Here is a 43,455-nt window from a genome sequence, read left to right as displayed (position 1 = left end):
CCCCACCACCCCGACCTCGCCCGCCAAATCGCCCACATCAACACCGAAAGCGGCCGCATCCGAAACCAAGCCATCTCCGACCGACGACGCCGGACGAACAGCTGACCGATCCTTCCCTGCCCGCGAGCCACGTTGCGACCCGCAGCCCCTCCGGCGGCGAGCCTTCGCGGTTGGAGCACACGGATGACGGGTAGTCGTTTGCCGTGACTGACTCCACCATCGCCGTCCTCGACATCGACGGAACGCTCGTCGACTCCAACTACCAGCACGCGCTCGCCTGGTACCGGGCACTGCGCTCGGTGGGCGAGACCTACCCGGTGTGGCGGCTGCACCGGCTGATCGGCATGGGCGGGGACCAGCTGCCCACGGCTCTCGGAGGCGAGGACCTGGAGCGGCGCGTGGGCGATCAGCTCCGGGAGCGACAGGGCAAGGAAGTCGACGCGCTGCTCGAGGAGATGGCGCCGTTGCCCGGCGCCCGCGACCTGCTCGTGGCGATCAAGAAACGCGGCCACCGGCTGGTACTGGCCAGCTCCGGTCAGCAGCGCCACGTGGAGGTGTACCTGGACAAGCTGGCCGCCCGCGACATCGCCGACGACTGGACCACCAGCGCCGACGTCGAGGCTTCCAAACCGGCGCCGGACCTGCTGCAGGTGGCGCTGAAGAAGCTGGGCGCGCCGCCCGACGCGCCGAGTGTGCTGGTGGGCGACTCGGTATGGGACGTCGAGGCGGCGAAAAACGCCGGGATCCCGGCGATCGTCGTGCGCTCAGGCGGCTTCGGGGACGACGAGCTCCGGGAGGCCGGCGCCATCGCCATCTACGACACTCCGAGCGACGTCGTGAAGGCGCTGGGCGACACCCCACTCGCCTGACCGTCGGCCGGTCCGCAGCGCCCCGGTTGGACACGACCCCGGCCGGGTAGCCACCCCTGCAACGCCGCATTGCGGGGAAGAAGGACCCGATGGAACCCGAGCTGCCCTTGGCCGACGAGCTCGCCGCCGTGTTCGCCAGGCTGTCCGGACTGTTGCTCACCGCCGAGACGGTGCAGTCGCTGCTGAAGCTGATCACCGCGGCCGCGCGGGAGGTGTTTCCCTCGGCGCTCGGGGCGGGCGTGACGACCGCCGGCGACCAGGGCGCGCCGGTGACCTGGGCGGCCACCGGCGACGAGGTCGAACGGGCGGACCGACTGCAGTACGAGCTGGGGGCTGGGCCGTGCCTGACGGCGTGGCAGGAAAGTTCCGTGATCGACGTCGGCGACCTGCACGTCGACGACCGCTGGCCGGAGTGGGCCGCGTCGGCCGCCCGCCTCGGCCTGCGATCCGCGCTGAGCGCTCCGATGGTCACGGGCTGCCGCAGCGTCGGCTCCGTGAAGGTCTACTCCGAGCGGCCGCACGCGTTCGACGAGCGGGACCGGACGCTGCTCACGATGTTCGCGTCACAGGCCGCGGTGCTCATGGCAAACGTGAGGTCGGCCGATGCCGCCGCACGACTCTCCACCGAGCTGCGGTCGGCGCTGCGCGCCCGGGACATCCTCAGCATGGCCAAGGGAGTCGTGATGGGCCGTGACCACGTCCCCGAGGAGATGGCGTTTCTCGTGCTGGCGGACGAGGCTTCGCGAACCCGCAAACCGTTGCGGGACAACGCCGAGGCGTTGCTGCGCGCGGCCGCCCGGCCACGCCGGTGAACGGGGCCGACGGCGCGCAGCGTCGCGAGATCGTCCTCGCCTGCCGGCACGCCGACCTGACACCGGACCGGCTCTGGAGGCGCTACTTCGCTCTCGGCGGCAGTCACGACCTGGTGGAGGTCGAGGCGTACCTCGACGGTGTCGCCGGACTGCCGGGGCACCAATGCGACCTGCTCGCCCACGCGGTCAACGAAGGCCTCGACGAGATCGACTGGACCCGCCGCGTCCCCTACAGCCGCGCGCTCCGCCCCCGCAGGCCGCACGACGACTCGCTGGCCGCCCTCGTGCACCTGCTCGAAGGCACAGAGCTCGCGCCGCCCGAACGGCTCCCCCATCTCGTCGAAGCCGCGGGCAAGCTGATCGGGATCGGGTTCAGCGTCTACCTCACCGACTACGCCCAGCAGTACCTGCACCCGGTGTCCGCCGCCGCGGATCCCGGGCCACCGTTGCCGATCGACAGCACGCTGGCCGGGCGAGCATTCCGCAGCCTCGAGATGCTGCCCGCGGATTCGGCCGGCCGGCCGTGCCTTTGGGTGCCGCTCGTCGACGGTGCCGAGCGGATCGGCGTCCTGCGAGCCGACGTAACCGACGAGGACGAGCTCGACGACCCCGGGCTGCGTGCGCAATGCCGGTGGACGGCCCTGCTCATCGGCCACCTCGTCGTGCTGATGACGCAGTACGGCGACGGTCTGGACACAGTGCGCCGCCGCAGAGACCGAACGATCCCCGGCGAACTGATCTGGTCCCTGCTGCCCCCGCTGACAGCGGGTGTCGACGGTTTCGTCGTCACCGGTGTGCTCGAGCCGCGGCACGCCGTCGCCGGGGACGCCTTCGACTACTCGCTCTCGGACACGACCGCCGTGCTGTTCATCGTCGACGCGGTGGGGCACGACCTGCGCAGCGGCCACATCGCCGCCACCGCACTGGCCACCCATCGCAGCGCCCGCCGCGCCGGTTACGGGCTCTTCGAACAGGCCCGGCAGATCGACGAGACGATCGGCGCCGCGTTCGGCAACGTCTCCTTCGCGACGGCCGTGCTGGCCGAGATCGACCTCGCGACAGGGCGGATGAGGTACGTCAACGCCGGGCACCCGGAGCCGCTGCTGATGCGCGGCGGCAAAGTCGTGAAGCAGCTGAGCGGCGGGAGGCGGGCCGCGCTGGGGCTGGGCTCCGGCGAGCTGGTCGTCGGCGAGGAACGGCTTCAGCCCGACGACTGGCTGGTCCTCTACACCGACGGCATCACCGAGGCCCGCAACAGCGAAGGCGAGTTCTTCGGTGAGGCGCGGCTGGCCGACTTCCTGCGCCGCGAGGCGTCGACCGGGTACCCGCCACCGGAGACCGTTCGGCGGCTGATCCAGGCCGTGCTCACCCACCACGACGGCTCCTTGCAGGACGACGCCACCGTCCTGCTCGCGCGGTGGACCGACCCTCGCGACATCGATCCGCGAAAGTGAGGCTCCCTCCGGGTGAGGGCGGATCCGGATGCCTGGCGCCGGAGGAGGCAGCACCGACTGCCGCCTCCTCCGGAACGACGGGCTACGAGTTCAGCAACCGCACGGTGAGCGGCCGGGCTGCCGGTTGCGCCGGCGTCCGCACGGTCACGGTCTTCGTCGCCGGGTCCCAGGTCCACGTCTTCTCGGCGCTGCGGTGACCGTTGACGAACACCGCCGACGGTGCCTTCGCGTCGGTGAACCGGACCGTCCAGGTGCGCTGCACCGGTCCGCCGCGGTACGACCCGTGCGGGGCGTCGATCGCGAGCGTCGCCGAGTTGGCGTCCTCGGTGTAGGTCATGCCGGTGGTGGCGCCCTTCGCCGAGGGCGACTGCCCGTCGTCCTCGTAGAGGGTGAACGCGCCCTTGTGTCCGCCGGCCACGGTCACGGTAGCGGCGGTCAGCGGGTGGCCCTCGTCGCCGGTGACGTCGCCGCTGCGGGTGACCATGATGCCGCCCGAGCGCAGGAACACCGGCATCGTGTCCCAGCCCGTGGTGAGCTGCGCAGTGGTCCCGCCGTGGTAGGTCTTGCCCGTGAAGTAGTCCGTCCAGTCGCTGCCGGGCGGGAACCACACACTCGTCGTGGCGGTGGTGCCCGGGCTGGTCACCGGAGCCACCAGCACATCCGGCCCGTACAGGTACTCCCCGCCCGACTGGGCGTAGGCCTCCTGCTGCCCGGGGTACTGCAGGTACAACGGCCGCACGATGGGCAGCCCGCTCGCGGTGGCCTGCTGCGCGAGCGTGTACGTGTAGGGCACGAGGTCCTCGCGCAGGTTGAGGAACTTCGTCGCCGACGCGTCCGCGGCGGCCCCGTACTGCCACGGCAACCGGTCGCTGTGGTTGGAGTGCAGCCGGTCGATCGGCTGGAACGTCCCGAGCTGCACCCAGCGCGCGTACAGGTCGTCCGGCAGCTTCGTGCTGCCCGGCTCGCTCCCCGGTTCCTGCAGGCCGCCGGTGTGGCCGCCGATGTCGTGGCTCACCGAAGCCAGGCCGGTCGCCGCGGACTCGCCGGGCGTGTAACCGACCTCGAATCCCAGCGTGGCCCAGTCGGAAACGGTGTCACCGGTGAAGTGCAGGGTGGTGCGCTTGTCGGCCCAGGGCCCCGTGGGCACCGCGGTGGGCGAGCTGTAACCACCGGCCTGCAGCGAACCGTACGCGCGGGAGAACGCGAACCCGCGGCCGACGGTCTTCGCCGCGTCGTCGGCGTACTGCTGGTTGATCCACGAGTCCGGGGTGACGCCGGCGAGGCCGGAGCTCGACCCGTCGCAGCACCAGTCGAGCCACCAGAGGTCGTTGCCCTGCTGCTCCATCGGCCGGTGCAGGTCGAAGTAGGCCCGCAGCTGGTCCGGGTCGCCGAAGTCGAACACGAAGCAGTCCGTGCCGCCTCCGCCGCAGCTCCCGGGCTTCAGCTTGCCCTTCGCGGTCGCCTGGGCCGCGGCGAACTGCGGATCGGAGGCGAGGATGCTCGGGTGGACGTTCAGCGCGGTGTGCAGGCCCTGATCGTGCGCCCACTGGAAGAACGCCGCCGGGTCGGGGAAGCGGGCCGGGTCGATCTCCCAGCCGTTCCACTTGTTCGGCGTCTTGTAGTCGGTGTCGACCACGAGCATGTCCAGCGGCACGTTCTCCGATCGGAACTTCGGCAGGATCGTCTGCTCGAAGTCCGCGGCCGTGCGGTCGTAGTACTCGGAGTACCAGACGCCGTACGACCAGCGCGGCAGCAGTAGCGAAGGCCCGGTCAGCTGGGACAGCTCACGCAGTGCGCGGGCGTAGTCCTGGCCGTAGGCGAACACGTACCCGTCCTGGTAGGCCTTGCCACCGTGCGCGGGGCGCTGGGTGACGACCTTCGTACGCGGGTCGTACAGCGCCGAGGCGGTGTCGTCGAGCAGCGACCAGCCGTCCTGGTAAAGGATGCCCGGTGCGGTGACGGCCGTGCCGTCCACGCCGTCGAGCCCGCGCCGGTAGCCGCCGAGCGCCGCGTGCGGAGCGAGCAGCGCCGAGTGGGGCCTGGTGACCGCGACGGTGTCGAGGTTGAGGTGGCACTTCGTCGAGTCGGGGCAGCCGAGCGTCACGGTATTGGTTCCTGCCGCGAGCTTGACCGGGATGGCCGTGGTCCGCCACGAGTTCCAGCTGCTCGTCGCCGGCAGCGTGAGGCTGGTCGCTGCGGCGTCGCCCACCCGGAGGGACAGGGTGGTGGGCTGAGCCTGGCCGGAGACGGCGGTCGCGTCGGCGTAGCGCAGTTGCAGGTCGTACGAGCCGTTCGCGGGCACGCCGGTAACCGTGAGCGCGCCGGACGCGTCCGCGCGTTCCATCCCCGCGAGGAAGCCCTTGCCGGAGTAACCGTCGTGGTCGCTCGCCGGGTGCGCACCACCGGCCAGGGCACCCTGCTCGGCTTCGCAGAGGGCGCCGAAGGCACAGGGTGTGGGTGCGGGCGGGACGGGCTGCGGGTACGACGCGCCCGTCGTGACCACGGCGAGGCTGTCGATGTTGACGTTGCCCGAGTCGGTGGCGCCACGCTCGACGCTCACCTGGTGCTCCCCCGCGGACAGCGCCACCGGCACGGTGGCGAGCGTCCAGGTGTCCCAGTCGGCGGTGGGCGGCAACGACACGGTGTGCGGGTCGGCGCCGTCCACGAGGACCGTGAGAGTGCGCGTGGTGTGCTGCCCGTCGCCGCCGGATCCGTTGGCGTACCGCAGATCCAGCTGGTAGTCACCGGCCGTCGGGGCGGTCGTGCGGAACGCCAGGTCGTCGCCGGCATTGGCGAAGCCCGCAGCGAAGCCGCCGCCGGTGTAGCCGCGGTGGTCGCTGGCCGCGCCCGGCCCGGACAGCTGCAGGTTCTCGGCCTCACACAGGGTGCCGAACGCGCAGACGGGGGTCAGTTTGCCCGCCCAGGGGCGGGCCGTGACGTCCTGGCCACCGGTGCGCAGCCCGACGGTGAGGTTGTCGTCGGAGAACGCGCCTGAGCCGAGCTTGTAGCGCAGCTGGACGGCACTGGTCTGGATGGAAAGCCAGCCGTCGCGCTTCGTTGTGGTGTAGGGAGTCCTGGCGAAACTGCCGCGGCCGACCGCGTTGAAGGTACCGGCGTCGACGAAGGCGGAGTCGCCCGCGTACTCCGTCCGGATGAGCGTCGGCGACAGGACTTCGAACCGCGCCTGCCCGGCGGTCACGGTTTGCGCGGCCAGCCCGGATTCCGGTGCCGCGCCAGCGGAAACTCCCGTGGACACCAGCGTGCCGGCCAGGCACACAACGGCCAACAGCCGCACCAGCAGTCGTCGTCGGACCGATTTCGCCCGTGTGGCCACCATTGCCTCCTAGAGATCCTCGGCGACGGTACTTCGGGAGCGATCAAGGAAGAAGACGCGGACCCAAGCCTGTCCGGTGGTCTGTCCTGTCGCGCGCTCACCGCACCCAAGCCGGGGAACGCGGGGTTCCCCCAGCCCGGACATTCCGGTCAGGACAACGGTTTCGGACGAGTCCGAGCATCCGGGTCGCGCGTCGTACGTCTCCGAAGGTCCCTCGCCACGGCCTCTCACCACCACCTCGGTGAAAAACACCGTGCGGCGACGCGGTTTTGCCGCAGGTCAGGCAGGGCAGACTACGGACCCGGGAGAGAAGGAGACGGCCTATGACGGTGACCGGACGCACGACCGAAGATCGCTACCCCACCAGGCTCCCGCATGCCACCGACCTGGTGGCACGCGCCGATCCCACGGTGTGGCCGGGCCGAAGACCCGGACCGTTCACCGTGACCGACCTCGCCGGCTTCGACCGCAACGGCTACCTGGTCGTGAAAAACATGCTGGGCGACAGCGAGATGACTTCCTTGCAAGCGGAGGCGGCCCGGCTCGCCGACGACTCCACCGACGACCCCCGGGTGATCCGCGAAAAGCGTTCCGGCGCCGTCCGCTCGGTTTTCCAGGTGCACCGGACCAGCACGCTCATCGCCGCGCTCGTCCGGAACCCCGCCGTCCTGGACCGCGCGCGACAGATTCTCGGGTCCGAGGTGTACGTCCACCAGAGCCGGATCAACTTCATGCCCGGCTTCACCGGCCAGGGCTTCTACTGGCACTCGGACTTCGAGACCTGGCACGCAGAAGACGGTTTGCCCGCGCCGCGCGCGGTCAGCATGTCCCTGGCCCTGTCCACGAACTTCCCCTACAACGGCGGGTTGATGGTGATTCCCGGATCACACCGCACCTTCGTCCCGTGCATCGGCGAAACCCCGGCCGACCACTACCAGGCCTCGCTGCGCGAGCAGGAAATCGGCGTCCCCGCCCGCCACGACATCGAACGGCTGGCCCGCACCCACGGCATCGACCAGTTCACCGGCCCGGCCGGCAGCGCCCTGTGGTTCGACTCGAACATCCTGCACGGCTCGGGCAGCAACATCACGCCGTTCCCGCGCTCCAACGTCTTCGTGGTGTTCAACAGCGTCGAGAACACGCCCGTCGAACCGTTCGCCGCCCTGGCACGCCGCCCGGACTACGTGGCAGAACGGGACTTCACGCCCCTCGACGACCGTCGCCGTTGATCTCCTGTTCCACTGTCAGTCCCCTTCCGACGAAGTTCCGCCGGCACGGTGGTTCTTCGGCAACTCCACCGTGACCTTCCTGAGCGGTGTGGCGGGCTCGATGAGGCGCAGCGCCTCGCGGGGCACGGTGACCTCCACTTCGCCGTTGAGCTCGTCGAGATCACGGTGCAGCACGAGCGCGGTCAACGGCGGTGTGGTGCCGAGCACGACCCGGGCGAGCGGGACGGTCCGGACCACCTCGAGGACCTGGGCTCTCGCACGCAGGGCGGGCGACGAACGCCGGTCCGGACCACCGAGGAGGACCTCCTCCGGCCGGTAGTACACCGTTCCCCGCGTCGCTCCGTTGCCGAGAACGGTGGCCTCGATCGGCAAGTCACCGACGAGGAGACCGCCGGTGTCCTGGCGCGCGGGGCCGAGCGCCGTCCAGCCGAGCAGGCGCGCGGTGGCCGCGTCGGTGGGACGGCGGGTCAGCTCGGCCGCGGGGCCGGTCTGACGGAGGGCGCCGGCGTCGAGGATGGCCAGGTCGTCGGCGAGGCGGAGCGCTTCGTCGCGGTCGTGCGTGACGTGAATGGCGGGCACGGCCAGGTCCCGCAGTGTCGCGCGCAGTACCTCGCGCAGCTCCTCCCGGACCGGCTGATCCAGCGCCGATAACGGTTCGTCCAGCAGGAGCGCGGCCGGCCGGGCGGCGAGGGCGCGGGCCAACGCGACCCGCTGCCGTTCCCCGCCACTGAGCGAGCGTGGCGCGCGGCGGGCGAGGTGCGCGATGCCGAACCGGGCGAGCAGTTCACCCACTTTCGGGCTGCGCCGGTGCCCGCGCAAGGCGAGGGCGAAGCCGACGTTGTCGCGAACGGACAGGTGCGGGAACAGGGCGGCGTCCTGGAACACCACGCCGATCCGGCGAAGGTCGGCGGGCAGTCCGGTGATGTCCTGGCCGTCGAGGCGCACCCGGCCGTGCCGGGGCGTGCGGAACCCGGCGATGGTGTCGAGCAGCATGCTCTTGCCCGCGCCGGAGGGACCGAGCACGACCAGCACGCGGCCGGCGGCCACGGTGAGGTTCAGCGGCCCGAGCTGGAAGGAGCCTGCCCGGGTGAGCAGGTCGGACACGGTGAGCACGGGTTACCGCCGGGGCCGGGTGGCGCCGGCGACGAGCCACCCGGAGGCGAGCGTGCGCAGCACCAGGAACGTGGCCAGGGCGACGAGCAGGAGCAGCACCGCGGCCGATGCGGACTCGGCGAGCCCTGAAGACAAGAACAGGTTGTAGATCGCCACCGGGGCGGTGGCCGGGTAGTAGGCGAGGATGACGACGGCGCCGAACTCGCTGATCGAGCGGGCGTACACGAGCACCGCGCCGGTCAGGATCCCGCGCCAGGCCAGCGGGAGGCTGACCCGCCGGAACGTCTGGCCCGGCGAGGCGCCCAGGCTCCGGGCGGCGCGTTCCACGTTCGGATCCAGGGCTTCGAACGCGACGCGCGCGCTGTTGACGGCGAAGGGCGCGCTGACGAACAGCATCGCCACGACGATCCCGGCCTGTGTGCCGTAGAACGACAATCCGGTGACCTGCAGCGGGGCACCGAGCCAGCCCGTGCGACCGAACACGAACAGCAGGGCGATCCCGGCGACCGTGTGCGGAATCGCCAGCGGCAGATCCACGATCGCCTGCACCAGCGCGTGCCCGGGAAACCGCCGCCGGGCCAGCAAGCAGGCCAGCGGGACACCCAACACGGTCGCGATCACCGCGGTGATCGCGGCGTCCTGGACGCTCAGCAGCACCGCGTCCTGGATCTCCTCGTTGACCGCGGCGTCGCGGAGGCCGCCGGGCGACGTCGCCGTGACCAGTCCGAGCACCGGCAGCAGGATGAACCCGAGCAGCACCCCGCCGGCGACCCACAGCAGCGCCGGGAACAGCCCCCGCGTCACCCGGACCGCACTCCGCCGCGGACTTTCGACCCTGTCGTTCATTCAGCCCCCGGGCAGCTGGGCCGGACCTGTCTGCGGCCGTACCGACGCGGGCACCTGCGCGCCGTCGGCGACCCCGGCGACCGCAGGGCTGACGACGGTGAACCCGCTGTCGGTCATGATCTTCCGGCCCGCCGGCGAGAGCACGAACTCGACGAACCTCAGGCCCGCCGCCGAGTTGGGTGCGTTGGTCGGCACGGTCAGCGCGTACACGATCGGCTTGCCCGTCCGCGCACCCGAGGACGTCGGCACGCTGACCGTCGCGTAGGCCGCCGCCCGCGCCGGGTCGGACAGATCGATCTGGCTGGGCAGGTCCAGGAACCGCAGGTGGTGCTGCAACGCGTCGGACCGGTAGATCCCCAGGTAGTCGATCTGCCGGGTCGACACCGCCGGCAGTAGCTGTGTCTCGGTGCCGACCATCGTCTCCGGCGGGGAATTGGCCAGCACCCGGGCCGACAGGTTCGGCTGGTGGTAGTAGTTCTGCGCCAGCGCGAGCATCTGCAACGTCTGGTACCCCGACGGGTCGGTGTCCGGATTGGACCGTCCGACCTTCACCCCCGGCTGCGCCAGCGCCTGGAACCAGTTGTCCGCTGTCAGGCCGGCGGCGCCTTTGCTCTGGTCGGTGTAGGCGAAGGTGATGCGGTTCGAGGCGAACCCGACGTACCAGTTCGCGAACTGCGTGCCGCCGTTCGCGCCGTACATCTTCGAGGGAATCAGCGAGTAGTCCGCCACACCCAGCACGTCGACCGGGTTGTGCAGCTCGGTGATGCCCCGCACCACCTCGACGCTCCCGGCGAACCGCGACTGCACCGTCACGCCCGGGTTCTCCGCCTTGAACGCCGCGATCATGGCTGCGAACGGCTTGGCCAACGTCCCCGCCCCGTTCACGATCAACGTGCCGGTGACCGGGACGGCGGAACCACTCGCCGGAGCCGACGGAGCCGGCGGCGACCCGCACGCGGCGGCCACCACCACGACCGCACCGATCGCCAGGACCTTCAGCCCGAAGCCACGCCCCATCCCGCCTCCTCCTGCCACGTCCAGCGGGGGCAAGGCTACCGACCGTGAGGTACGGACGACAGCCCCGAACAGCCCGTGCACCGCAATCACGACACACACGAAGGCGAAAGCAGCAGCACGCACGGAGGATTACGGCGACGCGAGCCATCCCGCGGAGTGACCGGTGCACCGCGGCTCCGGTCTCTGCCCCAAGCTGGAACGGTCGCGCAACGAGGGGAAGGCAGCAGTGAGCTGGTCAACGGAGGTGCTCGCATTCCTCGCGGGCCTGATCATCTCGACGGTGACCGCTCCGGTCGGCGTGTCGGGCGCCGTCTTCCTCCTGCCGGTGCAGGTCAGTGTGCTGGGCGTCCCGAGCCCGGCAGTCACCCCGACGAACCTGCTCTTCAACGTCGTCGCCGGCCCCGGAGCCCTTGTCCGGCACCGCCGCAACGTCCACCTCCGCGGCCCGCTGACCCGCCTGCTGCTGGCCGGCATCGTGCCCGGCGTCGTGATCGGAGCCGTCGTCCGCGTGTTGGCCGTACCCGGCCCTGGGGTGTTCCGGCTCCTGGCCGCAGCCTTCCTCCTCCCCTCGGCCTGTCGCTCTGCGTCCGCGCGCTGCGTCCGGCCCGGCACCGCGCCGACACGCCGCCGTCGCCGCGCTCGACCGTTGCGCTGGCGTTTGTGGTCGGCATCGTGGGCGGGATCTACGGGATCGGCGGCGGCTCGCTCCTCAGTCCGATCCTGGTCAGTCGTGGAGTCCCCGTCACGACGGCCGCCCCGGCCGCACTCGCCTCCACCTTCGTCACCTCGCTCGTCGGCGCCGCCTCATTCGCCCTGCTCGCGACGACCTCGACCGGCGACATCGCACCCGACTGGCTCGTCGGCCTCGCCTGCGGCCTCGGCGGCTTGTTCGGCGGCTACCTCGGCACCCGCCTGCAGCCCCGGTTCCCCGAAACGGTCCTCCGCCTGCTGCTCGGCATCCTCGCCATGAGCATCGGCGCGCTCTACGTCATCCAAGCCACCCTCGCCTGATCCGCACGCGACGCCGGGGCAACGGCCGGCGAGCGGTTTCGGCACCGAGTGCGCGCCTGGCAGGGCTGCGCGTGTGGGCCCACGCGGGCAGCGCGGGCAGCACCGCGCCGGCGAGCAGGATGGCGAGCGCGGCGGTGAGCAGCCACGTTGTGCGGGGGCGTGACTCGGGTCCCGAAGAGCCCGTACAGTCCGAGCTCGACCAGGACACCCGCCACCGCTCCGGGCACGGTGGGCAGGAGCTGCGCGACGCGAAGCGCTGCCACGACCTGACCGGGTGTCGCTCCCAGGGCGCAGGGAGATCGTCAGCGTGCGGCCTCAAGGCCCGGACGGTCGCGGACTTGCCGAACCCGGTGGCCGCATCCGGGACGGACAGCTTCAGGTAGATCAGGTGGACGCCGGAGTCACCGCGCGCCGCCGCTGCCTGCGGCCGCTGACGATGGTCCGGCCCCCGACATCCACTCCGAGCGACTGGGCCAAGCGGCGCTCGACCACCGCACCACTGCTACGCACCCAGGCCCCCGGGGTCACCAGTGGACGGTCCACAGAGGACATTTCGGCATGACCCCTCCACCGCGGAGTGTGCGGAACGGCCGTGCGCCTGGATGCTGGTGCGGAACGCGAAGAGCGGGCCTCCGACCGTGGTCACGCCGGGCATCCGGGCCAGGCGCGACGCGAAGGCGACGATGCCCAGTGCACACACCGCCTCCGCGAAACCCACCGATGACTGCCCGACTCGTGCGGTGAGTTTCTGCCGTTGCCTGAAATTGCCCTCGCTGAGGCGGTGTCAGTGCCCCCATCCCACACCTGGAAACTCTGCCCGCGCACGAGTCCATCAGCGGCCAAACGCCACACCGCTGGGCCATCGGCCCACAGCTCGACCGACTGGGCGCGTTCCATGGAGCATTTCTCCCCTCTTCGGGATGCCAGAGCGCTCGGTGAAGCATCGAAGAAGCTGCCGGCGCAAAGATGCCGAAGTGGCGGCGGAGGCGGCCCGCGGTTCGTCCCCTGAGGCCGGGTGCGGTGGCGCGGACGAAGCGGGCTCAACAGCTGCGATTCGACGGCTCGACTCAAGGCCGTCTCTCTTCGCGAAAGCCCGTCGTCAGCACATTTCGCCCAAGGTACGCAGCGGGCGCAGGGGCTTGACGAGATCGAATACACCAGCGTATTCATTGATGTATTCACCGCGAGCGAGGAGGCCGGGATGCCGGAGACGCCACCTCAGGCGCGCGCGATCTCGCTTGCGGAGCGGGCCGTGCTCGCCCTGCGGGAGCTGGTGCATGACGGCGTGCTGCTTCCCGGCCAGCCGATCCGGCAGGCTGCCGTCGCGCAGCAGCTGGGCATCAGCCGCGTCCCGGTGCGCGAGGCCCTGAAGAACCTCGAGGCCGAAGGCCTGGTCGAGCCTTCCCCCAGCGGGGGGTTCGTCGTGGCTCGGCTGTCGGCGGACGAGCTGAGCCAGATCTACTTGATGCGCCGACTGCTGGAGACTGAGCTCCTGCGCCGGATCACCTCCGTGCCCCAGTCGGAGCTGGCGGAGCTCACCGAGCTCAACTACCGCATGGCCGAGCTGATCGACAACCCCTCCCGTGAGCTCAGGCACCTCAACCGGGAGTTCCACTTCCGGATCTTCCGGTTGTCGGGCCTGGCCCACATCGTGGCCGAAACGGCGCGGCTGTGGGACAAGACCACGCCATACCGGCTGGTCTACAGCACCGAGCGCGCCGCCCGGATGCGCATTGTGGACGATCACGAGAAGCTCATCGGCGCGCTGCGGCACGGCGATGTCGACCGGTTGATCCAGTTCATGGACGACCATCGGGGCACCGGCGAGCAGAACGTCGTCTCGGTGCTCTCCCACCCCCACCGGTAGCGCCCCGGGGAACCGCGACACCGGCATGCACGCCGGTGTGCCCCATCCTGCCCTCGGTGCGCCACGACGTGTGCAAGGAGGCACCGTCATGACCTCTGCCCGCCCCAGGTCCGCACAACAAGCCCCGCCGGTCGGCTCCAGCAGCACCGGTTACGTGACCTTCGTGGTCCTGCTGTCGTTCCTCGCCTGGGCCCTGGTGTCGATGGACAACGTGATGCTCGGCGTCGCCGTGCCCGCGCTGGCCCCGGCGCTGCACCTGTCACTGTCCACAATAGAATACCTGATCGGCGCCTTCTCCTTCGTCACGTTCGCCGCCCCAGTGCTCGCCGGGCGGCTGATCGACCGGATCGGGCGCCGGGCGAACTTCCAGCTTTCCCTGGTCGGGACCGGGATCTTCGGCGGCCTGACCGCTTTGGTGGCCAACGCCTGGCAGTTCATCGTGGTGCGGCTGCTGGTTTCGACCTCCTACGGCCTCACCGAACCGGTGATCAACACCCTCGTCGCCGAGGAAGCCCCACGGCACCGGCGCGGTGTGCTGATGGGCCTCGTGCAAGCCGGATATCCGCTCGGCGCCGGCGTCGCGGGCACGATCGCCGCAGTGCTGCTGCCCGCGTACGGCTGGCGGCCACTGTTCTACCTCGCTTTCGCGCCGTTGCTGCTCGTGCTCGTGGCCGGCTGGTTCCTGCGCGATTCGGCCCGGTTCAAGCAGGTCAAGGCGGCGACCACGCACCGCGCCGTCGAGCACAAACCGGGGTGGCGCAAGCTGTTCACGCCCGAGCAGGCTGTCGCAGTCGACATGGTGCACCTTGGCAGGGCCGAGGGGGTCGCCGAGCGTGATCCGGTCAGTCGCACCCGACGCGCGAAAACCTGCGTCAACCCGCCTCGTCGGTTAAGCGCACCCGCGCCGGGTACCCAGGCCGGGAAGGCCCGTGCTCCGCAACGACGTCGGGCTCCCGTCCGATGATTCCCGCAGACCAGGAAGGAATCGAGCATGGTTGATGTGACGCGCACGTTCACCGTCGCCACCCCGCCGCGCGACGTCCAGGAGTACCTGGCGGACTTCGCCAACGCCCGGGAGTGGGATCCGGGGACCGTGCTCTGCGCTCCGCTCGGCACCGGGCCGGTCGGAGTCGGGTCCCGCTGGCGCAACGTCTCGAAGATCGCGGGCGCCGAGACAGAGCTGACCTACGAGCTGACCCGGCTGGAACCCGGCCGGGTGGTGTTCGTCGGCCGCAACGACACCGCGACCTCCACTGACGACATCAGTCTCGCCCCCGCCGACGGGCCCGGAACCACGATCACCTACCACGCCACGATCGAGTTCCAGGGCGCGGCCAAGCTCGCGGCGCCGCTCGCCAAGGTCGTGTTCGAAAAGGTCGGCTCCGACACCGAGAAGAGCCTGACCCGGATCCTCGGCGCCACGGTGTGACGGACGCGCTCCGGGGTCACCCCGAACTCGGCGGGTAGCCGTGCGCTTGGACGAAGCCGACCGCCGCCGTCGCGAGGAACAGCTCGACGCCCAAAATCAGGACAGACCAGCCCCTTCACCGCGACGCCCACCACCACGCACACCGGCCACACCGCGCGCAGAATTCCGAGCAGTGCCCCGCTGAGCCGTCCCCCGACGTCGTTTTTCGCCTCCACCAGCGGAAGACAGCTCCGAGGGGTTGCTCGCACACAGGCAGGCCGCACGCGCGATTGGCCTCAAAACCGAATGCAAAGCCAGCTTGGCTTTCGACTACACCGACTACGGTCCCTGGGCCCGCGGTGGTGACGTGAGCACAGCCGTGTGCGTCCGGGCCGGCATCAAGGACGCGGCCGTATCTCCGCAGGGTGTCCAGGTGCGCTGAGTCGCCCGGTGCCCGTCCACGTCCGGGGCCAGGCGCGAACGGTGCGAGCCCTTCGCGCGCCGGGCGGTTCACCCCGAACCCAGTGCCGTGGCGATCAGCAGCGGGGCCGCGGCCGCCCACGCCTGCGGGGAGGCCGAGTGCGGGTACGGGACGGGGTGCGGGGTTTCGCCGCGCGCGTAGCCGGTCATCACTTCGGGCAGACGGTTGCCCGCCTGGTGCGTCGCGGCGGCCAGCAGGCCTTCGGCGATGCGGGTGGCTTCGGCCGTGAGGCCGGCCCGGGCCAACCCCGCCACGGCGATCGCGGTGTCGTGGGGCCAGACGCTGCCGTTGTGGTAGGACACGGGGTGGTACGGCACCTGACCGGCGGCGAGTGTGCGGAGACCCCAGCCCGAGAAAAACTCCGATGCGCCGAGACGGTGTCCCACCTGGTGGGCGAGCCCAGTCGGCAGGATGCCCGACCAGAGCACGTGCCCGGCGTTGGACGCGAGAGCGTCGACCTGCCGGCGGCGGCCGTCGAGGGCCAGTGCGACGAAGTCTTCGCCCGGCAGCCAGAAGTCGTCGGCGAAGTCGCTGCGCAGCTGTGCGGCGCGGCTGAGCAGCCGGTCCGCGAACGGTGTGTCCTGCCAGACCTCGCGGGCGATTTCGGCCGTCGACAGGAGTGCTTCGTAGGCGTAGCCCTGGGCCTCGCACACTGCGATCGGCCCCTCGGCGAGCTCGCCGTCGGCGAAGCAGATGGACCGGGCGGAGTCCTTCCAGCACTGGTGCACCAGCCCCGGGCCGTCCGTGCGGTACACGAGGTAACCGTGGTCGTCGAGACCGCCGTGGCGGAACATCCAGCCGACCGCGGCGCGCGCCGCGTCCTCCAGCTCGATCGCCACGCCGTCGCCCGCCACGCGCCGGTGCCGGCCGAGCAGCACCAGGAACAGCGGCGTGGCGTCGACGGTGCCGTAGTACCGCCCGTAGGGGGTCTGCCCGAAGCGGCTCAGCTCGCCACGGCGCACCTCGTGCACGATCTTGCCCGGTTCCTCGACTCGTTCCGGGTCGACGGTGGTGCCCTGGACCGCGGCGAGCGCGCGCAACGTGGCTGCCGCCAGCTCCGGCCGGTACGCCAGTGTCGAGAGGGAAGTGATCAGGCTGTCACGACCGAACAACGTCAGGAACCACGGCACGCCGGCGCCGGGGACGCGCAGGTCCGGCCGGCCCGGCGCCGGCACCCGCAGGTCCGCGAGATCGGCGAGCCCGGCTGCGACGGCGGTTCGCAGCTCGGGCCACTCGATCTCGGCAACACCCGCCGTAGCCAGGAATTTCTGGCTGTCCGATTGCGCTTCCCGCACCACGTCGGCGAAAACCGCCGGCCGCGCGCCCGGATCCGGAACCCGGTCCCCTTCTCCCGCGACCACCTCCACCCGCAACGACGTTTCCCCGTGCGGCGGCAGCGTGAGGGTCCAGCTGATCCGGTCGTCGACGCACACGGCCGGGGAGGAGGAGCGCACGACCGTCCACTTGCGATAGTCGGCACGTTGGTAGGCGAGGAGCACCTCACCGTTCGCCCGCGTCGAAGCCGAGTACTCCCCCGGCCGGTCGTACTTCCTGGTGCCGCGCAGCTCGAACTGGTCGGCGAAGTCGGCGGCGAACCGGAACGACACGGTCACCTCGCCGGGCACCGCGAGATGGCTGCGCACGCGGATGTCCTCGACCAGCGTGCCGGCACCCAGCGCGTGGTCACGGAACACGGAGTACGCGGGGTCCTCATTGCGCGGCGTGGCCGGGGTGAGGATCACGCTCGCCGACTGCCGGTCGCGCTCTTCACTCAGCACCCGCAGCGAAGCCTCGGTCGAAAGCTCCCACCGTGACAGGTGCCGGGTGTCGTCGACGTAGAAGCCTTCGGTGCCCCCTGCGACATCGGCCGAGGGGCCGGTGATCAGGAACGTCGTGCCGCGCACGAGAGTGTGCGCGTTCACGCCGCCCACCCGTCCGCCGTCGACACCTCGAGCAGGTCGATCGCCACCGCGGCCGTCCAGCTGAAGTCGTCGCTGCCGTGCCCGGCGCCGGTCAGCGGATCGACGTACTCGCGGAACCCGGCGAGGCGGATCGCGTCCAGCATGCCCTCACCCAGCCGACCGGCGAGCTGGACGTGCCCGTGCGTGCGCAGGCCGTGCCAGAGCAGCCAGCCGGTGTTGAACCACGCCGGGCCGCGCCAGTAGCGCGCCGGTTCGAAGTCGGCGGCGGTGAGGTCGTAGCTGGGCACCGGACTGAGCTCGCCGAGGTGGAAGTGCTCGCCGCGCGCGGTTTTCAGCAGTTCCTCCACGACCGGCAGACCGGGCACGCACAGCGGCACGAGGCCGCCGACCGTGCGCCGCCGCAGCAACGACTTCGTGTGCGCGTCGCGGGCGAAGAAAATGCCTTCGGCCGGGTCGTAGAGCCGGGCCACCAGGGAGTCGGTGAGCGCAGCCGCTCGCTCGCGGTGCGGCGACGGATCGGCGCCGAGTTCGCCGGCCATCGCGGCGAGCGCGGTCTCCCCCACGGCGAGCAGCGCGTTCGTCAGCGGGTCCTCGACGGCGAACGCCGAACCGCCGAGCGTGTCGGCGAAGCCCGCGTCGCGGTAGTCGGCGGCCAGCCGCACGTACCGGCCGTAGTCGAGGTCGGTCGGGCGTTCGCCCGCCCCCGCGTGCCCCAGGTCGCGCCGGACGAACGTCGCCGTGGCGACGGGAGCGACCCGGCCGAGCGGTTCATCCCATGCCGGGCTGTTGTCCAACCCGGACTCCCACGGGTGGATCACGCACACGAGCCCGTCCCCGGCGAGGTCCCGGCGGTCGAACAGGTAGTCGTGCCAGCGCCGCAGCCGCGGGTACAGGCGGCGCAGGAACCCGCGGCGCCTCGACGTGACCGGGTCCGCCCGGTGCACCTCCCATGCGGCGAGCGCGTGGACCGGGGGCTGCACGAGCCCCGAGGTCATCAGCCCCGTCGATGCGAGACGGGCGCCCGGGCCCCAGAAGTCAGGCCCGGGGAAGTAGGCGTTCGCGGGCACCGCCGGGTTGAAGACGATCTGCGGGACGCGGCCGTCGGGCCACTGCGCGCCGAAGAGCGACTCGAGCTCCCGCTGCGCGCGCACGGCCGACAGGTGCCGCAGCCCCAGCGCGATGAACGCGGAGTCCCAGCTCCACTGGTGCGGGTACAACCCCTGAGCGGGCACGGTGTACCCCCGGCGCCAGTTGGCGAGCAGGATCCGCCGCGCCCGCCGGGCGAGATCGTCGGTCATGAGAGCCGTCGCAGGAACGGTGGCACGGAGGCCACCGCGTCCGCGGGTTCCCCGCGCAGCCGGCTTTCCAGCGCCAGGTCGCCCTCGTAGCCGATGGCGGCGAGCGCGCCGAGCACCGCGGGCCAGTCGAGGTGCCCGGCGCCGGGCTGGAGCCGGTTCGAGTCGCTGACCTGCACGTGGCCGAGGTAGGCGGCGAACCGCACCAGCGCGTCCGCGGGGTCGTCCTCCTCGATGTTCATGTGGTAGGTGTCCGCGCCGATGCGCACGGAGTCCAAGCCGACCTCGTCGATCAGCGAAGCCGCCTGCTCGAGGCGGTTGACCATGTGGTCCTCGTAGCGGTTGAGCGGTTCGAGCAGGAGCAGCACGCCTTCGGCCCGCGCGTGCTCGCCAAGCTCGGTGAGACCCGCGAGCAGCACTTCGCGGTCCTGCTCCTCGGTGCGCGGCGGCTCGAACGGCGGCAGCCGGCGCGAAAACATGCCGTAGGACGCCGGGGTCATGGCCCCGATCCCGCCCAGCTCGGCGATCACCGAGAGCTGCGAGCGCATCTGCTTGACCGCGTCGGCGCGCAGGTCGGGGTCGAAGGCGCCGAAGAAGTGCAGCATGTCGACGCAGACGGTGCGCATGACGACACCGTTGCGTGCCGCGCGATGCAGCTCCGGCAGGCGCTGCTGCAGCGCGAAGTCCTTCTTGCCGCGCAGCTCGATGGCGTCGTAGCCCGCTGCGGTGGCGAACTCCCACTTCTGTTCGAGGGTGTCGCCGGGCAACAGCTGTTCCTGGCAGGCGAGTTTCAGCATCAGTTCTCCGTGTAGTCGAGGACGACCTGCAGGGCTTCGGCCGGGCGTTCGTCGAGCAGTTCGTAGGCCCGCTCGACTTCGCCGACCCCCACGCGGTGGGTGACGAGCCGGACGGGGTCGACCTGGCCGTCGGCGGCCAGCCGCAGGAAGGTGCGGTTCATCCGGTCCTGGTCCCACCGGCCGACCAGCCGCCACGGCACGCCGCCGATCTGCGAGGCGACGATCTCGACGCGGTTGTGGTGGAACTCCTCGCCGAGCCGCAGGCCGGTGCCGTCGCCCTGGTAGAAGCCCGCGGCGACCACGCGGCCACCGACGCCGACCGTGCGGACGGCTTCGTGCAGCGCGCGGTAGGTGCCACTGAGCTCGATCGCGACGTCGGCGCCGTGGCCGGCGGTCGCGGCACGGACCCGTTCCGCGGCACTCGCGGCGGTGACGTCCACCGTCTCCACGGCACCGAACTCCTCCGCGATCGCCAGCCGCGCGGGAATGGCGTCGCACGCCACGACGCGCCCGCCGTTGAGCGTCGCCAGCCGCGTAGCGAGCAGGCCGATGACCCCTTGGCCGAAGACGGCGACCGTCTCGCCGAGGTGGACGTCGGCGCCGAGGACCCCGTTGAGCGCCACCGCGCCGACGCGCGCGAACGACGCGGCGAGCGGGTCGAGCCCGGCCGGCACGACGTGGTCGGCGAGCTTCGCCGCCGGCACGACCGCTTCGCTGCGGTGGCCCCAGATCCCCCACACCACATCGCCCACGGCCGGCACCCCCGGCTGCCCCGCGACGTCAGGCGAGACCTCGAGAACCTCGCCCACCTCGGAGTAGCCCCAGCCCACGACCGGGTAGGTCTGGCTCGCGTCGCCGTCGACGAACAGCCGGCGCCGCTCGTCCCAGACCCGGGTGAGGTACGGGTTGGTGCCGCGGTAGGCCGTCAGCTCCGTGCCCGCCGAGATGCCCGAGTACAGCGTGCGCACGCGCACCGACCCCGCTCCCAGCGCCTCCGGCTGTGTTTCGACCACCTCGACCCGGCGAGGGCCTACGAACTGAACCACCGTGCCCACCAGGGCCTCCTCCGACCACCTTGTCGATCATTTATGGCTATCGCCGAGCAGAAGCTACCCCACTTATGCCAAAAAATCTACATAACTTGTCTTGCTTTAACGCCTAACTGGTGCTGTGATCGTCGCCAGGCACGACGCAAAGGAGCACCGATGTCTTCAGCACGAGGGCGGACGAGAGTCCCGGTCCGATCGGCCGCCGCACTGGCGGCCGTGGTGGTGGCCGGTGGCGCGCTGACCGCCTGCGGTTCAGGCTCCGACGACAGTGGCGATGGCACGCTCACCGTCTGGAGCATGGAGAACCAGTCAGACCGGGTCGCCGCCGCGCAGCGGATCGCCGACCAGTTCACCGCCCAAAGCGGCGTGAAGGTGAAGATCGTCGGATTGGACGAGGACCAGTTCAGCCAGCTGGTCACCTCCGCCGCGGCCGCGGGCAACCTGCCCGACGTCGTCGGCGGGCTCTCGCTCACCGGCGTCAACGAGATGGCTGTGAACGACCTCGTCGACACCGACGCCGCGGCGGCGGTGGTCAAGACGCTGGGCGCCGGCACCTTCTCGGCCCGCGCGTTGCAGATGGACGTCAGCGGCGGGAAGCAGCTCGCGGTCCCCTCCGACGGCTGGCCGCAGATGCTGGCTTACCGCAAGGACCTCTTCGCCAAGGCGGGCTTGCCGGCGCCCGACACGTTCGACAAGATCCGCCAGGCGGCGCAGAAGCTGAACTCGCCGAACATCGCCGGCATCTCGATCGCGACCGACCCCGGCGACGCGTTCACCCAGCAGACCTTCGAGGACTTCGCGCTGGGCAACGGCTGCCAGCTGGTCGACCAGTCGGGGAAGGTGACGCTCGAGAGCCCCGCGTGCGTCAACACCTTCTCCTTCTACAACGACCTCGTGCACCACTACTCCGTGCCCGGCGCCCAGAGCGTCGACTCCACCCGCGCGACGTACTTCGCCGGCAAGGCCGCGATGACCGTCTGGTCTTCGTACCTGCTGCCCCAGCTCGCGGGACTGCAGAAGGACGCGGCGCCGAGCTGCCCGCAGTGCCAGGCCGATCCGGAGTTCCTCGCCAAGAACACCGGGTTCGTCACCGCCATCAAGGGCCCCGACGGTTCGGCGGCGCAGAACTTCGGTGAGCTCGGCTCGTGGGTGATCACGCAGGGCGACCGCTCCGCCAACGCGCAGAAGTTCGTCAGCTACATGCTGGACCAGGGTTACGCCGGCTGGCTCGGGCTCGCGCCGCAGGGCAAGATCCCCGCGCGCACCGGCACCGCCGCCGAAGCCGGCAAGTTCACCAAGGCGTGGGCAGGCCTGCCGGTCGGCACCGACACCAAGAAGCCGCTGTCCGCGGTGTACCCGGCCGACGTGATCCAGTCGCTGCAGAACAGCTTGGACAGCTTCCAGCAGTGGGGCATCCCGCAGGGCCAAGGCGGTCTGGCCGGCGCCTCGCTGGCCGAGCTGCCCGTGCCCAAGGCCGTCAGCGCCATGACCGGCGGCACCGTGGACCCGGCCGGAGCCGCCAAGCAGGCGAGCGCCGCGGTCCAGGACATCCAGAAAACACTGAAGTAGGGAAACGCGGATGACCTCGGCGCACACCGTCCGGAACCGGCCCGCCCCCGCGAAGCCGACCGGCCGGCCCCCACGGCGGCGGCGAGCGCTCACCCTGCGGCAGCAGGAGAGCAGGGCCGGCCTGGCCCTGCTCTCCCCGACCTTGATCATCGTGCTGGTGGTCGTGGTCCTGCCCGTGGTGTGGACGATCGTCCTGGCGTTCCAGCGACTGCGCCTGGCGACGTTGCAACGCGAAGGCATCTTCGGCCGCTTCACGCTGCAGAACTTCGCCAAGGTGCTCGGCTCCGCAGACATGTGGAGCTCGCTCGGCACCACGCTGGTCTACACCATCGGCGGCACGGTGCTGTCGCTGGCGCTCGGCCTGGTCGCGGCGCTGGCGCTGCGCAAACCGTTCCGTGGCCGGGCGTTCCTGCGCAGCGCGATGCTGCTGCCGTACGTCTCGCCGGTGGTGGCGGCCACGTTCGTCTGGGAGATCATGCTCAGCCCCCAGTTCGGCGTGGTGAACGCGTGGGGCAAGAGCATCTTCGGCTGGGACAAGCCCGTGGCGTTCCTCAGCCAGGAAACCTCGACGATCTCGCTCTTCGGCTGGCACGTGCACCTGCCCCTGGCCCTGCTGGTGGTGATCGCGTTCGAGGGCTGGCGTTACTTCCCCTTCACGTTCCTGTTCCTCATCGCCCGGCTACAGGCCGTGCCGAAGGAACTGGAGGAGGCCGCCCTCGTAGACGGCGCCACCCCCACTCAGCGCTTCCGGCACATCCTCCTGCCGCAGCTCTACCCGGTGCTGGCCCTGCTGTCGGTGCTGCGGTTCATCCTCACCTTCAACAAGTTCGACGACGTCTACCTGCTCACCGGCGGCGGCGCCGGCACCGACGTGCTGAGCGTGCGGGTCTACGACTTCCTCACCGCGCAGTTCGACATCGGCGGCGCGGCCGCCCAGGCGCTGGTGCTCGCGGTGGTGCTCGTCGTGTTCCTGGTCATCTACCTCAAGTTCTTCGCACCGGAGGATCGCGCGTGAACCGGATGACGTTCGAAACCCGGCTGTTCGGCGTGCTGCGCTGGGTCACCATCGTGTTCCTCGCGATCGCGACGCTGTTCCCCTTCTACTACATGGTGCTGCTTTCGGTGCGGTCGCAGGATTCGCTGCTGCAGCACCCGGGCGACATCCTCCCGAAGCTGTCGGACTTCACCGTCACCACCTACACCACGGTGCTGAAGTCGGTGGCCGCCGGCGGAGACGGGCTGCTGCAGCTGCTCGGCAACTCGGCACTGGTGGCGGTGGGCACCGTCATTGTCACCCTTGCGCTGTCCCTGCCGGGGGCGTACGCGGCCAGCCGGCTGCGCTTCGCGGGCCGCCGGCAGGTGCACTTCCTGTTCTTGGCCGTCTACCTGTTTCCGTCTATCCTGCTGGCGATCCCGCTGTTCGTGATCTTCAGCAAGGCGGGCCTTCGCGACTCTCTGGTGGGGCTGCTGGTGGTGTACGTCGCTCAGGCGCTGCCGGTGTCGATCTACATGCTGCGCAACTACCTCTCCACCATCCCCGAAAGCATCGAGGAAGCGGCGGCGATCGACGGCAACGGCCGGCTGGGCACCCTGTGGCGCGTGACGCTGCCGCTGGCGGCCCCGTCGATCGTGGCCACTGGTCTGTACGTTTTCATGATCGCATGGAACGAGTTCCTCTTCGCCCTGCTGTTCCTCGTCGAGGATCGCTCGAAGTGGACGGTGTCGCTGGGTCTGTCCCAGCTGGCCGGAGGACTCGAGGTGCCGAAGACGGTGCTGATGGCCGGGTCGGTCGTGCTGACGATCCCGATCGTGATCCTGTTCTTCGCGGCGGAGCGACTGCTCGCCGAAGGTCTCACCAGTGGCGCGGAAAAGGGGTAGGAGATCACTACAGTTGCACCGGTGACGATGTCTTCCGGGTACCTGCTCTGGCTGGTCCGCACGGGGAAAGCGCGCACGCGCGCCGATCTGCAGCAGCAGACGGGCCTGTCCCGCTCGACCGTGCAGCAGCGGCTGAAGCCGTTGTTCGACCGCGGCTACCTGCGCTCCCACGGCACCGAGGACTCGACCGGCGGCCGCCCGTCGGTCCTGCTCGAGTTCACCGACGCCGGCGTCGTGCTCGTCGCCGACCTCGACACTGCGGACGCCCGGCTGGCCGTCGTCGACCTCGACGGCCGACGCCTGGCCGAGGAGCGGATCGCCCTCGACGTGGCCGCCGGGCCGGTTCCGGTCCTCGACACGCTCGACGCCCGCTTCCACGTGCTGCTCGACCAGACGGGGCGACCGCCGGGGCAGGTGCGGGGCATCGGCGTCGGCGTGCCGGGGCCGGTCGAGTTCGAGACCGGAACCGTGCGTCAGCCGCCGATCATGCCCGGCTGGGACGGCTACTCGATCGCCGACCACTTCGCCGGTCGCTGGGGGGTGCCGGTCCTGGTGGACAACGACGCGAACATCATGGCGCTGGGCGAGCACACGCAGCAGTACGCGGAGTCCTCGCCGCTGGTGCTCGTCAAGGTGTCGGCCGGGATCGGCTCGGGGCTGGTGTTCAACGGGGGCCTGCTGCGCGGCGTCGACGGCGGGGCCGGCGACATCGGGCACATCCGCCTGCCCGGCCACGACGACGCGGTCTGCATGTGCGGCTCCCGCGGCTGTCTCGCCGCCGTGGCGAGCGGCGGTGCGCTGGCGCGCCGGCTCACCGAACGCGGCGTGCCGACGAGGTCGAGCCGTGAGCTGGCCGCCCACCTCGCGGCCGGGCGGCCGGAGGCGGTGGAGCTCGCCCGCGAGGCGGGCCGGCTCGTCGGCGAGGTCCTGACCACGGTCGTGTGCATGGTGAACCCCGAGGTGCTCGTGATCGCCGGCGACCTCGCCGACACGCACTTCGTCACCGGCGTCCGCGAGGTCATCTACCAGAAGGCCCTGCCCCGGGCGACCAGGCACCTGCAGGTGACCAGCAGCGAGCTCGGGGACTTCGCCGGCCTCTACGGCGCGCAGGCGATGGTGCTCGACGCGGCCTACTCCCCCGCCGTCGTCGACGAGCGGCTGGCCCGGGAAGGAACGTCGTGACCGCAGCACCCGTCCGCGTGGGACTGGTCGGAGCCGGGCCGTGGGCGCACACGATGCACGCCCCGACCTTCGCCGCCGGCCCGGAAACCACGCTCACCGTCGTGTACGCGCGCCGAGAAGAGGCTGCCGCCCAACTCGCGGATGCCCACGGCGCGAAGGGAACCACCGACTTCGACGAACTGCTCGACGCGTGCGAGGCCGTCGCCTTCGCCGTCCGGCCCGATGTCCAGGCCGACTTGGCCCGCCGCGCCGCCCGCGCCGGCAAGGCCGTGCTGCTGGAGAAGCCGGTGGCGCTGACGTTGCCGGCCGCGCGGGAACTCGCCGAAACCATCGACGAGGCGGGCGTGGTGAGCCAGCTGGTCCTCACCAAGCGGTACCACCCGGAGACCCGCCGGTTCGTCGAGCGGGCGAAGACGTTCGACGCCGTGGGGGCCCGCTCGTGCTACCTGCACGGCGCGTTCCTGGGCGGCGATCTGGCCACGGGCTGGCGCCTGGAGCACGGCGCGCTGCCCGACCTTGGCCCGCACCTGCTCGACCTGCTCGAAACCACACTCGGCCCCATCGCCGCGATCCGCGCGGCCGGGGACTCGACCCGGTGGATCGAGCTGACCTGCGAGCACGAGAACGGCGCCGTCAGTCAGGCTTCGCTTTCCGGCGTGATCGGCCTCGACCGCGTACGGACGACCGTCGAACTGTTCGGCACCACCGGCACGGTGGCCTACGACACGGCCGCGATCGACCACAGCGAAGCCTGGCCGGTCATCCGAGCCGAGTTCGCCGCCGCCGTGCGCGCCGGGCGTTCGCACGAACTTGACGTGTGGCGCGGGGTTCGGCTCCAGGAGCTGATCACGCAGGCCACCGAATCACTCCGAGTCGGCTTCTGACGGCCTGCCTTTGACCGTCCGAAGAGGACTCTCGTTGCCGATCTGCTCTCACAGCCACCCGTCCTGGCCCCGGGTTGCCTGCGGCAAGTGGCGGAGTTGCTCACCACTCACCCGCTCCAGGAGTGCGGAGCGAGTGCGTGCGAATCAACGGTGTCACCACGATCATCAGCGGCGCGGGTGCTGCTGCTCTTCCCACTCTTACTTGACCGTACATTCCACAACGGGCACGGTCGCTTCGTGGCACGGACGAGAGAATTCGACACCGACGCGGCGATCGAGGCCGCCATGTCGGCGTTCCGCCAGGCAGGGTACGCGGGAACGTCGATCCAGGACCTCGTGGACGCCACCGGCGTCGGCCGAGGGTCGCTCTATGCGGCGTTCGGCAGCAAGGAAGGCCTCTACCTGGCCGTCCTCGACCGGTACCGGGAGCAGTACGCGGAGCCGATCGTCGGTCTACTCAAGGAAGGTGTGAACGCCAAGGCCGTCATTCGCGAGGTTCTGGTGGGCGTGGTCGACGCGACCGTCGAGGACGGCAACCGTGAGGCCTGCCTCGTGGTCGGCGCGGCGACCGAACTTGCGCACCGCGATCTCGCCGTACGCGATCGCTTGCAGGGCACCATTCAATCGCTCGAGGACGCATTGTTCGAGCTGATCGTTCGCGGCCAGGCCGCCGGCGAGCTCCCCGCCGACCGCGCGCCGCGACAACGGCACGACTGCTCGCCACCACCATCCAGGGACTGCGGGTCGTCGGTGCCATCCGACCCGACCGCGCCACGCTCATGGCGACGGTGGACCTCGCCCTGACCTGCCTCTGCTGAGTCGAGCCCAGAAAGGCCACGGAGCCGCGATTGTGCACCAATTCAGGAACGATCAGTCATTACAGAAAGGAACCTTTGGTTTCCCGGCCCCTGCGGACCGGGTGGCCGGCGGCGATTGTTCACCGACGACGGCAAGTCCGAGATAGAAGGTGTCGTGCGCGGACCGGCCGTGTCCCGACTCCCGCTCGAGGTCGGGCCCCAGCATGCACCAGGAGTCGATGCCGGAGATCGAGTTCACCGCCGAGGACACCGCGACCGACGTCCGGGCGACACAGGATCCGCTGTTCTTCGCCGACGCCACTCGCTTCAACGGCTGGACCATCACCACGACGCCGACCGCCACACCGGCACCGAACGGCGCATCAGCGAGGTCTTCCTGACTCGGCTGTGCGTCGAACACCGCTCGGAGTCAGCGCGACTCGGCCCCTTGTCACCGAAGTGGTCAGCTGCATACCTCCGACCGGCCCACACACATGGCCTCGACTGTCCGACTCAGCGTGGCCGCTGACGGCATCCGGTCCAGAAACGCATCAACCCCAATCTGCAACGTCAGAGCAGAAGTGCAACCATGAATCAGATCGGCGTCGGCATCCTCGGTGGTGGCACCACCGGCTGGGCTGCCATCAGTCACGTTCCCGCTCTCGCCGCTCTTCGCGGTATCGCTCGGCGGTGCGCTCACCAGCGGCGCCGCGGCTTCGATCTACTACCGCGGCGGCGTCTCCCGCGGCGACAACCTGCGCTGGGAAATCAACGGCACCGCCGGCGACATTGTGCTGACCTCCTCGAACGGCAACTTCCAGGTCGCCGACCTCACCCTCTCCGGCGGCCGCGGCGACGACACCACGGTGCAACCCCTGACGGTGTCCGATAGTTACTTCGCGGACGTCCCTCGCGACCTCGCCGGACCGGCGCACAACGTCGCGCAGCTCTACGCGCAGAACGCCCGTGACCTCGCGGAGCACACCTCACTCGTCCCCGACTTCCGGCACGCGCTCCACCGCCACCGCTTCATCGACACCGTGAACCGCGCGGCCTCCACCGGCGTGCGCCAGCTCGTCCCCGCAGGCGGAGTCACGGCGTGAACTCGGTCGGCAAACTCCGTCAAGCGGACCGCGATGCGCTCGACGCAATTCCGCACCGGATACGTCAGCCTCTTCGCCGCGACGCGCGAAATCGTGTGCCCACCGCGAAGAACGGCTCAGCCTCCCAGTACGCCTGATTCCCCACCTCGCGGCAACCACCCGGTTCTGAACCTTGAACACGAGTACCTCGACGGCCAGGGCGTAACGGCGCCAAACCCGCACCGGCAGGGACACCGCTGCCGAGGAGGCGAAGATGTCGTTGCGCTCCTTGCCGTCGAGGGCGTGATCACGATCGCGTCAAGCGCGTCGCGGTGGGCGTGCACCCGGTCGACGAGGGCGCCTTCGTGGTTCGCTCCCTGCGATAGGTGGGCAGGATCGAGATCGGCAACGCGCTAGATCACCGCGGTGGCTCCGTCGCTGTTCGTCAGCACGGGCTTGCGACGCCCTCGGTTCAGCTCCGTCTCGGCCGTGCGGGCCCGGTCGACTCCCGGATCTTCAAGTGCGAAGGCAGCGAGAACCGGGGCGCGCGCACGGTGACTTCCGGCTGTGTCACCAGGATCTCCACGGCTTTGCGGCCTGCCTCGTCGAGGGGGCCGGTGAGCGTGGTGAGCGGCGGAGCGCAGAAGTCGGCGCCGAAGATGTCGTCGAAGCCGACCACGCTGATGTCGCCGGGCACGGTGAAGCCACGGTCGCTGAACCGCCGCAACGCCCCGATCGCGAGCAGGTCGTTGTGGGCGATCACCGCGGTGGCGGGGGTTCCGATGGCCGCGTCGGCGGCGGCCGGCCCGCCCGCCATGGACGGCGGGAACGGACCGAGGCGCGTCGCCGCGATGCCGAGCGACTTCGCGGTGTCGCGGATGACGGCCCAGCGCTGGGCCCCGGACCACGATTCCCGCGGCCCGCTCAGGAACACGAGCGCGCGGTGCCCGAGAGAGTGCAAGTGCTCGACGATCTGCCGCGGGCCGTCGACGTGGTCGGTGACGACGCTCGTGACGTCCTGGGCCTGACGGTTGATCAACACCAGTGGTTTCGTGGCCGCGTAGGCGCGCAACTCCGCCGGCGGCAGCCGGCTCGCAGCGAGGATCAGCCCGTCGACGGACGCGTGGATCCGGTCCACCACCGTGCGTTCGGTCTGCGGCGACTGCTGCGTATCGCCCAGCAGCAACGTGAACCCCGCCGTCGAGGCCTGCCGCTCGGCCCCGCGCACCAGGGCGAAGAAGTGCGGGTTGGTGATGTCGGAGACGACCAGCCCGAGCGTCGAGGTCCGGCCCGACTCCAATGCCCGCGCTACGGGGTTCGGGCGATACCCGAGTTCCGCCGCCATCCGCAGCACGTGTTCGCGCGTAGCGGCGTTGACGCGCCCGGGTCTCGTGAACGCCCGCGACACCGTCGAGGGTGCGACCCCGGCGACGCGGGCGACATCGGTCAGCGTCGCCGGCCGGGGACGGCTCCCGACGCCGGTGGGCTCGGTCGGCTCACGAACGGTCATCCGAAGGGCTCCTGTCTGTTCCAGGCGCCACCGTAGCTGCGGTTGGCAAAATCTGGCAAACGCTTGCCGCCCTCGAATGGGCCTTTTACGTTCCCAGGCAACGGCCCGCGGAACCGTGCAGGACAACCGAAGCACCCACAGAGAGGAGCCCGCGATGGTCGACGACGCCCCGGGGGCCACTGCACCCCCGCTGTTCGAGCGCACTCCGAAGAAGGCCGCGGTCGCCGCCTGGATCGGCAGCGCGTTGGAGTACTACGACTTCTTCGTCTACGCCTCTGCCGCCGCCCTGATCTTTCCCAAGGTGTTCTTCCCCCAGGGCAACGCGACCGCGGCGGTGCTGGCCTCGCTCGCGACGTTCGGCGTCGGATACCTCGCCCGGCCCGTCGGCTCGTTCTTCATGGGCCATCTCGGTGATCGTCTGGGGCGCAAGAAGGTGATGGTCGCGAGCCTGCTGCTGATGGGGACCTCGACGTTCCTCGTGGGCTGCCTGCCCGGCTACGGGCAGATCGGCGTCGCCGCACCCGCGCTGCTGGTGCTGCTCCGGCTGCTGCAGGGGTTCTCGGCGTCCGGCGAGCAGGCCGGTGCGAACTCCATGTCCTTCGAGCACGCGCCCGACCACCGACGCGCCTTCGTCACCAGCTGGACGCTCGGCGGCTCCCAGGCCGGCCAGGTCGTGGCGAGTGCGGTGTTCATCCCGCTGGCCGCGGGCCTCGATGACGCCGCGCTGTACTCGTGGGGCTGGCGCATCCCGTTCCTCGTGTCCGCCGTGATGGTCGTGCTGGGCTTCCTGATCCGGCGGCGGCTCGACGAAACCCCCTTGTTCACCGAAGAAGTCGAGCGCGGCGACGTGCGCCGGCTGCCGGTGGCCGAGCTGTTCCGCCACCACAGCCGGCAGGTCGTGCGGGTCTTCTTCGCCGCTCTCATCGCCAACATCGGCACCATCTTCGCGGTCTTCGCGCTCGCGTTCGCCACAGACGACGTGTACGGGATCGGCATGTCGAAGACCGTCCTGCTGTGGGTCACCGCGGGCGGCAACGCACTCGCCGTCGTCACCGTGCCGCTGCTCGCGCTGGTGTCGGACCGTCACGGCCGCAAGCCGATGTTCGTCGGCGGCATCGTGGGCTGCGCGGTGCTGACCGCGGCGTTCCTGTGGTCGATCTCCACGGCCGACGTGACCCTGGTCGCCGTGACCGGCGTCCTGCTGCTCGGCGTTGCCTTCTCCGCGACCCTCGCGGTGTGGCCGGCAACTTACGCCGAGATGTTCCCCACCGGCGTCCGATTGTCGGGCATGGCGATCGGCACCCAGTTCGGCTTCGCGACCGCCGGCGTGACGCCCGTGATCACCGCGAGCATCGCCGGCCACTCGCCGTCCGGGTGGATACCCGTGTCGATCTACACCTGCGTGATCTGTCTGGTGTCGGCGATCGCGGTGCTGGTGGGCAAGGAGACCTACCGGATCCCGACCACGCAGCTCGGCGCGCGGCGCACAACCGCCACGACCGTTCCGGTCGAGCGGTGACGAAGACAAAAGGAGTGAGCGTGGAGAAAGTCGCGATCGTGACCGGCGCCGGCGGCGGCCTGGGGTCGGTGATCGCACGGGAGCTGGCGGCCGACGGCTTTCGGCTCGTTCTGGCCGACCGCAACGGTGCCGCCGCGGAAGCCGCCGCGACGGCGGTCGAGGGCTCACCCGTGGTGGTGCCCGCGGACCTCACCGACGCCGGCGATGTGCAGCGGCTCGTCGACGAGGTGGCACAGCGGTTCGGCCGCCTCGACGTGCTGGTCAACAGTGCCGGGATCGAACGCGTGCATCCCCTCGAGACCACGCCCGAACCGGATTGGGACGCGACGATGGACGTCAACGTCAAGGGCCCGATGCTGCTGTGCCGGGCAGCGGTCCCGCTCTGGCGCGAGCAGGGGTCCGGCAGCGTCGTGAACATCAGCTCTCGCGCGTGGCTCGGCGGTTCGGCCAACACGTCGTACGCGAGTTCGAAAGCCGCGCTGGTGGGCTTGACCGTGTCGATGGCCGTCGAGCTCGGCCCGCTCGGAGTGCGGGCGAACGCGGTCGCGCCCAGTTTCGTACGCACGCCCTTCAACCAGCAGCGCACCGACGTCGCCAACCTGGACCGGATGATCGAGCGCTACACGGCGTTCGCCCCGTTGCGCCGGCTCATCGAGCCGATCGACGTCGCGAACGCCGTGGTGTTCCTCGCGTCGGACCGCGCCCGCAACATCACCGGCGAGGTGCTCCACGTCTGCGCGGGCGCACAGCTGCCGCCCATCCCCTGATGACACTGAAGGAGAACCCCATGCACGTGCTCGTGCTCCAAGGACCGAACCTCAACCGGCTCGGCAAGCGCGACCCCCGCTTCTACGGCACTCACCCGCTCACCGAGGTGACCTCCCGGATCGACACCCGAGCCGGGGAGCTCGACGTGAAGGTCGACCACGTCCAGGCCAACTGCGAGGGCCGGCTCATCGACTGGCTGCAGGAACGCCAAGACGGCGCCGACGCGATCATCTGCAACCCCGCCGGGCTCACGAACTACGGCCTGTCCTTGCGCGACGCCCTTTCCGATACCGGCCTGGACCTCGCGATCGTGCACCTGTCCAACCCGCTCGGGCGCGAACCGTGGCGACGCGAAGACGTCTTCGCCGAAATCGCGGACCTCTACCTCGCCGGCGCCGGCTGGCACGGCTACGTCATGGCACTCGATGGCCTCCACGCACGCGCGGCGGACCGCACGTGAGCCTCGCACTGGTGGCGAGTCACGTCACACTCTCGGGCGCCGGCTTCACCGAGCCGGCCCGCTTCTCCCTGGCCGACCGCTGCGCTGCCGCGGCCGGCGCCGGGTTCACCGGAATCGGCTTGCATGCCAACGACCTCTCCGCGAGCTCGGCGAGCGACCCGATTCGCCGGCACGGCCTGGAACTCGTCGAGATCGAGTTCCTGTCCGGCTGGGCCCTCGGCACCGATCCGGCCGCGGTTGCCTCGACCGAAGAACGCGCCTTCGCCCTCGCCGACCAAGTCGGCGCCCGCTACCTCTCGGCCGGCGAATACCAGCCCGGCCCCCTGAACTTCGCACGCGCCGCCGCTGCCCTGCGCGAACGCTGCGTGCGGGCCGCCGTTCACGGGCTGCGCATCGCCGTGGAGCCGTTCCCGTGGTCGGCCATCCGCGACGTGCCCACAGCGTTGCACCTCCTGGAGCTCGCCGACGCCCCCAACGCGGGCCTCCTCGTGGACACCTGGCATTTCTTCGCCGCCGGCGGCCGCATTCCGGACCTCGCGCGGATTCCCCCGGAACTCATCCTCGCCGTCCAGCTCAACGACGGGCCCTCCACCGTCTCCGGCGACCTGCTCACCGTCTCCCGCAACACCCGGCTGCTCCCCGGAGACGGCACGTTCGACCTCCGTTCGGTGATCCGCGTTCTCTCCGAGTCCGGGTACGAAGGCGTCTACACCGCGGAGATCGGCAACCCGGCCTTCCGCGCCTTGCCGGTCGAGGAGGCCGCACACCTGGCGTACGAAAAGGTCCGGCGGCTGTTCACCTGATCATCAGCGCGCGGGAGCCGGCGACCCGGGCAGCGAACGGCGGCTCGCCGCTACCGGACGACTTCGCCTCCGCTCTCGGCGAGGATCGTCGGGCGGGGGCCGTCCGCGGTGGCCAAACGGCGACGGCTGCGGTTTCAGGCGGGGTGGCGAAGCGACCGACCGGGCTGCTGCGCTGTCGCAGCGCAGCGAATTCTTCTGCGGTCGCGGTGCCTTGGGCTTTGGCGAACTGATCGTGCCCGGTGGTCAGCAGCGGGCTCGGTGCAGCCGGCGCAGAGGACGTGGTACGTGCCGTCCTGTTCGCTCGCCTGGCCGGCAAGGTGACGGATCCAGCCGACCGCCGGGAACTTCGACGCGCTGTAGGCGGCGTTGTCGGGTTCCCCGACCGAGCCTGCTTGCGAGGCGACGCCCGACGAACCGGCCACGGCAGTGTCGCAGGGCGGGAAGGGTCGGCGGGGCGATCCGGAAATGCTGTGGGTGGCGATCACGCCGCCCGGGCCACCGGCCGAGGCTTCGCGGATGGCGCCTTTCCCCTCGGCGGCAAGAAGATCGCCGTCGAGCCAGCGCACGGTCCCGGCGCCGGATGGGGTGCGGATGTTGCGTCCGTGTGCGATGACGGCTTCCGATCGGGCCATCGGCTCGGCGACGATCGCCGAGCCGGTGACACAGCCGGAACCGGAGCCGGCGAGGAGGTCCAAAGTCGGCTGCAGGTCCTTTCCGGACTCCCCGTCACACACCACGGTGTTGACGCGGATCCGTGCGCCAGCTCCCGCGCGGGCGACTGCGCGACGCCGCGGACGGCTTCGGCGAGAGCGGCTTGTCCGGTGCAGCACCCGGAGTGCGTGGTCAGCAGGGCGACCGTCAATGGCCCGGCCTGATCGTCATGATCGGCCAGCAGTCCCGCAGAGTGCCGAATGTCTCGACGATCTCCCCCCGGCACCGTCGCGGCTTCGGTCGAGATGGAGACGACCCGCAGGGGACTGTGCCGGCGAGTGGACCTTCATCGGGCGGACGCCAGGAGGTCGGCCGCGGCCGCCGCGGCCTGCTTGGTCGCGGTGCGCACGTCGAGCGTGCGGTGCTCGCGCGACATCATCTCCACCCCCCACGGACCCGTGAAGCCGAGGCGCCGCAACGACTTCACGAAGGAAGCGACATCGAAATCCCCTTCGCCGCAGTAGAGGCGGTTGTCGAAGGTGTCCTCGAACAGGGTTCCGGTCACCTCCCGGTACCCGTCGTTGATCTCTACGGCGAAGACGTACTCCGGTGGCAGGATGCGCTCCAGGTCCTGATAGGACATCGAGCTGCGGTGGATGTGCCAGATGTCGACGAGCAGCCCGCCCGCCGGATGAGCCACGTCGCGGACCAGCCGCGCGGCGGGCTCGATCGTCGTCATCATCGAGAAGGCAGCGGGCTCCAGGGCGATCCGCGTGCCCACCGCCGCGGCTTCTCGCGCCAGTGCCGCGAACTCCGCGCGCAGCACGTCCGGCTCGACGGTGTCACCGGCCGCTCCGGCGCCGGCCTTGATGTGCGAGGCACCCAGGGCTTCGGCGGCGTGCAGGAGATCGGCGCGCACCACGTCCGATCGGGAGCGCCGCTCCCCCGAGCACCACCAGTCGTCGAGGTACTCCACCTCGACGGTCGTGATGCCGTGCCGCTCGAATTCCCTTGCGAGCGCCGGAAACCCGACCTCGTCGCGCACAGCGACGAGGTCGGTGTGCGTGATCCCGAACCCGCTGAACCCCGCTTCGGCGGCGGCCGCGACCCGGTCCCGGATGCCGAACGGGCTCAGGTCGCCGTTGCGCAGCGGCATCACATCACCCGCGGAGGTCCAGCACGTGCTCAGCAAGGCATCGGGGTTGGCCATGGCGGGGAGTCTCTTTTCAGTCGGCGGTCACGGCTTCCCGAGCGGGATCGAGCTTGTCGATCAAGCGGTGCATGACGTTGCGGATGTGCGTGTCGACGGCTTCGCCCATCGCCCGAGTATCGCCTGCCTCCATCGCCTCCAGTATCGCCCGGTGCTCCTTGTACGCCAGCGCCGTGTGCTCGTGGAACTGACCGGCCCAGTTGATGATGCGCTGGATGTGCCCGCGCAAGCGGTGGATGTGGTTGATGAGCAGGGGGTTGCCGCAGTTGAGCACGAACAGGTCGTGGAAGTCGAAGTCGGCGACGTTGAACGGTTCGAGGTCGCCATGATCGATCGCGTCCCCGATCAGGTCCATGCGCTCGCGCATGGCGGCCAGCTTGTCGGCCGGGATCCGGGTGGCGGTCTCGGCCGCGGCCACCTCGAGAGCCCGGCGCACCGTGTAGACCTGCCGGACCAGTTCCACCGACAGCGCCGGAACCGTGAACCCGCGCGGCCCGGAGACGTCGAGCAGACCTTCGTCCTGCAGCCGGCGGATCGCCTCCCGCAGCGGGGAACGGCTGATCGAGAACCTCCGGGCGAGATCGTTTTCACTGAGCACGGAACCGGGTTCGAGTTCGCCGGACACGACCCAGCGTTTCAACGTGGCGTAAGTCTGATCCGCCAGAGACGGCGCCCGCTTCGGCGCGTTTTCGTCGATGCGCATCGTTTCCCACTGCACAGTCGGCTCGCTCACGTGCACCCTCCCTTTCACGCCAGGCTCGCCCGGCTCCCACCACGATTCTCACGGGGGACCTTGACAGCTCCTGCCGGGCGTGTTGACACCTTCCTGGAGCCACTCTAGCGTAATCGGTCGACAGGCGACAGGCGTCCGTCGCCATGACTCGCCAGACACGCTCAGTTTCGGTCGACAGGCGACCGGGGTGGCGCGGAGTCCTGCTCGATCTTGGCAAAGGAGCCCAGATGAGAAACCTTCGTTCGCTGGCAGCGACTGTGATGAGCGTTCTGGCCGTTTCGGCCGGTCTGGTCGCGTGTGGCGGTGCTTCCGGCAGCAACGCGTCTGGCGTCACGATCGGTTATTCGACGTACACGCTCTCCAACCCCTTCTTCGCGGGGATGCAGAAGGGCCTGGACGCAGGGACCCAGAAGTACGGCTACAAGCTGGTCACCACCAACTCGAACGGCGACGCCGCGCAGCAGGTCACCGACATTCAGAACCTGATCAGCCGGGGTGTGAACTACATCCTCCTGTCCCCCGCCGACGGCAAGGCGATCGCACCGGCCGTGTCCGCGGCCGACATGGCACACGTGCCGATCATCTCCATCGCCGACAGCGTGATCCCGCCGATCACCGCGACGATCACCATCGACGACGTCAAGGCCGGCAGCGACGCCGTCGACCGGATCGCCGCTGAACTGAAGGCCCGCAAGGGTTCCGCGACCGGGAAGGTCGTCGACATCCAGGGCATCCTGGGCACGCCGTCGGCGACGCGGCGCGAAGAAGGATTCCGCCGGCAGCTGGCCCACTACCCCGGTCTGCAGGTGGTGGCGGCGCAGGACGGCGGCTACGACACCGCCAAGTCGAACGCGCTGATGGTGGACATCCTCCAGGCGAATCCCCAGATCGACGCGGTGTTCGCGGCCAACGACGCCGAAGCTGTCGGCGTGTCGGCGGCGATCAAGTCGCAGGGCCGGTTCAAGCCGGTGGGCGACCCCGGGCACATCATCGTGATCGGCGTGGACGGTTCCAAGCCGGCCGTCGAGGACGTGCGCGCCGGCGTCCAGGACGCCAGCATCAGCCAAAACCCGATCAAGATGATGCAGAAGGCCGTGGACACCGTCGCTGATCTCGAGGCGCACAAGTCCGTGCCGAAGCAGATCGACTGGCCCTCGGCGACCATCACCAAGGAAAGCATCGACTCGTCGGAGGTCAAGAGCTACGGGATCTGGTCCGATGAGGTCTGATGTGCCCGTCCCGGTGGTGGAGTTCCGCGGGGTGTCGAAGTCCTACCCGGGCATCCGCGCTCTGCACGAGGTGTCCTTGACGCTCGCGCCGGGCACCGTCACCGCGCTCGCCGGGGAGAACGGAGCGGGCAAGTCCACCTTCATCAAGCTCCTGTCCGGCGCGGAAGTGGCGGACTCAGGGCGGATCCTGCTCCGCGGCCACGATGTGCCCGCCACGCCCGGGGCGGTGATCGACGCGGGTGTCAGCGTGATCTACCAGGAGCTGACCGATGTCCCGGACATGAGCCTGCTCGACAACCTCGTGCTCGGCCGCCAGCCCGCCCGGCTGGGAGTGGTTCGGCGCGGCGCGGCCAAACGGGCCGCCCGGGCCGCGCTCGACCGCGTCGGGCTGGCCGACCTGCCACTGGACCGGCCTGTGCGGCAGCTTTCGCTGGCCCAGCGGCAGCTCATCGAGATCGCGCGGTGCCTCGCCCGCGACGCGAGTGTGCTGGTGTTCGACGAACCGACCTCGGCACTGTCCGAACGCGACGCACAGTGCCTGCTGGACACGATCACGTCGTTGCGCGAGCAGGGTATGGCCATCTTGTACGTCAGCCACCACCTCGACGAACTGTTCGAGATCGCCGACACGATCGCGGTGCTGCGCGACGGTGAACTCGTGGGCGTCGGCCCGGTCGGCGAGTGGGACGAAGCGAAGCTCGTGCGGGCCATGCTCGCCAAGGACATGGCCCACGCCTACCCGTGGCGGGATCGGCCGGTGGGCGCCGACCGGCTCCAGGTACGCGAGCTCGACGCACCTGGCGTCAAACAGGCGACGCTGCAGGTCAAATCCGGCGAAATCGTGGGTTTGGTCGGCCTCGCGGGCGCCGGGCGCACCGAACTCCTCAAGGCGCTGGCGGGCCTGTCCGTGCGCTCACGCGGGAACGTCGAGGTAGACGGCCATCCCCTTCCCGCGCGAGCGCACGCCGTGGTGCGCCGCGGCGTGGTGTATGCGCCCGAGGATCGCAAGGCGGAAGGCCTGGTGCTCGACGCGTCGGTGGTGGACAACCTGTCCTACGGGGTGTACCGCTCGTTCACCCGGGTCGGCTGGCTGCGTCGTGGCCGGCAGGAGCGGCTCGCCCGAGAGGCCATCGCCGGATTCGGTGTCAAGACCCGCGATCCCCGTCAACCGGCGGGCAAGCTCTCCGGCGGCAACCAGCAGAAGATCGTCCTCGCGCGAGCCGCCGCACACACGCCCAAGGTCCTGCTGCTCGACGACCCCACCCGTGGCGTGGACGTGGGTGCGAAAGCGGGCATCCACGAGCACGTGCTGGCACTGGCCGAGTCCGGCGCCGCGGTACTGCTGACCAGTTCCGACACCGACGAGGTACTCGCGATGGCTGACCGCGTGTACGTGTTGCGCGCCGGGCGGGTGGTCGGCGAGCTGCGCCGAGCCGAGTTCGACCGGGAACGCGTCCTCCAGCTGGCCGCCGCCGGCTGACTCCCCTGACTCGCCTGTGAGAAACGGAAGACCACCATGGTGATCACGACCTCCACGGAGAAGACGGCAGAAACCCGCAGCCCCGATCCACCCCCGCCGTCGGTGCTTCGGCGCCTGGCCGGGCATCCCCGAACCCCGATCATCGTCGCGCTGGTGCTGGCCTGTGTGGCGATGGCGTTCCTGTCCGACAGCTTCCTGTCGAGCCGCAATTTCACCAATATTCTCACCCAGTCCACAGTGGTGGGTATCGCCGCCGTCGGTGCGACGCTGGTGATCATCACCGGCGGCATCGACCTGTCGGTCGGCGCGAACGTTGCACTGGCCGGCATGATCGCCTCGCAACTGGTCAACGGCGGGCTGGCCGGGTTTCTCGGTGTCTTGGCCTGTCTGGTCATCGCCGCCACGATCGGTGCGTTCAACGGGATTTCCGTGGCGTGGCTGCGCTTGGCGCCGTTCATCGTGACCCTCGCCGTGCTCGGGATGGCCCGGGGCCTGACTTTGCAGCTGAGTCAAGGCCAGAGCGTGTACGGACTGCCGAGCGGGCTCACCTGGCTCGGCGGCGCCACGATCGGCGCCGTCCCCGTGCCGGTGTTCCTCCTCGCCGCGATGTTCCTCGTCGGGCACCTTGTGCTGTCCCGCACCACGCTCGGGCACCAGATCTACGCGGTCGGTGGCAACCGGCAGGCCGCGCGGCTGAGCGGAATCCCCGACAAGAGGGTGCTGTTCCACGCGTACCTGATCGCCGGCGCGTGCGCCGGGCTGGCCGCGCTGGTTCTGGTGGGCAGGCTCGGCGCAGCCACCCCCACCGCGGGCACCGGCTTGGAGTTGCAGGTGATCGCCGCCGTGGTGATCGGCGGCACCAGCCTGTTCGGCGGCAAGGGCAGCATGGTCGGCACGCTCATCGGTGTCCTGCTCATCGGCGTCATCAACAACGGCCTGACCCTGCTCAACGTGAGCCCGTTCTGGGTCCAGTTCATCCAAGGCGCGCTGATCCTCGTGGCCGTGCTGCTGGACGCGTTCAACCAGCGGAGGCTCTCGGTGACCGATGCCTGATCCCCACCACATCCACGACTGGAGGCCTTCGTGAATCCCCCTTTTGACCACCGGTACCTCGACGAGCTCATGGAACGCGCCGGGCTCGACGCACTGATGGTGACCTCGAAGCACAATGTCCAGTACTTGCTGGGCGGGCACAGGTTCTTCTTCTTCGACTACATGGACGCCATCGGGGTCAGCCGCTACCTGCCGACGCTGGTGTACGTCCGCGGCGAGCTCGACGCGACCCGCTACATCGGCAACGCGATGGAATCGTGGCAGCTGGACAACGATCCGGTGTGGGTGTCCGATCTGGACACCAGCACGTGGCGCGCGCAGGACGCGATCGAACTCGCCCTCGCACACGTGCGCCGAGTGCTGCCGGGTCAGGCCGTGGTCGGCATCGAAGGATCTTTCCTGCCGGTCGAGGCGTACCAGCGGCTGGCGGCCGACCCGTCGGTGACGCTGCGGGACGGCCAGTTCGTGCTGGAACGCCTTCGCGCGGTGAAACGGGTGGACGAGCTGAAGCTGCTCGAAGAAGCGTCGGACGCCATCGTGGACTCGATGCGGACGACCTTCGGCGTGCACGGGCCGGGCTCGACGAAACGGGAGATCGTGCAGACCCTGCGCCAGGAACAGACGCGCCGCGGCATGACCTTCGAGTACTGCCTGGTGAGCATGGGCGCGAGCCACAATCGCGCGCCGTCGAACGCCAGCTGGGCACCCGGCGAGGTACTGTGCCTGGATTCCGGCGGCAACCTCGGCGGCTACATCGGCGACCTCGCGCGCATGGCGGTGCTCGGCGAACCCGACGCCGAGCTGGAGGATCTGCTGGCCGAAGTCGAAGCTGTGCAGCTGGCCGCGCGGGAACCCATCGCGGACGGCGTGGTCGGCCAGGCGATCTTCGACCGGGCAGGCGAGGTGCTGGCCACGAGCCCCCACCGTGCCGTGAGCACCTTCGTCGCCCACGGCATGGGACTCATCAGCCACGAGGCTCCTCGGCTCACCTCGACCGGACCGGTTCCGTATCCCAACTACGACGGTCCCCGCGCACTGGCGGCCGGCATGGTCCTCTCGATCGAAACGACGATGCTGCACCCCCGGCGCGGGTTCATCAAACTCGAGGACACCGTGACCGTGACCGCCGACGGGCACCGTGCGTTCGGCGACCGCGCGCGCGGCTGGAACGTCGTGGACCTCGCCGCCGCCCGGGTCTGAGGCCGTACCCACGCAGCCCGCCACGCCCGCTCGAGCAGCAGAGGAGCCACCGATGACCGACACCCTGCCCGTCACGATGCCCGCCGTGATCTTCCGGGGCGAGGGCGTACTGGCCCTGGAGCAGCACGCGGTACCCGTGATCACCGAACCCGACGACATCATCATCAAGGTCGGCGCGGTCGGGATCTGCGGGTCGGACCTGCACGCCCTGCACACGCCCCCGACGCACCCGGGCCTGCCGGGCGTGATCTTCGGGCACGAGTTCTGCGGTGAGATCGTCACCACCGGCCCGCAGGCGCGCGGACTGTCGGTGGGCGACCGCGTGGCGGTCGACCAGAACCCGCCGTGCGGCCGCTGCGGCCCCTGCCGTGACGGACACGGCAACTTCTGCGAGCCGTTGTTCGACAACCCGCACCTCGACATCCCGTGGCCGAACACCCCCGGGTTCTTCTGGGACGGCGGCATGGCCACGTACGTCAAGGTGCCTTCGTACTACGCCTACCGCGTGACCGCTGACGTGCCCTACGAGCACCTCGTGCTCGCCGAGCCGCTCGGTTGTGTCCTCAACGGGATCAACAAGGCCGGAGTCGTGGTCGGCGACCGCGCGGTCGTCCTCGGCGGCGGACCGATGGGTCTGCTCGCCGTCGTCGCGCTCAAGCACTTCGGCGTGGAACAGGTCATCCTGGTCGAACCGGCTGCCAAACGCGCCGAGGTGGCGAAGCAGGCCGGTGCCGATCTGGTGCTCAACCCGGCCGAAGTCGACGTACGCGAGGCAGTGCCGGCCGCCACCGGCGGCCGCGGTGCGACGCTGGTGTTCGAGGCCGTCGGTACCCAGCTGGACACCGCGGTCGACGTCGCGGCGGACCGGGCGCGGATCGTGGTCGTCGGCATCAACAACAGCTACCGCGCGAACCTGTCCGCGATGACCGTGACGATCAAGGAGCTGCGCATTCTCGGGTCGTTCCTGATGCGCTACACCATGCGCGAATCGCTCGACCTCATCCAGAGCGGCAAGCTCCCGCTCGAACGCGTGGTGAGCCACGTGCTCCCGTTGTCGGACATCCACAAAGGAATTTCGCTGGCGCAGGCCGGCGAAGGCCTGAAGATCGTCTTCAAGCCGTGACCGGAAAAGAGGAGCCGGCGATGGCCCACGACCGGACTGTCCTCGTCACCGGAGTGGCTTCGGGGATCGGCGGCGTCGCACGCACCGTGCACGAGGCCGGCTACGACCTCGTGCTGGTCGACCTCGACGAAGCCGGACTGGCGCGCCACGCCGTCGGCACGGTCCTCACCGAGAACGGCGGCGGCGCCGTGGTGAACATCGCCTCGGTCCCCGGCGTACTCCCGGCCGTCTACGCGGCGTCCAAGGCCGGGCTGGTCGGGTTCGGCACCGGGCTGGCGTTCGACTTCGGCCCCCTCGGCGTCGCCGTCGACACCATCGCTCCCGGCATCGTGCGGACTCCGATCCGGGACCGGATCCAGGAAGAGGACGCCGACCGGACCGGCCTGCCGGCGGAACAGGTCTTCGCCGAACACGTCCGGCCCATTCCACTGGGCCGGGCGCAGACCGCGGCCGAGATCGGTGCGCTCACCGTGTTCCTGCTCGGGCCGGGCGCGCGGAGCATTTCCGGCGAGACCGTCAAGGTCACCGGCGGAATGACCACCGTGACGTTCGATTTCGCGAAGGCAGCGGCCGCGGTCCGTGCGGGGGTGCCGCAATGACCGACCAGTTCGCGGTGCAGTTCAAGGAAAAGCTTGCCTCTGACGGGCCGCTCCGGGGCACGTTCGCGGGGCTCGGCAGCCCGGTCGGGGTGGAGATCGCGGCCGCGGCCGGCGCCGACTGGGTACTGCTGGATCTGGAACATGGCGGGGGTTCCGAGGAACTGGTCGGGCCGTCGGTGACCGCGGCGGGAGCCTACGGAGTCCCGCTGATCGTCCGGACGGAAAGTGGTGACCGGCCGCGAGCCGGGCGGGCGCTGGACGGCGGGGCGAGCGGCGTCATGATCCCCCGGATCGCCGGAATCGCCGAGGCTCAGGACGCCCTGCGGACCCTCCGATACCCGCCGGACGGCGACCGCGGGGTGGCAACCTACAACCGCCAGGCCCGGTTCGGGCTGCGACCCGAAGTGCTCGCCTCGCGCAACGACGAGGTCGTCGGCGTCATCCAGGTCGAGACCGTCGGCGCGCTTCGCGACATCGACGAGATCGCCGCGACCGACGGCGTCGACGTGCTGTTCATCGGCCCTGTGGACCTCTCCTACGCGCTGGGTGTGCCGTTGGAGTTCACCTCACCGGCGTTCCGGCACGCTCTCGACACCGTGGCCGCCGCCGCGCAACGGCACGGAAAGACAGCGGGGATCATGGCGCCCTCGGCCGCCGCCGCGGCCGACTACCTGACCCGCGGGTTCCGGTTCCTGTCCATCGCGTCCGACGCCTCCCTGCTCGCCAGAACCATGCACGACGCCTTCGCGTCGGTCAGGAAGGAACACAGGTGAGCCCGGTGCGGCTGACCCACTGATCGCCGGAGCGGCCGTGTCCGGCACCTCCGGCGCCTACGCGGACGTCACCGATCCCGCCACCGGCGCGGTCACCGCTCACGTGCCGCTGGCCTCGGCGGCGGAAACCGGCGCCGCGGCAGCCGCGGTTCCCGCCTGGCGTGACACTCGCTGGCCCGCCGTACCCGCATCCTGTTCGTGTGCCGCGCGCCTTGGTGGCACACCGCAACGCGTTCGTTGCTGCCTGCAGCCCCGGAGCGAGTTGATGTCCGTGCGCACATGCCCATGAAACGTTCGTTTGTCCGCAGCCAGCAGGGCTCGCCCGCGCGCGAAGTGGGGTCAGGTGGTGCGGGGCAACTGTCGGTTTCGTCCGCCGGCGCCCGCGGCCGAACGCTCTGTACTCGGTCCTTCAGCTTGCAGAGGGCATCCGACGATCGAGCCCGCCGAT

At 70.2% G+C, this 43,455-nt stretch carries 40 protein-coding genes and 1 pseudogene; 28 read left to right on the top strand and 13 right to left on the bottom strand.

Features of this window, described 5'->3' with window-relative positions; genetic code table 11:
• Nucleotides 1-203: 203 nt before the first annotated feature.
• The 3 genes from AB0F91_RS37370 (at nt 204) to AB0F91_RS37360 (ending at nt 3,135) form a co-directional block, all read left to right on the top strand.
• Nucleotides 204-869, top strand: a complete 666-nt coding sequence (locus tag AB0F91_RS37370) for an HAD family hydrolase (RefSeq protein ID WP_360605511.1) — start codon at nt 204-206, stop codon at nt 867-869.
• Between the two features lie 89 nt (nt 870-958).
• The gene (locus AB0F91_RS37365; protein WP_360605509.1) at nt 959-1,681 is read left to right on the top strand and encodes a GAF and ANTAR domain-containing protein; all 723 of its coding nucleotides are present in this window, start codon (nt 959-961) and stop codon (nt 1,679-1,681) included.
• Nucleotides 1,678-3,135, top strand: a complete 1,458-nt coding sequence (locus AB0F91_RS37360) for a PP2C family protein-serine/threonine phosphatase (protein WP_360605507.1) — start codon at nt 1,678-1,680, stop codon at nt 3,133-3,135. Before AB0F91_RS37365 ends, AB0F91_RS37360 begins: the two co-directional genes overlap by 4 nt.
• A gap of 82 nt (nt 3,136-3,217) precedes the next feature.
• Here AB0F91_RS37360 and AB0F91_RS37355 read toward each other — a convergent pair whose 3' ends face one another.
• Nucleotides 3,218-6,472, bottom strand: coding sequence for a TIM-barrel domain-containing protein (locus AB0F91_RS37355; protein WP_360605505.1), 3,255 nt, complete (start codon nt 6,470-6,472; stop codon nt 3,218-3,220).
• Nucleotides 6,473-6,792: 320 nt separating this feature from the next.
• On the opposite strand from AB0F91_RS37355, the gene thpD reads away from it, so the two are divergent.
• Complete coding sequence (gene thpD, locus AB0F91_RS37350) at nt 6,793-7,698, top strand: ectoine hydroxylase (protein ID WP_360605503.1); 906 nt, start codon at nt 6,793-6,795, stop codon at nt 7,696-7,698.
• A gap of 15 nt (nt 7,699-7,713) precedes the next feature.
• Here the strand turns inward: thpD and AB0F91_RS37345 are convergent, their stop codons facing one another.
• Genes AB0F91_RS37345 through AB0F91_RS37335 form a run of 3 tightly spaced genes read right to left on the bottom strand, consistent with a single transcriptional unit; the run spans nt 7,714 to nt 10,674 of the window.
• Nucleotides 7,714-8,811: an ABC transporter ATP-binding protein gene (locus AB0F91_RS37345; protein ID WP_360605501.1), complete on the bottom strand. Its 1,098-nt coding sequence runs from the start codon at nt 8,809-8,811 to the stop codon at nt 7,714-7,716.
• 3 nt (nt 8,812-8,814) lie between these two features.
• Nucleotides 8,815-9,615, bottom strand: coding sequence for an ABC transporter permease (locus AB0F91_RS37340; protein ID WP_360605499.1), 801 nt, complete (start codon nt 9,613-9,615; stop codon nt 8,815-8,817).
• 42 nt (nt 9,616-9,657) lie between these two features.
• Nucleotides 9,658-10,674: an extracellular solute-binding protein gene (locus AB0F91_RS37335; protein WP_360605497.1), complete on the bottom strand. Its 1,017-nt coding sequence runs from the start codon at nt 10,672-10,674 to the stop codon at nt 9,658-9,660.
• Nucleotides 10,675-10,837: 163 nt separating this feature from the next.
• Between AB0F91_RS37335 and AB0F91_RS37330 the strand changes: the two are divergent.
• From AB0F91_RS37330 to AB0F91_RS37305, 6 genes and pseudogenes are all read left to right on the top strand, one after another.
• Nucleotides 10,838-11,284: pseudogene (locus AB0F91_RS37330) on the top strand (sulfite exporter TauE/SafE family protein); the annotation flags it as partial.
• A gap of 50 nt (nt 11,285-11,334) precedes the next feature.
• Nucleotides 11,335-11,685, top strand: coding sequence for a TSUP family transporter (locus AB0F91_RS37325; RefSeq protein WP_360605495.1), 351 nt, complete (start codon nt 11,335-11,337; stop codon nt 11,683-11,685).
• 1,201 nt (nt 11,686-12,886) lie between these two features.
• The gene (locus tag AB0F91_RS37320) at nt 12,887-13,552 is read left to right on the top strand and encodes a GntR family transcriptional regulator (protein ID WP_360605493.1); all 666 of its coding nucleotides are present in this window, start codon (nt 12,887-12,889) and stop codon (nt 13,550-13,552) included.
• Between the two features lie 88 nt (nt 13,553-13,640).
• A complete protein-coding gene (locus AB0F91_RS37315) occupies nt 13,641-14,516 on the top strand; it encodes an MFS transporter (RefSeq protein WP_360605491.1) in 876 nt (291 codons plus the stop codon).
• Between the two features lie 27 nt (nt 14,517-14,543).
• Nucleotides 14,544-14,981: an SRPBCC family protein gene (locus tag AB0F91_RS37310; RefSeq protein WP_360605489.1), complete on the top strand. Its 438-nt coding sequence runs from the start codon at nt 14,544-14,546 to the stop codon at nt 14,979-14,981.
• Nucleotides 14,982-15,279: 298 nt separating this feature from the next.
• Entirely contained in the window at nt 15,280-15,402 is a 123-nt protein-coding gene (locus AB0F91_RS37305; RefSeq protein ID WP_360605487.1) for a hypothetical protein, read from the top strand.
• Between the two features lie 68 nt (nt 15,403-15,470).
• Here the strand turns inward: AB0F91_RS37305 and AB0F91_RS37300 are convergent, their stop codons facing one another.
• Genes AB0F91_RS37300 through AB0F91_RS37285 form a run of 4 tightly spaced genes read right to left on the bottom strand, consistent with a single transcriptional unit; the run spans nt 15,471 to nt 20,510 of the window.
• Nucleotides 15,471-17,363: a glycogen debranching N-terminal domain-containing protein gene (locus AB0F91_RS37300; RefSeq protein WP_360605485.1), complete on the bottom strand. Its 1,893-nt coding sequence runs from the start codon at nt 17,361-17,363 to the stop codon at nt 15,471-15,473.
• Nucleotides 17,360-18,661, bottom strand: coding sequence for a hypothetical protein (locus tag AB0F91_RS37295; protein WP_360605483.1), 1,302 nt, complete (start codon nt 18,659-18,661; stop codon nt 17,360-17,362). The genes AB0F91_RS37300 and AB0F91_RS37295 overlap by 4 nt, the downstream gene beginning before the upstream one ends.
• Nucleotides 18,658-19,455, bottom strand: a complete 798-nt coding sequence (locus AB0F91_RS37290; RefSeq protein ID WP_360605481.1) for a sugar phosphate isomerase/epimerase family protein — start codon at nt 19,453-19,455, stop codon at nt 18,658-18,660. Before AB0F91_RS37290 ends, AB0F91_RS37295 begins: the two co-directional genes overlap by 4 nt.
• On the bottom strand, nt 19,455-20,510 hold the full coding sequence (locus tag AB0F91_RS37285) for a zinc-binding alcohol dehydrogenase (RefSeq protein WP_360605479.1): 1,056 nt from the start codon (nt 20,508-20,510) through the stop codon (nt 19,455-19,457). Before AB0F91_RS37285 ends, AB0F91_RS37290 begins: the two co-directional genes overlap by 1 nt.
• A 150-nt stretch (nt 20,511-20,660) precedes the next feature.
• On the opposite strand from AB0F91_RS37285, the gene AB0F91_RS37280 reads away from it, so the two are divergent.
• From AB0F91_RS37280 to AB0F91_RS37255, 6 genes are all read left to right on the top strand, one after another.
• Entirely contained in the window at nt 20,661-22,073 is a 1,413-nt protein-coding gene (locus AB0F91_RS37280; protein WP_360605476.1) for an extracellular solute-binding protein, read from the top strand.
• 10 nt (nt 22,074-22,083) lie between these two features.
• A complete protein-coding gene (locus AB0F91_RS37275; RefSeq protein WP_360605474.1) occupies nt 22,084-23,088 on the top strand; it encodes a sugar ABC transporter permease in 1,005 nt (334 codons plus the stop codon).
• 5 nt (nt 23,089-23,093) lie between these two features.
• Nucleotides 23,094-23,951, top strand: a complete 858-nt coding sequence (locus AB0F91_RS37270; RefSeq protein ID WP_360605473.1) for a carbohydrate ABC transporter permease — start codon at nt 23,094-23,096, stop codon at nt 23,949-23,951.
• Nucleotides 23,952-23,978: 27 nt separating this feature from the next.
• A complete protein-coding gene (locus tag AB0F91_RS37265; protein WP_360605513.1) occupies nt 23,979-25,133 on the top strand; it encodes an ROK family transcriptional regulator in 1,155 nt (384 codons plus the stop codon).
• Nucleotides 25,130-26,017: a Gfo/Idh/MocA family oxidoreductase gene (locus AB0F91_RS37260; RefSeq protein WP_360605471.1), complete on the top strand. Its 888-nt coding sequence runs from the start codon at nt 25,130-25,132 to the stop codon at nt 26,015-26,017. The genes AB0F91_RS37265 and AB0F91_RS37260 overlap by 4 nt, the downstream gene beginning before the upstream one ends.
• A 177-nt stretch (nt 26,018-26,194) precedes the next feature.
• Nucleotides 26,195-26,821 carry a TetR/AcrR family transcriptional regulator gene (locus AB0F91_RS37255; RefSeq protein WP_360605469.1) on the top strand — a complete coding sequence of 209 codons (627 nt, stop codon included), beginning with the start codon at nt 26,195-26,197 and terminating at the stop codon, nt 26,819-26,821.
• A gap of 66 nt (nt 26,822-26,887) precedes the next feature.
• On the opposite strand, the gene AB0F91_RS37250 is transcribed toward AB0F91_RS37255, so the two are convergent.
• Nucleotides 26,888-27,235 (bottom strand): hypothetical protein, encoded by a 348-nt coding sequence (locus tag AB0F91_RS37250; RefSeq protein WP_360605467.1) that lies wholly within the window; start codon nt 27,233-27,235, stop codon nt 26,888-26,890.
• A 199-nt stretch (nt 27,236-27,434) separates the two neighbouring features.
• Here AB0F91_RS37250 and AB0F91_RS37245 point away from each other — a divergent pair, with 199 nt between their 5' ends.
• On the top strand, nt 27,435-27,917 hold the full coding sequence (locus tag AB0F91_RS37245; protein ID WP_360605465.1) for a hypothetical protein: 483 nt from the start codon (nt 27,435-27,437) through the stop codon (nt 27,915-27,917).
• 451 nt (nt 27,918-28,368) lie between these two features.
• Here the strand turns inward: AB0F91_RS37245 and AB0F91_RS37240 are convergent, their stop codons facing one another.
• Nucleotides 28,369-29,406, bottom strand: a complete 1,038-nt coding sequence (locus AB0F91_RS37240) for a LacI family DNA-binding transcriptional regulator (protein WP_360605463.1) — start codon at nt 29,404-29,406, stop codon at nt 28,369-28,371.
• A 154-nt stretch (nt 29,407-29,560) separates the two neighbouring features.
• Here AB0F91_RS37240 and AB0F91_RS37235 point away from each other — a divergent pair, with 154 nt between their 5' ends.
• Genes AB0F91_RS37235 through AB0F91_RS37220 form a run of 4 tightly spaced genes read left to right on the top strand, consistent with a single transcriptional unit; the run spans nt 29,561 to nt 32,956 of the window.
• Complete coding sequence (locus tag AB0F91_RS37235) at nt 29,561-30,925, top strand: MFS transporter (protein WP_360605461.1); 1,365 nt, start codon at nt 29,561-29,563, stop codon at nt 30,923-30,925.
• Nucleotides 30,926-30,945: 20 nt separating this feature from the next.
• Nucleotides 30,946-31,692 carry an SDR family oxidoreductase gene (locus AB0F91_RS37230; RefSeq protein WP_360605459.1) on the top strand — a complete coding sequence of 249 codons (747 nt, stop codon included), beginning with the start codon at nt 30,946-30,948 and terminating at the stop codon, nt 31,690-31,692.
• Complete coding sequence (locus tag AB0F91_RS37225; RefSeq protein WP_360605457.1) at nt 31,692-32,153, top strand: type II 3-dehydroquinate dehydratase; 462 nt, start codon at nt 31,692-31,694, stop codon at nt 32,151-32,153. The genes AB0F91_RS37230 and AB0F91_RS37225 overlap by 1 nt, the downstream gene beginning before the upstream one ends.
• Nucleotides 32,150-32,956: a sugar phosphate isomerase/epimerase gene (locus AB0F91_RS37220; RefSeq protein WP_360605455.1), complete on the top strand. Its 807-nt coding sequence runs from the start codon at nt 32,150-32,152 to the stop codon at nt 32,954-32,956. The genes AB0F91_RS37225 and AB0F91_RS37220 overlap by 4 nt, the downstream gene beginning before the upstream one ends.
• A 134-nt stretch (nt 32,957-33,090) precedes the next feature.
• Here the strand turns inward: AB0F91_RS37220 and AB0F91_RS37215 are convergent, their stop codons facing one another.
• The 3 genes from AB0F91_RS37215 to AB0F91_RS37205 all read right to left on the bottom strand — a co-directional run bounded on the left by AB0F91_RS37215 (nt 33,091) and on the right by AB0F91_RS37205 (nt 35,550).
• Nucleotides 33,091-33,651 carry a hypothetical protein gene (locus AB0F91_RS37215; protein ID WP_360605453.1) on the bottom strand — a complete coding sequence of 187 codons (561 nt, stop codon included), beginning with the start codon at nt 33,649-33,651 and terminating at the stop codon, nt 33,091-33,093.
• Nucleotides 33,652-33,953: 302 nt separating this feature from the next.
• On the bottom strand, nt 33,954-34,817 hold the full coding sequence (locus AB0F91_RS37210; protein WP_360605451.1) for a sugar phosphate isomerase/epimerase family protein: 864 nt from the start codon (nt 34,815-34,817) through the stop codon (nt 33,954-33,956).
• A 16-nt stretch (nt 34,818-34,833) separates the two neighbouring features.
• Nucleotides 34,834-35,550 carry a GntR family transcriptional regulator gene (locus AB0F91_RS37205; RefSeq protein WP_360605449.1) on the bottom strand — a complete coding sequence of 239 codons (717 nt, stop codon included), beginning with the start codon at nt 35,548-35,550 and terminating at the stop codon, nt 34,834-34,836.
• Nucleotides 35,551-35,777: 227 nt separating this feature from the next.
• Between AB0F91_RS37205 and AB0F91_RS37200 the strand changes: the two genes are divergently transcribed.
• Genes AB0F91_RS37200 through AB0F91_RS37170 form a run of 7 tightly spaced genes read left to right on the top strand, consistent with a single transcriptional unit; the run spans nt 35,778 to nt 43,007 of the window.
• The gene (locus AB0F91_RS37200) at nt 35,778-36,779 is read left to right on the top strand and encodes a sugar ABC transporter substrate-binding protein (RefSeq protein ID WP_360605447.1); all 1,002 of its coding nucleotides are present in this window, start codon (nt 35,778-35,780) and stop codon (nt 36,777-36,779) included.
• Nucleotides 36,769-38,259, top strand: coding sequence for a sugar ABC transporter ATP-binding protein (locus AB0F91_RS37195; RefSeq protein ID WP_360605445.1), 1,491 nt, complete (start codon nt 36,769-36,771; stop codon nt 38,257-38,259). Before AB0F91_RS37200 ends, AB0F91_RS37195 begins: the two co-directional genes overlap by 11 nt.
• 36 nt (nt 38,260-38,295) lie before the next feature.
• Nucleotides 38,296-39,312 (top strand): ABC transporter permease, encoded by a 1,017-nt coding sequence (locus AB0F91_RS37190; RefSeq protein WP_360605443.1) that lies wholly within the window; start codon nt 38,296-38,298, stop codon nt 39,310-39,312.
• A 30-nt stretch (nt 39,313-39,342) separates the two neighbouring features.
• Nucleotides 39,343-40,512, top strand: coding sequence for a Xaa-Pro peptidase family protein (locus AB0F91_RS37185; protein ID WP_360605441.1), 1,170 nt, complete (start codon nt 39,343-39,345; stop codon nt 40,510-40,512).
• Between the two features lie 52 nt (nt 40,513-40,564).
• Nucleotides 40,565-41,635: an alcohol dehydrogenase catalytic domain-containing protein gene (locus AB0F91_RS37180; RefSeq protein WP_360605439.1), complete on the top strand. Its 1,071-nt coding sequence runs from the start codon at nt 40,565-40,567 to the stop codon at nt 41,633-41,635.
• 20 nt (nt 41,636-41,655) lie between these two features.
• The gene (locus AB0F91_RS37175) at nt 41,656-42,234 is read left to right on the top strand and encodes an SDR family oxidoreductase (protein ID WP_360605437.1); all 579 of its coding nucleotides are present in this window, start codon (nt 41,656-41,658) and stop codon (nt 42,232-42,234) included.
• Nucleotides 42,231-43,007 (top strand): aldolase/citrate lyase family protein, encoded by a 777-nt coding sequence (locus tag AB0F91_RS37170; protein WP_360605435.1) that lies wholly within the window; start codon nt 42,231-42,233, stop codon nt 43,005-43,007. Before AB0F91_RS37175 ends, AB0F91_RS37170 begins: the two co-directional genes overlap by 4 nt.
• The last annotated feature ends 448 nt before the right edge of the window (nt 43,008-43,455 follow it).

This window comes from Amycolatopsis sp. NPDC023774, assembly GCF_040639695.1.
Classification (GTDB): domain Bacteria; phylum Actinomycetota; class Actinomycetes; order Mycobacteriales; family Pseudonocardiaceae; genus Amycolatopsis.
Note: the sequence above shows the minus strand (reverse complement) of the source record. Positions and strands in the feature narration are given on the sequence as shown.

Excerpts from the sequence above, each read along its gene's own strand:
- AB0F91_RS37365 (WP_360605509.1), top strand. The coding sequence starts at position 959 with ATGGAACCCGAGCTGCCCTTGGCCGACGAGCTCGCCGCCGTGTTCGCC.
- AB0F91_RS37355 (WP_360605505.1), bottom strand. The coding sequence starts at position 6,472 with ATGGTGGCCACACGGGCGAAATCGGTCCGACGACGACTGCTGGTGCGG.
- thpD (WP_360605503.1), top strand. The coding sequence starts at position 6,793 with ATGACGGTGACCGGACGCACGACCGAAGATCGCTACCCCACCAGGCTC.
- AB0F91_RS37335 (WP_360605497.1), bottom strand. The coding sequence starts at position 10,674 with ATGGGGCGTGGCTTCGGGCTGAAGGTCCTGGCGATCGGTGCGGTCGTG.
- AB0F91_RS37320 (WP_360605493.1), top strand. The coding sequence starts at position 12,887 with ATGCCGGAGACGCCACCTCAGGCGCGCGCGATCTCGCTTGCGGAGCGG.
- AB0F91_RS37315 (WP_360605491.1), top strand. The coding sequence starts at position 13,641 with ATGACCTCTGCCCGCCCCAGGTCCGCACAACAAGCCCCGCCGGTCGGC.
- AB0F91_RS37310 (WP_360605489.1), top strand. The coding sequence starts at position 14,544 with ATGGTTGATGTGACGCGCACGTTCACCGTCGCCACCCCGCCGCGCGAC.
- AB0F91_RS37295 (WP_360605483.1), bottom strand. The coding sequence starts at position 18,661 with ATGACCGACGATCTCGCCCGGCGGGCGCGGCGGATCCTGCTCGCCAAC.
- AB0F91_RS37290 (WP_360605481.1), bottom strand. The coding sequence starts at position 19,455 with ATGCTGAAACTCGCCTGCCAGGAACAGCTGTTGCCCGGCGACACCCTC.
- AB0F91_RS37280 (WP_360605476.1), top strand. The coding sequence starts at position 20,661 with ATGTCTTCAGCACGAGGGCGGACGAGAGTCCCGGTCCGATCGGCCGCC.
- AB0F91_RS37275 (WP_360605474.1), top strand. The coding sequence starts at position 22,084 with ATGACCTCGGCGCACACCGTCCGGAACCGGCCCGCCCCCGCGAAGCCG.
- AB0F91_RS37270 (WP_360605473.1), top strand. The coding sequence starts at position 23,094 with ATGACGTTCGAAACCCGGCTGTTCGGCGTGCTGCGCTGGGTCACCATC.
- AB0F91_RS37265 (WP_360605513.1), top strand. The coding sequence starts at position 23,979 with ATGTCTTCCGGGTACCTGCTCTGGCTGGTCCGCACGGGGAAAGCGCGC.
- AB0F91_RS37240 (WP_360605463.1), bottom strand. The coding sequence starts at position 29,406 with ATGACCGTTCGTGAGCCGACCGAGCCCACCGGCGTCGGGAGCCGTCCC.
- AB0F91_RS37235 (WP_360605461.1), top strand. The coding sequence starts at position 29,561 with ATGGTCGACGACGCCCCGGGGGCCACTGCACCCCCGCTGTTCGAGCGC.
- AB0F91_RS37225 (WP_360605457.1), top strand. The coding sequence starts at position 31,692 with ATGACACTGAAGGAGAACCCCATGCACGTGCTCGTGCTCCAAGGACCG.
- AB0F91_RS37210 (WP_360605451.1), bottom strand. The coding sequence starts at position 34,817 with ATGGCCAACCCCGATGCCTTGCTGAGCACGTGCTGGACCTCCGCGGGT.
- AB0F91_RS37200 (WP_360605447.1), top strand. The coding sequence starts at position 35,778 with ATGAGAAACCTTCGTTCGCTGGCAGCGACTGTGATGAGCGTTCTGGCC.
- AB0F91_RS37195 (WP_360605445.1), top strand. The coding sequence starts at position 36,769 with ATGAGGTCTGATGTGCCCGTCCCGGTGGTGGAGTTCCGCGGGGTGTCG.
- AB0F91_RS37190 (WP_360605443.1), top strand. The coding sequence starts at position 38,296 with ATGGTGATCACGACCTCCACGGAGAAGACGGCAGAAACCCGCAGCCCC.
- AB0F91_RS37180 (WP_360605439.1), top strand. The coding sequence starts at position 40,565 with ATGACCGACACCCTGCCCGTCACGATGCCCGCCGTGATCTTCCGGGGC.
- AB0F91_RS37175 (WP_360605437.1), top strand. The coding sequence starts at position 41,656 with ATGGCCCACGACCGGACTGTCCTCGTCACCGGAGTGGCTTCGGGGATC.
- AB0F91_RS37170 (WP_360605435.1), top strand. The coding sequence starts at position 42,231 with ATGACCGACCAGTTCGCGGTGCAGTTCAAGGAAAAGCTTGCCTCTGAC.